This is a genomic window from Pontibacter sp. H249 (assembly GCF_037892465.1).
Taxonomy (GTDB): Bacteria; Bacteroidota; Bacteroidia; order Cytophagales; family Hymenobacteraceae; genus Pontibacter.
The window spans coordinates 57,672-115,342 of sequence record NZ_JBBKTR010000013.1; the positions used below are offsets into that span (position 1 = coordinate 57,672).

The 57,671-nt window shown below is 44.2% G+C and carries 46 protein-coding genes (2 of these 46 cut by a window edge); 14 read left to right on the forward strand and 32 right to left on the reverse strand.

Going from position 1 to position 57,671, the window contains the following annotated elements; translation table 11 throughout:
* From WG943_RS15495 to WG943_RS15510, 4 genes are all read left to right on the forward strand, one after another.
* Positions 1 to 730, forward strand: partial view of an outer membrane beta-barrel protein gene (locus WG943_RS15495; protein ID WP_340410380.1) — the end only. The gene continues 1,706 nt to the left of window position 1, outside the view; the window shows 730 of its 2,436 coding nt (coding positions 1,707-2,436); the start codon falls outside the window, past its left edge; it ends in the stop codon at positions 728 to 730.
* Between the two features lie 49 nt (positions 731 to 779).
* The gene (locus tag WG943_RS15500) at positions 780 to 1,961 is read left to right on the forward strand and encodes a sensor histidine kinase (protein ID WP_340410382.1); all 1,182 of its coding nucleotides are present in this window, start codon (positions 780 to 782) and stop codon (positions 1,959 to 1,961) included.
* A complete protein-coding gene (locus WG943_RS15505) occupies positions 1,948 to 2,745 on the forward strand; it encodes a LytR/AlgR family response regulator transcription factor (protein ID WP_340410384.1) in 798 nt (265 codons plus the stop codon). The genes WG943_RS15500 and WG943_RS15505 overlap by 14 nt, the downstream gene beginning before the upstream one ends.
* Positions 2,746 to 2,993: 248 nt before the next feature.
* On the forward strand, positions 2,994 to 3,938 hold the full coding sequence (locus WG943_RS15510) for a DUF808 domain-containing protein (RefSeq protein ID WP_340410385.1): 945 nt from the start codon (positions 2,994 to 2,996) through the stop codon (positions 3,936 to 3,938).
* 107 nt (positions 3,939 to 4,045) lie between these two features.
* Here the strand turns inward: WG943_RS15510 and WG943_RS15515 are convergent, their stop codons facing one another.
* From WG943_RS15515 to WG943_RS15550, 8 genes are all read right to left on the reverse strand, one after another.
* Positions 4,046 to 5,224: a PepSY-associated TM helix domain-containing protein gene (locus WG943_RS15515; protein ID WP_340410387.1), complete on the reverse strand. Its 1,179-nt coding sequence runs from the start codon at positions 5,222 to 5,224 to the stop codon at positions 4,046 to 4,048.
* 108 nt (positions 5,225 to 5,332) lie between these two features.
* Entirely contained in the window at positions 5,333 to 6,487 is a 1,155-nt protein-coding gene (locus WG943_RS15520) for a DUF4374 domain-containing protein (RefSeq protein WP_340410389.1), read from the reverse strand.
* Positions 6,488 to 6,577: 90 nt separating this feature from the next.
* Positions 6,578 to 8,911, reverse strand: coding sequence for a TonB-dependent receptor (locus WG943_RS15525; protein WP_340410391.1), 2,334 nt, complete (start codon positions 8,909 to 8,911; stop codon positions 6,578 to 6,580).
* A gap of 317 nt (positions 8,912 to 9,228) precedes the next feature.
* A complete protein-coding gene (locus WG943_RS15530; RefSeq protein WP_340410393.1) occupies positions 9,229 to 10,407 on the reverse strand; it encodes a hypothetical protein in 1,179 nt (392 codons plus the stop codon).
* A 12-nt stretch (positions 10,408 to 10,419) separates the two neighbouring features.
* Positions 10,420 to 11,415, reverse strand: coding sequence for a PorP/SprF family type IX secretion system membrane protein (locus tag WG943_RS15535; RefSeq protein ID WP_340410394.1), 996 nt, complete (start codon positions 11,413 to 11,415; stop codon positions 10,420 to 10,422).
* 5 nt (positions 11,416 to 11,420) lie between these two features.
* The gene (locus WG943_RS15540; protein WP_340410396.1) at positions 11,421 to 18,395 is read right to left on the reverse strand and encodes a glycine-rich protein; all 6,975 of its coding nucleotides are present in this window, start codon (positions 18,393 to 18,395) and stop codon (positions 11,421 to 11,423) included.
* 656 nt (positions 18,396 to 19,051) lie between these two features.
* On the reverse strand, positions 19,052 to 20,032 hold the full coding sequence (locus tag WG943_RS15545) for a helix-turn-helix domain-containing protein (RefSeq protein ID WP_340410397.1): 981 nt from the start codon (positions 20,030 to 20,032) through the stop codon (positions 19,052 to 19,054).
* Between the two features lie 133 nt (positions 20,033 to 20,165).
* Positions 20,166 to 20,471 (reverse strand): hypothetical protein, encoded by a 306-nt coding sequence (locus WG943_RS15550; RefSeq protein WP_340410398.1) that lies wholly within the window; start codon positions 20,469 to 20,471, stop codon positions 20,166 to 20,168.
* A 525-nt stretch (positions 20,472 to 20,996) separates the two neighbouring features.
* Here WG943_RS15550 and WG943_RS15555 point away from each other — a divergent pair.
* Complete coding sequence (locus WG943_RS15555; protein ID WP_340410399.1) at positions 20,997 to 22,433, forward strand: T9SS type A sorting domain-containing protein; 1,437 nt, start codon at positions 20,997 to 20,999, stop codon at positions 22,431 to 22,433.
* A gap of 27 nt (positions 22,434 to 22,460) precedes the next feature.
* Here the strand turns inward: WG943_RS15555 and WG943_RS15560 are convergent, their stop codons facing one another.
* From WG943_RS15560 to WG943_RS15575, 4 genes are all read right to left on the reverse strand, one after another.
* Positions 22,461 to 23,210: a class I SAM-dependent methyltransferase gene (locus tag WG943_RS15560; RefSeq protein ID WP_340410401.1), complete on the reverse strand. Its 750-nt coding sequence runs from the start codon at positions 23,208 to 23,210 to the stop codon at positions 22,461 to 22,463.
* A gap of 7 nt (positions 23,211 to 23,217) precedes the next feature.
* On the reverse strand, positions 23,218 to 23,673 hold the full coding sequence (locus tag WG943_RS15565) for a hypothetical protein (RefSeq protein WP_340410403.1): 456 nt from the start codon (positions 23,671 to 23,673) through the stop codon (positions 23,218 to 23,220).
* Positions 23,674 to 23,841: 168 nt separating this feature from the next.
* Entirely contained in the window at positions 23,842 to 24,093 is a 252-nt protein-coding gene (locus WG943_RS15570) for a hypothetical protein (RefSeq protein WP_340410405.1), read from the reverse strand.
* A 66-nt stretch (positions 24,094 to 24,159) separates the two neighbouring features.
* On the reverse strand, positions 24,160 to 24,399 hold the full coding sequence (locus WG943_RS15575) for a hypothetical protein (RefSeq protein WP_340410407.1): 240 nt from the start codon (positions 24,397 to 24,399) through the stop codon (positions 24,160 to 24,162).
* A gap of 265 nt (positions 24,400 to 24,664) precedes the next feature.
* Between WG943_RS15575 and WG943_RS15580 the strand changes: the two genes are divergently transcribed.
* A complete protein-coding gene (locus WG943_RS15580; RefSeq protein ID WP_340410409.1) occupies positions 24,665 to 26,845 on the forward strand; it encodes a M3 family metallopeptidase in 2,181 nt (726 codons plus the stop codon).
* A 67-nt stretch (positions 26,846 to 26,912) separates the two neighbouring features.
* Here WG943_RS15580 and WG943_RS15585 read toward each other — a convergent pair whose 3' ends face one another.
* Together WG943_RS15585 and WG943_RS15590 are read right to left on the reverse strand one after the other, a co-directional pair.
* Complete coding sequence (locus WG943_RS15585) at positions 26,913 to 29,471, reverse strand: T9SS type A sorting domain-containing protein (protein WP_340410410.1); 2,559 nt, start codon at positions 29,469 to 29,471, stop codon at positions 26,913 to 26,915.
* Positions 29,472 to 29,796: 325 nt separating this feature from the next.
* Positions 29,797 to 30,249, reverse strand: a complete 453-nt coding sequence (locus tag WG943_RS15590) for a hypothetical protein (RefSeq protein ID WP_340410411.1) — start codon at positions 30,247 to 30,249, stop codon at positions 29,797 to 29,799.
* A 291-nt stretch (positions 30,250 to 30,540) separates the two neighbouring features.
* Here WG943_RS15590 and WG943_RS15595 point away from each other — a divergent pair, with 291 nt between their 5' ends.
* The 3 genes from WG943_RS15595 to WG943_RS15605 are packed head-to-tail and all read left to right on the forward strand — an operon-like array spanning position 30,541 to position 34,202.
* Complete coding sequence (locus WG943_RS15595; RefSeq protein ID WP_340410412.1) at positions 30,541 to 31,656, forward strand: hypothetical protein; 1,116 nt, start codon at positions 30,541 to 30,543, stop codon at positions 31,654 to 31,656.
* Positions 31,657 to 31,674: 18 nt separating this feature from the next.
* Positions 31,675 to 33,330 (forward strand): BCCT family transporter, encoded by a 1,656-nt coding sequence (locus tag WG943_RS15600; protein ID WP_340410413.1) that lies wholly within the window; start codon positions 31,675 to 31,677, stop codon positions 33,328 to 33,330.
* The gene (locus tag WG943_RS15605; protein ID WP_340410415.1) at positions 33,327 to 34,202 is read left to right on the forward strand and encodes a universal stress protein; all 876 of its coding nucleotides are present in this window, start codon (positions 33,327 to 33,329) and stop codon (positions 34,200 to 34,202) included. Before WG943_RS15600 ends, WG943_RS15605 begins: the two co-directional genes overlap by 4 nt.
* Positions 34,203 to 34,228: 26 nt before the next feature.
* Here the strand turns inward: WG943_RS15605 and WG943_RS15610 are convergent, their stop codons facing one another.
* Positions 34,229 to 34,840 (reverse strand): MarC family protein, encoded by a 612-nt coding sequence (locus tag WG943_RS15610; RefSeq protein ID WP_340410417.1) that lies wholly within the window; start codon positions 34,838 to 34,840, stop codon positions 34,229 to 34,231.
* 121 nt (positions 34,841 to 34,961) lie between these two features.
* Positions 34,962 to 35,642 (reverse strand): site-2 protease family protein, encoded by a 681-nt coding sequence (locus WG943_RS15615; protein WP_340410419.1) that lies wholly within the window; start codon positions 35,640 to 35,642, stop codon positions 34,962 to 34,964.
* A 164-nt stretch (positions 35,643 to 35,806) separates the two neighbouring features.
* On the opposite strand from WG943_RS15615, the gene WG943_RS15620 reads away from it, so the two are divergent.
* A complete protein-coding gene (locus tag WG943_RS15620; RefSeq protein WP_340410421.1) occupies positions 35,807 to 36,712 on the forward strand; it encodes a YihY/virulence factor BrkB family protein in 906 nt (301 codons plus the stop codon).
* Between the two features lie 6 nt (positions 36,713 to 36,718).
* Here WG943_RS15620 and WG943_RS15625 read toward each other — a convergent pair whose 3' ends face one another.
* The 14 genes from WG943_RS15625 to murI all read right to left on the reverse strand — a co-directional run bounded on the left by WG943_RS15625 (position 36,719) and on the right by murI (position 51,825).
* On the reverse strand, positions 36,719 to 36,913 hold the full coding sequence (locus WG943_RS15625; RefSeq protein WP_340410422.1) for a hypothetical protein: 195 nt from the start codon (positions 36,911 to 36,913) through the stop codon (positions 36,719 to 36,721).
* Between the two features lie 86 nt (positions 36,914 to 36,999).
* A complete protein-coding gene (locus WG943_RS15630) occupies positions 37,000 to 38,895 on the reverse strand; it encodes an amidophosphoribosyltransferase (RefSeq protein WP_340410423.1) in 1,896 nt (631 codons plus the stop codon).
* An 8-nt stretch (positions 38,896 to 38,903) separates the two neighbouring features.
* Positions 38,904 to 40,403: an NADH-quinone oxidoreductase subunit N gene (locus WG943_RS15635; RefSeq protein WP_340410424.1), complete on the reverse strand. Its 1,500-nt coding sequence runs from the start codon at positions 40,401 to 40,403 to the stop codon at positions 38,904 to 38,906.
* A complete protein-coding gene (locus WG943_RS15640) occupies positions 40,404 to 42,146 on the reverse strand; it encodes a complex I subunit 4 family protein (RefSeq protein ID WP_340410426.1) in 1,743 nt (580 codons plus the stop codon). It lies immediately after the preceding gene.
* 131 nt (positions 42,147 to 42,277) lie between these two features.
* The gene (gene nuoL, locus WG943_RS15645) at positions 42,278 to 44,452 is read right to left on the reverse strand and encodes an NADH-quinone oxidoreductase subunit L (RefSeq protein ID WP_340410428.1); all 2,175 of its coding nucleotides are present in this window, start codon (positions 44,450 to 44,452) and stop codon (positions 42,278 to 42,280) included.
* Positions 44,453 to 44,635: 183 nt separating this feature from the next.
* Positions 44,636 to 44,947, reverse strand: a complete 312-nt coding sequence (nuoK, locus tag WG943_RS15650; protein ID WP_340410429.1) for an NADH-quinone oxidoreductase subunit NuoK — start codon at positions 44,945 to 44,947, stop codon at positions 44,636 to 44,638.
* A gap of 2 nt (positions 44,948 to 44,949) precedes the next feature.
* A complete protein-coding gene (locus tag WG943_RS15655) occupies positions 44,950 to 45,462 on the reverse strand; it encodes an NADH-quinone oxidoreductase subunit J family protein (RefSeq protein WP_340410430.1) in 513 nt (170 codons plus the stop codon).
* 143 nt (positions 45,463 to 45,605) lie between these two features.
* Positions 45,606 to 46,208 (reverse strand): NuoI/complex I 23 kDa subunit family protein, encoded by a 603-nt coding sequence (locus tag WG943_RS15660; protein WP_340410431.1) that lies wholly within the window; start codon positions 46,206 to 46,208, stop codon positions 45,606 to 45,608.
* 158 nt (positions 46,209 to 46,366) lie between these two features.
* Complete coding sequence (locus WG943_RS15665) at positions 46,367 to 47,470, reverse strand: complex I subunit 1/NuoH family protein (RefSeq protein ID WP_340410432.1); 1,104 nt, start codon at positions 47,468 to 47,470, stop codon at positions 46,367 to 46,369.
* 156 nt (positions 47,471 to 47,626) lie between these two features.
* Positions 47,627 to 48,241 (reverse strand): hypothetical protein, encoded by a 615-nt coding sequence (locus tag WG943_RS15670; RefSeq protein ID WP_340410433.1) that lies wholly within the window; start codon positions 48,239 to 48,241, stop codon positions 47,627 to 47,629.
* Between the two features lie 12 nt (positions 48,242 to 48,253).
* Complete coding sequence (map, locus tag WG943_RS15675; protein WP_340410434.1) at positions 48,254 to 49,012, reverse strand: type I methionyl aminopeptidase; 759 nt, start codon at positions 49,010 to 49,012, stop codon at positions 48,254 to 48,256.
* Between the two features lie 21 nt (positions 49,013 to 49,033).
* A complete protein-coding gene (locus WG943_RS15680; RefSeq protein WP_340410435.1) occupies positions 49,034 to 50,221 on the reverse strand; it encodes a glutathionylspermidine synthase family protein in 1,188 nt (395 codons plus the stop codon).
* An 11-nt stretch (positions 50,222 to 50,232) separates the two neighbouring features.
* Positions 50,233 to 50,781 carry a hypothetical protein gene (locus tag WG943_RS15685; RefSeq protein ID WP_340410436.1) on the reverse strand — a complete coding sequence of 183 codons (549 nt, stop codon included), beginning with the start codon at positions 50,779 to 50,781 and terminating at the stop codon, positions 50,233 to 50,235.
* Between the two features lie 228 nt (positions 50,782 to 51,009).
* Positions 51,010 to 51,825: a glutamate racemase gene (gene murI, locus WG943_RS15690; protein WP_340410437.1), complete on the reverse strand. Its 816-nt coding sequence runs from the start codon at positions 51,823 to 51,825 to the stop codon at positions 51,010 to 51,012.
* Between the two features lie 301 nt (positions 51,826 to 52,126).
* Between murI and WG943_RS15695 the strand changes: the two genes are divergently transcribed.
* The 3 genes from WG943_RS15695 (at position 52,127) to WG943_RS15705 (ending at position 55,082) form a co-directional block, all read left to right on the forward strand.
* Positions 52,127 to 52,630 (forward strand): RDD family protein, encoded by a 504-nt coding sequence (locus WG943_RS15695; protein WP_340410439.1) that lies wholly within the window; start codon positions 52,127 to 52,129, stop codon positions 52,628 to 52,630.
* A gap of 91 nt (positions 52,631 to 52,721) precedes the next feature.
* Positions 52,722 to 53,111 carry an SPW repeat protein gene (locus WG943_RS15700; protein ID WP_340410440.1) on the forward strand — a complete coding sequence of 130 codons (390 nt, stop codon included), beginning with the start codon at positions 52,722 to 52,724 and terminating at the stop codon, positions 53,109 to 53,111.
* 99 nt (positions 53,112 to 53,210) lie between these two features.
* Complete coding sequence (locus WG943_RS15705) at positions 53,211 to 55,082, forward strand: ABC-F family ATP-binding cassette domain-containing protein (protein ID WP_340410442.1); 1,872 nt, start codon at positions 53,211 to 53,213, stop codon at positions 55,080 to 55,082.
* 120 nt (positions 55,083 to 55,202) lie between these two features.
* Here the strand turns inward: WG943_RS15705 and WG943_RS15710 are convergent, their stop codons facing one another.
* A complete protein-coding gene (locus WG943_RS15710; RefSeq protein ID WP_340410444.1) occupies positions 55,203 to 56,339 on the reverse strand; it encodes a hypothetical protein in 1,137 nt (378 codons plus the stop codon).
* A 76-nt stretch (positions 56,340 to 56,415) separates the two neighbouring features.
* On the reverse strand, positions 56,416 to 57,405 hold the full coding sequence (locus WG943_RS15715) for a sulfatase-like hydrolase/transferase (RefSeq protein ID WP_340410445.1): 990 nt from the start codon (positions 57,403 to 57,405) through the stop codon (positions 56,416 to 56,418).
* A gap of 251 nt (positions 57,406 to 57,656) precedes the next feature.
* Between WG943_RS15715 and WG943_RS15720 the strand changes: the two genes are divergently transcribed.
* Positions 57,657 to 57,671 carry the beginning of a hypothetical protein gene (locus WG943_RS15720; RefSeq protein ID WP_340410446.1) on the forward strand. 168 nt of this gene lie beyond the right edge of the window, so only the first 15 of its 183 coding nucleotides appear in the window; it begins with the start codon at positions 57,657 to 57,659; its stop codon lies beyond the right edge, outside the window.

Consider the following 57,671-nt stretch of genomic DNA (forward strand, 5'->3'; position numbering starts at 1 on the left):
GTTCCCGTTCATCTTCTTTATGGACCCTTATACGTATGTGCAGGGCAACCCATACTTGCAACCGCAGTTTACCAATACCATACAGTTGTCGGGCAACTATAACAACCGCTATACTTTAACCCTGGGCTACAGCCATACAAAAGACTTCTTCACAAATATTACCCACCAGGATGATGAAACAGGAATAGGATATGCCTCTAAAGAAAATTTCAAGGACTTTAAAAACTATAATCTGAGCCTGATAGCCCCGATTATAGTAACAAACTGGTGGTTGAGCAGCAACAACGTAAGCGTGTTCTATAACAAGTTCAATACTGTTTTCTTGGGTGAGAAACTTGATATCGGGCAGTTGAGCGGCACTGTAAACTCCAGCAACTCCTTTAAACTACCGAATGATTTATCGATGGAACTGAGCGCCCTCTACCAGTCTCCTACCGTGCTGGGAGCCTACTATATAAGATCTAATTACAACGTGAACCTGGGCATACAAAAACAGATTTTACAGCAGCGTGGCAGCGTCCGGTTAAGTATAACGGATATCTTTAAAACCAGCAGGATGAGCAATACTATAAACTTCGCGAACATGAACATGGAAATGGATAGCCGCTGGGATAGTCGCCAGGTGCGCCTGAACTTTACCTACAACTTCGGCAACAAAGACCTGAAACCGCTACGCCGAAGAAGCTCCGTTTCGGAAGAGGAAAGACGCAGAGCTGGCCAGTCTAATTAGTAGTTACAGTTAACAATAAGCATTTATCAGTTATCAGTATACTACTTGTATGACCAAGCCAAGCGCTTTAACAAAATTTGCCCAACCAATAGCCATTCAAAAACTTTCTGATAAATTTATATTAAATAATAACCCATGGAAAATGCCACTTAATAGCGATATCTTACATAAGTATAAATGGCCTTCCAGCCTGCTATTCTGGCTTTTTGTAGGAATTCTTTATGTTTTGTACACTACTCTTCTGGACATGCATGTGTCAACTCCCGTTCTATGGTATCAGCATAGCAGCTATAAAATTGCTGTTCACATTGTCTGGGGTATTGTAACGGTACCTTACCTGCAATTGCTAAGCAGAACCGTAGTACCCAATAAGTGGGTTAAATACATTTTATTAACTATAGCTGCCGCCGCCATTCATGCTTTTGTAAGTGTGATAAGCTACGGTTTGCTGGCATCCATCATATCTTTTGACACCACATTTGAGGCAAACCGCTACTGGGATGGTGGATTTATCCATTTCTCCAAGCTGTTCTTTATCAGCTGGCTTACGACAATCATCATCTTTATAGCCTGGCTTGGCTGGGAAAATCTTCAGGCAAACCAAAGGCAAGCCAAACTTAATGCCGAACTGCAGTCGCAACTGGTACAAACCCAATTGCAGATGCTGCGCATGCAGCTAAACCCCCACTTTATCTTCAACACATTTAATACCATTTCGATGCTGGTGCGGGCTAACAAAAACGAAGAAGCAACCGACATGTTGGCAAAACTGGCCGAGCTGCTGCGCATCAGTCTTTATAAAAACGAAAAGCAACTAATTCCACTGCGCACAGAACTGGAGTATTGCCGCCACTACCTCGACATTGAACTGGTGCGTTTTAAAGACAGATTAAAAGTTGAATTTGACGTGCAGCCGGAAACCGAAAAGATACTGGTACCAAGTATGATTTTACAACCCCTGCTGGAGAACGCTTTTAAACATGGCCTGATGAACTCCATAGACTCCTCTCCTATTCTTAAAATTGAAAGCCATCAGCTGGAAAATGATTTAATCATCAGTATTAAAAATACAGGTAAATTAGAAACCACGGGGTATAACGGAAATGGCATTGGATTAAAGAATGTGCAGGAACGCTTAAAACTGCATTACGGCGATAAAGCACATTTTGCCTTAGAGCAGCAAAACGGTTTGGTGTTGGCAAGTATAAATATAGCCTATGAGCAAGTATAAAACCATAGTTGTTGACGATGAGCCGGCCGCTCGCGAAGGTTTGGCTGCACTACTACAAGCAGATGCTGAGGTAGAGGTGATCGGCATCTGCGCAAACGCTTTAGAAGCGATAGACCTGATGCAGCACACGACTCCCGATATACTTTTCCTGGATATCCAGATGCCGGAGGTAAACGGGTTTGAACTGCTCCGGTCACTCTCTGTTGCTCCACCCGCCGTAGCTTTTGTAACCGCTTACGATCAATATGCCATTGCCGCTTTTGAGCACCACGCGATAGACTACCTGCTAAAGCCATTCACGAACGATCGCTTCCGCAACTGCCTTGCCAAGTGCAAAAGTGTAGTAGAGCAAAAGAACCAGGGAGACTTAAGCGAAAAGATCAGGCAATTGCTGCAGGAACAGACAACCCAGAAAGAAGAGAAACTAATTAGTCCGGTTACCTCCATTAATGCGCTGAACAAGCTAAGTATAAAAGCCAACGGTAAGATCCTTCTCCTGGACCTAAACGACATCTGGTACTTCGAGGCGGAAGACTATTATGTAAACATCCACTATAAATCACAGCGCATTCTTATCCGGGACAGCATTAAAAACCTGGAGCAGCTGCTGGCAGAAAAGCAGTTTTGCAGAATTCATAAATCGTCGCTGGTGAATCTGCAAAAGGTAACTGAACTGGAGAACCACTTCAACGGCGGTTTGATTATGAAGCTGCAGAACAACACAGAGCTTAAAGTAAGCAAGAACCACAAGCAAGCGCTTCTTGAGCGGTTTGGATTAGGATGACCATGTATGTAATTGCACACACCTTCTATAGTGCCTACTCATTTATCCACTTAAAAAAGTATAGCCTTGTAAAACAGCTGTACCCCACTTAACATATAAAACACCTATATTTTCATAGGCTATTATATACATTGATTGCCATCTCACTTCTTTCCTTTAAATTACAAACTGAACAGACTGCCCTTATCATTAATCCGTATAGGGTGGGCAGCACAAATTCAGTTATACTTTAAACTAAAAAACGAATAATGGCGACAGGTCTTCTCGCACTTTTGGATGATGTGGCGGCGCTGGTGAAAGTTAGTGCAGCAAGTTTGGACGACGTTCCGACGCAGGTAGCGAAAACAACGGGTAAAGTTTCGGGTATTGTGATCGATGATACTGCTGTAACCCCCAAGTATGTAGTAGGGCTTGATCCGAAGCGCGAGCTTTCTATCATCTTGCAGATAGCTAAAAAGTCACTTATAAATAAGGCTATATTTTTAGGGCCTGCTGCCTTGCTGCTCGGATATTTCGCACCAGTAATTATACCATACCTGCTGATGGTAGGCGGGGCCTTTTTATGCTTTGAGGGCTATGAAAAAGTCCATTCCATGTTTAGCAAAAGCGCTCACGAACCTACGGATGAGCCAACCGAGGAAATGAAAGTAATTACCCCGCAGGAGCTTGAGAAAGAGCGGGTTGGTAGTGCTGTGCGTACAGATTTTATACTTTCCGCAGAGATCATGGCCATTGCCTATGCCACCGTGGCTGAAAGTCCGCTGGTCACTCAGATTGTGGTGCTCTTAACTGTAGCAGTCTTTATTACTATAGCTGTGTATGGTTTTGTTGGGCTAATCGTGAAAGCCGACGACATTGGGTTACACATGGCACAAGATAAATTTCACCCGACAACTCAAAAGATTGGGCGCGGAATCGTAAAATCTATGCCAAAATTCCTGGTTATACTTGGGTATGTAGGCACTGCAGCCATGTTGTGGGTAGGGGCTGAGATCATAGCGCACGGTTTGCCATTTTTACACCACCCACTGGAGAATTTAGAGCATGCCCTATCTGATGTTCCTGTTCTTGCCTGGTTGGCTAAGGTAGTTATACTGGCATTGGGCGGTGTGTTGTTGGGTGCTGTAATTGCGAAGCTAGTAACACTTGTTCGTAGTTTGTTCAAGGGTTCTCCTAAGAAGGTAGCGCATTAACAAATATTTACTTTTATACCAAAAAGGGTCACCTGCACATGCAGGTGACCCTTTTTATTTTACTGATTAAATATTTTTTTGCTTCATTGGCAAAAGTGCTATACCAATTATGCTTTTGTAGCCTTTACTTTGTTTCTATTCACTTTAAGAGTACCAGTTTGCTTTTTCTGCTTTTTCTTTTTGTTCCACCACACTAAAAAACCTGTAACGGGCAAACTGGCGCAGATAAGGCTAATAAAGAAAGCAAGGATTTTACCGGGCATCCCTAAGATGATACCAACATGAATATCATAATTAAGCATCGTTAACTGATCAGCAAAGCTAGCCTCCGAAAACCTGTCGCCCTGTACACGGTAAAGCTCCAGGGTGTGCTGGTCGTAATAATACTCGTTACGGTTATACCAGGAGCCAAAGTTTTGGTAAGCTGTAAGCTCAATTGCATCTTCCTCGTCTTCCAATATCGGCGTCATGTACCATCCTTGCGCATCTGGCTCCACGGCTATCGTTTTGTACCAGGCTTTGTCTAACATCGAAACGGTATCACTAGCAAGTATACCTGCTTTCGAAACATCAGAATGCGGATGGTGGTGCCCGGGTTTAGACTCGCCGCCTGAAGTAATGTAGTACAAGCCATTCCCGAACCACTCAAAACTCCAAACCAAACCAGTAACTGCCAGCACAAAGGCCAGTACCAAACTGTAAAAACCTACCACATTATGCAAGTCGTAATTTACTCGCTTAAAGCTGCCGTTCCACTTAATCTTAAAGCTTTTATCAAGACTTGATTTGTTCCACTTCTTAGGCCACCACATAACCAGCCCGGTTACTAGTAGCACCAAAAAGATAAGCGTGGCTATCCCCACTATAGGACGACCGATCTCGTAAGGGAGCCAAAGGGCACGGTGTCCGTCTATGATAAAATGAAAGAAATCGAAATGTTCTGCTCCATCTGTTTGCTTCTTTAAGAACTCCCCTGTGTAAGGATTTAGGAAGATGGCTGTAAAATCTGCTTCACCATTTCCTGTACCCATATATCCTACTGCGGCGGCGCCTTCTTTATTACTGTAGGTAAGGCCGGTTGGCTTCTTGCCAGGCATATATGCCTGCGCCGTATCCAGCAATTGGCTAGGCGGCACAAAAGGTTTATTCTGGGCTTCTACAAACCGCCACGGCTCCAGGGCATCTTTTATGTCTTGCTGAAAAACATAGATACACCCTGTAATGCTGACGATAAACACTACTACACCCGATGTTAGGCCCAGCCAGAGATGTAGCCAATCATTCAATCGCCTTAACGTACTTTTGCTACTGTTCTTTTTGCCTTTCATCTTACTCTGAAGGGAATTTAAAAGAGAAAATACCAGCCCCGGCTATACTTTAGCGGAGCTTGTATGCTATAGTTTAGAAATACCTGCCACAAAGTTTGCCTGTACTTCTGCTCCTTTTGTAGCTGTGTAATTTTCAGTATCTATTTTGTAAACATAAATGCTGCTGCCCTCTGCTATACTCATGTATACATACTTCCCGTCTTGCAGTGCGGCTAGTCTTCGGCCATTGCCACTGTGCTCAGGTAAACCATTTATGTATGTTATTTTCTTGTTGTTTAGATCAACTATAGCTGATTTCAGCGGCCCGTCAGACCATGCGGCCTGCTGGCTTCTTCCAACAGTATTGATTTCTGCAAAGGCTTTTCCGTTGCCTAGATACTTCAGATGTGAAATAGTTTTACCGCTCGTAGCTTCAGCCACATCAAAGAAATAAGTTTGGTCGAATTCTGTCTGGCCGTTTTTGATGCGCGTTATGCCAGCTGGTTTTGTTGTCTGGCTGTAACCGTTAGCTGGATTTGAGTGCGACAGGGCATATACATTGCCTTGCTCATCTTTTATTAAACCAGACTTTGTATTAAATCCACCAATTGGACCTGTGCGCGTATCTTCAATCACCTTCTGGAACTGTAAACTAGGATATGAATATACAGCAATCTGTGCCTTATCGGTATGAGATGTAACATACGTGTTCGGGTCGCTGATATAATAGCTCAGAAACAGTTGATTTCCGCTGATGCTCATGCCAGCGTAAGACGGCACTTTAAGGTTGGTTAAATCGGAAACTGGGTGCTGCACTGTGCTGGCTACCGTAACAGTATTGGCGTTGATCTTATGGAACTTCACCATATCAGAATTCGAAGACAGCTCAACGGCTACCAGGGTGTTGTCATCTGCCTTAATAATGTCGGAAAGGCTATTCGTAAACGATGTGTTACCGACTTGCTTTAACTCACCGGCTTCGTTTTTCGAAATGCCGACCACATTTACAGCACCCAAGCCACCGAGGCTATAAATAGTATTATCTATTTGCGTAAAGTCGTAGTAACCGGGCTGCTCTATACCCTGACCTTTGGCAGAAAGGGTTCCGCTCATTATATCGCTAAAAGGTACAGTATAGTAGGTAAAGGTATTGTCACTCCCCTGAATGGCAAGCGACACAATAAAAGAATCATCTCCAACAGGATTTGGGCTATCATCGTTGCTATCGCAGGAAGAAAACATAAAAGCTGAACAAAGGCTTAGTACTGGCAAAGCCAGCTTTTTTGCGTTTTTAATTGAGAACATATGCTATTCTAAAATTTAAAAGTATAATTAAAGGACGTATCTAAGTTTTAAATAAAAAGCGCGGCCAGGCTTCTGCAGATAGTATTTATCGTAAAGCAGCGCATCCGTCAGGTTTCGGCATTCCAACGCAATGTTATATTTACCCTGGTTAAAACTGCCGGAAAGCTCGATGCTGTGTGAAGACTGCTGTGGAATTACTTTTTTAGTATCTCTGGAGCCAAGCTCGGCCCAACTCAGGAAATACTGTTCTACAAAATTATAGTAGTAGTTAATGTTCCAGACAGACTCGGGGACCAATGCATTTTTAAAGGTGAGGCCGGCATTGGCATTGGCAAACATGTAAGGAGTATTGGGCAGCCGATAACCCTTCTGGTAATTTCTCTGATAGCCTGTGTTGGTGTAGGATTCGTTATAGACTAAATCAGCTTGGTCCGTGATATCCTGAAATGTGAAGCTACCGCCTAAACGCAAGGTCTCTTTCCAAAGGTATTTTATACTTCCCTCAACACCCAGCGTACGGGTTTGGCTAAGGTTATCATAGTAGGTTTCGGGGCTGGCCACTTTTACTACCTGGTAAATAAGGTCTTTTGATTCGCGGTAAATAAAGCTGCTCTCCAGATTAAACTTATGGTTATTTCCTAGTTCAAAACCATAGGCTGCTCCGGCATTAAAATTATCGCTTTGCTCTGGGCCCAGGTCCGGGTTTGGCTGTATGAACAACCCGTCGCCAAAAATCTCAGTAGCCCAAGGCATTCGATACGTGTGCTCATAGGAGGCTTTAAGCTGAAGCTGTGGGAGCAGAAAGTATGAGGTAGCCAGGCCGTACCCAACATTATTCTTATTGGCTTCTAACGCCTCTACTCGTTGAGTCTCCAGGGCAAAGTCAAACATCTTACTTGTTCTGGCATTCAGAAAGTATGCTTTACCGAAAAATGTGGCGTTCCATTTCTCAGTTGGGTCAAACTTATAAGCCAGTCCCAGCACCTGTTTGCTCAATGATCTTGGAAACTGGTTCTCAATCCTGTCAGGGTTCTCCGTATCGAAAGCTTCGCGGCGGAAGTATGAGAAGGCATAGTTAAAGGCCAATGAATGCTTTTGGCTTAACGTATAACCTGCATTAAACTGGCTATTGAAGTCGTTGTCGTCAATAGTTGTGTAAGTCCGTCTCAGTTCCCCGTTGTTAGAGCCAGGAGTGTAATTCGCTTTTCCTAACCAGTTATAAGTAACACCGCGCAACGTGTCAATTACTTCGCTTTTAGTAAAGTTATAGGCTGTATAAAGACTTACATTTAAGCCGTCTACAAACAGGTTGTCTTTGCTATACTTTAGCGTAGGTATAACAGACTGGCTGTTTCTGGTGATACCACCATAGACGCTGCTCATGGTTGCTCCCGTCTGCACTTGCTTGTCGTTGCCCGATGCTATAACTCCAAACAAAAGGTTATCAGCATACCTCTTATTTACCCATCCTGTCTCTAACTTAACTGTACCGGAGCGGTAGCGGTCGTGGAAGCGTTCTACTTCAGTAGTATCAATAACATTATTCCCTTCTGTAATCGGAACCAGTACTTTATAATTGTTATCAGAGTAGTTGTAGTTAACGTTTCCTCTAAAAGTATAGCCGTTGTTAGGATTAGTATAAGCGCCGTTCAGCGACAGGCGGTGTGTATTGAAGGAGCCGATAGAATAAGATGCATCCAGGAAGTTGCTTTTTCTGTTTGTAATGATGTTAACAGCCCCGCCCAGCGCATCTGTACCCAACCATACCGGCACAACACCTTTGTAAACCTCAATTCTTTCGATCGTGTTAACAGGTATATCACTCATCTGAAGTGAGGAACCGAAGTTGTCCATCGGGATTCCATCCAAAAAAAACTTAACCTGATCTCCTGAAAAACCATTGAGGGTAAAGCTTAAATTTGAGCCCAAGCCGCCCTCTTCTAATACCCTAACACCAGAAACCCGATTAAGCACTTCTTTGGCATCCGAGGTACTGTTTTGTAACTCTCTTGTAGAAATGGCGGTTACCGCATAAGGCTGTTCGTTTACTTGTGTAGTAGCAGACTTGCCAATAATTTCTACTCCCCTTACTTCAAATGATTTTTCATGGAGATTAACATTTACCTCAAGGTTTTGAGAAGGCTTAAGGCTTATAGCTTTTTCCTGAGTTTCGAAGCCTAAAAAGCTTATTACTAAAGTATAATTATTAGGTATAACTCCTGAGATTAAAAACTTGCCGTCGGCATCTGTTATCGCGCCAACATTTGCACCTTTAAGAGCCACACCTACCCCTACTAACGCTTCACCAGAAGTTGAACTTACTTTACCAGAAACGCTTGCTTTGCCCAGGTCCTGTGCCAAAGCGTTATTAGCAAAACATATTTTTATCAGAGCAACTACAACTACCCCTATAATTTTAATATACTGTTGCAAAGCCTGTTATTATTTAGAATAATTATAAACAGCCGCAAAGCTACTACAGAATCTGCAACAGACAAATTTAATTTAGAACAAATCTAAATTAATTTAGTAAACGTTGATCCCACCTCAAAATGATGTTATAGCAAATGACTTATTCTATAAAGGTATAACCAAGTGTTGAGATAAGTATGCTATATAAAAACAAAACGGACAGCTCTTTAAGGGCTGCCCGTTTTGTTTTTAATAAACTTTAAAAGCTATTGCATTAGGTATATTTCCGTTTTGCGGTGCGCTTTACCTTTTTCAGTTTTTACTTCGTTATCAAGCGTTATTGTAAATTTTTTATCAGCGAAGTATTTGTCTATGTGTTGCTGCACGCTTACAGCGCGGTTCCGGCTAACGTAATCTTTCGCCTCCGGAGTACCAAAACCGTCTGAGTAACCTTTCACCACCAAAGCGGTTCCTTCAGGTTGATTTTTCAGGAACCTTGCAAGGGCAGAGATTTCTTCCAGACCAAGGCGTATAGAGTTGAAACTGTTGAAGAGCACAAGCGCAGGTGCTTCTGCCCTTACCTTCGCAACAGGTGGTGCAGGCGCCATCACTTCTTCTACAACAGGCTCCTCCTCCACTGCCTGCACTACTTCCGGCTCGGGTTTCTCCAGCATGTATGCATGGTAAAATGCCTTGTCCGCCGAAGTTGATATCCAGGTTTGCAAGTCCTCCTGTTTCCTGTAATAAGCATTGTAGGTATTAGCCATGTTAATAGCTGCCTCAAGCTTTACAGGGTTTGCCTCCGGCTGCCCCTGATTAAAAGGCACACCGTAAATGTAGGCAGCTTCCGAATCTTTACGGGTAAAGTATAACGAGTCGTTGGCGACAAACGGAGCAAACTCCGGCTGACGTGAATTTACATTTTTACCAAAACGCTTGGGCTTGGTCCAGCGGCCGTTCTCCCATTTGCTCAGGTAAAGGTCATCGTATCCGCGGCTTCTGCCCAGCTCCGCCGACAGTACCAGTGTCTGTTTGTCTTCAGACAAGAACATGCCCAGGTTATGGGAGTGGTTTCGCAGCTTGGGCATCGGTCGTTCACCTGTTTTCTCGAAACTTCCGTCCTTTAAAGTATAGAAGGATATCACCTCTTCGCTTCGGCCGTTTTTCTGGTAAACAAATAGCTCATTTGCTGCCTTATTGCGTCCAACTACTGTGTTGATGATTCCGGTATTGAGAGCAGTTTCTTTCTTAGAGCTAGTATTGTCGCCACGCTGCTCAGAGTAGATGTACTGCCCCTGCTCCTCCTTAACTGTGAATACAAGCAGGTTATTTTCCAGAAGTATAAAATCTGCCAGCTCCTCTTTAGACTGTCTTACCTGTGTCTGGGCCTGAACAAACGTTCCGGTTGCCAGTAAAAATGCGATTGTGTAAACTATTTTCTTCATCTTTTTCTCAGGTTACCACATCGTTACTTTCTTACTATACTTCGGATACTTCACCGGGATCAGGTTGTAAGTAAGCATGATCTCGTTGGTACCTCTGTTGATATGGCTCGCATTGCTCACTGGCATTTCGTACACGTAACCTATCTTGAACTGGCCTGTGCGCACACCGGCATTTATCCCATAAGCAAGATCTTTGCGGTAGCCGGCGCCAAGCCAGAACATATTCTGGTAAACAGCTTTTATCTGTCCCTCCAGCGTCTCCTCCAGTTTACTGTCGTAGCGGTACATAGAGTTGATCACTACGCCCACTTGCTCGGTAACCGGGGCGCGGAAACCTGCCTGCACCACATGGTGCTGCGGCACGTTGTTTTGCAGGTAGTCATCTCCTGAGGTCATCAGCTTGCCTTTTGTGATATCCTGCATAGCATAACCCAGGTAGAAGTTCTCTCCGGTCAGCATCAGGCCCATATTCAGGTCTATGCGGTTCACCTTGCCCGTGCTGCCGACCATGCCGGCAAACTCAGGGTCATTCTCTTGGTCCAGTGTCAGCTTGTTGCCGTCCAGTTGCTGGGCGCTGTAAGCCAAGGCTCCGCCCCAGCGCAGGCTAAGTTTTTCTGAAAGGCGAACACGGGAGCCGTAGCTCAGGTGCACCTGGGTTTCAGAGAAAGGCCCGAAACGGTCGCTGAGCACGGCCAGTCCGAAAGCGTGCTTGGCACCTGCCTGCCTGTCGTAGCTGTCCGCCTCATGGGTTTTCAACAAGTCGTCTTTTTTCCATGAACCTAAGTCAGCCAGATCCAACTCAGCAGAGGCAAAAATAGTTTTAGGGGCATCCTCAAAGCCGGTCCACTGGTTACGGTAAAATGATTTGACCATGGAGCCTTCGTACCCTGTCAGCGCGGGGTTAAAATACTGCTGAAACAGCGAGAAGTTGGCCACATGTTTTCTGTTCTGGGCCTGCAGGCCCAGAACAGATGCAACAAGTGCTATGGTTAATAGTATCTTCTTCATGATAATTACTTACTAATAATTGTAACAACACCTTTTTTCACCAGGTTGATATCCTTCACCTGCACGATGTAGAAGAAGGCACCTTTCAGAACTTGGCCGTTCAGGCTGCGTCCGTCCCATCCTTTCTCAGGATCCGTGGTATGGAATATGCGAACACCAGAGCGGTCAAACACTTCAACCTCCACACTATTGTAGAATCTCAGCTCAGGAATGAACCAGGTGTCGTTGATGCCGTCGTTGTTAGGCGAGAAGGCGTTTACGATCTTCAGCTTATCCTCTGCCACCTCATACTTGCCTTTGCTCAGCGTGAAGGTTTTCTCAATCGTGTTCTGGTAAGGATCTGTGCTTCTAACTCTGAAAGTAAACTGCAATTGGCCAGACAAGCCTTTGTTTGACTTCAGGTATACTTTGTCGCCTCTTATCTCAAACAAGTTGTTGTCTGTGTCTCCGTTGCCGCTTACCAAAGTGTAGACAAACTGGTTGTCGTCTGGGTCAGTGGTTGTTAATGTACCAATCACATCATCGCCCTTAGCCTCCGGCTTAAAGGTAGTAGCGCTGAAGGCAAGTGCAGTAGGCACTTTGTTCGGTTCTACAACCACAGTAACAGCTGCAGCCTTAGCAGTGGTGTTGGTAGTGTTCGCCTCAAGCACTAGCTGCCCAGAAAGCGTGTAGTTTCCGGCTACTAAACCATTGTATGTGCCTTGTGCCCATGTAATGCCCACTGTTGCGGTTTCGCCGTTAGAGTAGGTTACAACTACATTTGCAGGAAGCGGTACGTTGGCATAAGTTGTTCTGATTGGAACATTGATTTTTGCCAGTTGTGCCACTCCTACCACATCGCGTCTAACAATTACTGTTTGCGTAGCAGTGCTTGTGTTGCCAGAAGCATCCGTAACAGTCCAGGTAACAGTTGTTGTACCTGTTGGATAAACAGCCGGAGCATCGTTGGTAACCGAGGCTACCGAGCAATTATCAGCAGTTGCAGGCGTACCAAGCACAACGTTTGAGGCGGTGTTTTTGCCAGCATCCACGTCTACCACCACATTGGCAGGGGCTGTAATTGTCGGAGCTGCGTTGTCTTCTACCGTTACAGTTGCTGTTGCAGTTGATTTATTACCTGCTTTGTCGGTTACTGTTAATGTAACTGTGTTATCGCCAACGTTGCTGCAACCAAATGTATAGTTGTCAAGTGTCAGGGTTTTAATACCACAGTTGTCTGCAGAGTTATCATTTACCTGATCTGCTGTAATGGTTGCAGTTCCGTTTGCATCAAGCGAAACTGTAATTCTTTTGGCAAATGCATTAGGCGCTATCTCATCAACTATAGTTACAGTTGCCGGAAGCTTGGCTTCATTACCATTTACATCCGTTACAGTTAATGTAACTGTGTTATCGCCAACATTCTCACAGGTAAATTCAGTAACATCCAGTGTTCTGCTGGCTATCCCGCAATTATCAGTAGAGCCATTGTCGATCTGGGCAGCAGTGATAGTTGCCTTACCTGTTGCATCTAAATTAACTATGATGTTCTGAGTAGCCACAATCGGCGCCATTTCATCAACTACAGTTACAACAGCTTCTTGGGTAGCAAAATTTCCGCTCCGATCTGTAACAGTAAGCTTCACTGTGTTATCGCCTACGTTAGAGCAACCGAAAGTTGTTTTATCTATAGTTAGTACCACAGATCCACAAACATCTGAAGAACCGCCATCAACATCAGCAGCAACTATAATTGCCTTGCCGGCTGCATCAAGCTTAACTGTAATATTCTTTGTAACGACAGTTGGTACAGTGACATCTTTAACTGTTACTATAGCTGTTTTGCTATCGCTGTTACCGTTCGCGTCTGTTACAGTCAATGTTACAGTGTTGGTACCCGCGTCAGCGCAGCTGAAAGTATACTTGTCCAGGCTGTAGCCATTTGCTGGTATCGAGCAGTTGTCCGTAGAGCCGTTGTTTACCATAGCCGCTGTGATAGTGGCTGTACCATTCTCGTCTAACTCAACTGTGATGTTCTGCGTGATAACAATTGGATCTACTTTATCCTCTACTGTAACAGTAGCCTCAACGGTAGAAGTAAGTCCATTAACATCTTTTACTGTAAGCATCACTTTATTAGCACCAATATCAGAACATGTGAAGTTCGTTTTATCCAGCACAATTGTATCGATTCCGCAATTATCTGAAGAACCATTGTCAATTTGAGCTGCTGTTATGGTAGCTGCACCGGTTGCATCTAGTTGTACCGTTATGTCTTTGGCGATAGCAGTTGGCACAATTTTATCTTCAACAGTTACTGTAGCTTTAGTAGAGGCTTCGTTTCCTTTGGCGTCTTTTACCGTTAATGTAACTGTGTTGGCGCCTGTATCAGAACAACCGAAAGTATACTTATTTAACGTATAAGAAACTATGCTACAGTTATCAGAAGAACCATCGTTTACATCTGCTGCTACAATCGTTGCAGTGCCGTTCTCATCCAGCTGAACTGTGATATTCTTGGCTTTGGCAACCGGAGCAAGATTGTCAACTACTGTTACTATAGCTGTTTTGCTATCGCTGTTACCGTTCGCGTCTGTTACAGTCAATGTTACAGTGTTGGTACCCGCGTCAGCGCAGCTGAAAGTATACTTGTCCAGGCTGTAGCCATTTGCTGGTATCGAGCAGTTGTCCGTAGAGCCGTTGTTAATCTGGGCCGCTGTGATAGTGCCTGTGCCATTCTCGTCTAACTCAACTGTGATGTTCTGTGTGATAACTGTAGGTTTCTGCGTGTCTGTTACAGTTACATCAAAGCTGATCTGAGACTTATTTCCTGCAGCATCTGTCGCTTCAAATGTGTTGGTCGTTGTTCCTACAGGGAACAAAGATCCTGATGCCAGACCTGCTGTTTGGGTTACAGAAACTGTGTTCTCTTTGTAAGATATTACAGCTATTCCGTTTCCTAAACGACCAATCATATCACCTCCTGCGGGATTTGGCATATTTGCATTACCAGCAATAAGTTGTATGTTGGAGAAGTAGTAATCAGAAGTTGGTGTGTAGCCAACTGGCTTATAAGAATCTGCGGTTAGTACATATCCTGAGCCACCAGATGAAGTTGGCCAGCTAGTAACTCCACCATACCAGCCTCCGCCGGCACCTCCATTCGCAGAATTATCATTACCTCTGCCACCGCCATTCCAACCTCCTTGTGAAACACTATTACTCCAAGCAGTTATTGGAACAGCAAAACCAAACGCTCCAATGCCTTTAACAGGATAACTAGTATTTCCTCCATTATCTTGAGAAGAGCCATTAATGGTATAACCAGAAGTAGTAAAAGATGGAGCATTTGCTCCTCCTCCGTCATTACCAAGATATGCAAGCTTTGGGGTTTCATAGTTTTTACCATGTCTTCCGCCACCACCACCGGCAACAATAATTCTAGAGTATAAGCTAGCATTATCATTCCATGTTCCGCCCACTAATCTCACATCAGTAGCACCGCCACCTCCGGTAGACCACCAGCTCGAAGCAGTACTTCCTGTACCTTGGCCACCAACATATATATATAATGTGGTACCAGCTGTTAAAGTAACTTCACCTTTTGCATAGCCTCCTCTGCCTCCAAAAATAGTGGTTGGGCTTTGAGGGTCGTTACCGCCTTGAGCGCCCCATGTTTCTAAAATATACTTCCCTGTTACAGGAGCCGTGAAACTTTGAACACTTCCTGTGTAGTTAAACGTCTGTTGGGTCGCAGCGCCTAAACTTGAACAATTGTCTGTTGCAGTTGGTGTTGTGTATGTAATTACAGCACCACATTTGTCGGCATCATTACTTTGGGTGATAGGTGATACAGCTGCAAAAACTGGTGCTGTTTCATCTTTAATAATCACCTGTTGCGTCTGAGTTGTAGTGTTACCGCTTCCGTCGTTGTATGTCCACTTGATAGTAAACTCACCCTGCGTTGTATATGTAAGAGGATCAGTTGTTGTGCCTGTTACTGTTCCAGCTACGTTATCTGTAGCAGTTGGAGCGGTTACAGTTGCGGAACATTCTTCGGTGATAGTTGCTAAGTTAGCCACATTCGGAACCGGAGCAGTTTGATCTGTAGCCGTAACAGTAAACGTCTGTGCAACTTTGTTACCTGCAATATCTGTAGCAGTTAATATTACTGTAGTAACCACATCTTTTACCAGAGCGGTACCAGCTGCCGGTGACTGTGTGATAGTTACTGTACCAGAATTATCTGTTGCAGTTGCAAGTGCTGCGTAGTCTACTAAAGAGGCAGTACCTGTTACTGCGTCTAGAGCAACAATAACGTTATTTTGAGTAGATGTAAATACAGGGTTTGTATTATCCACTACAGTTACTGTAGCAGTTGCAGTAGCCTCGTTGCCATTCACATCCTTAGCAGTAATTGTTACCGTGTTTGCACCAATATTAGCAGCTGTAAACTTATCAGGGCTAACGCTTAATGTGGCAATACCACAGTTATCGGTAACAACTCCAACTACATCTGCTGATGATATAGTAGCTTTTCCATTTGTATCCAAGTAAACAGTTACATCTTTAGCAATCATTGTCTCTTCTACTTGAACAAACACATGCAATTTCTTAGTAGTATAAGTATTTGCATTAGACGCAAATGTCCAATCTGGATGATTAACATCTCTATTTCCAATACCCAAGTCGGATATTTGATTGTTTGACCAGGCGTTATAGGCTAAAAATGTTTGTCTGGTGCCATAGTTATGAATCTGGAATGAGCCATAGCAGTTTTCCTCTTGTCTGGTGTCGTCAAAATCATACGTCCCCGAATTAGCACCAGGAAGATTAGTAGCGTTTCCTGTAACATAGCAGTTAGACCACAATTCAACGTTACCAGTAGTAATGCCATTCTGATTTGTGATTCCCGTATTAGCGCTTGCCACCACGTTCATGTTATCAACTTTCTGCTGAAAAGCAATAGAACCTGTCGGTATACCAAGTTTAGCAATATCCTGCGTGAAGGCGTCCATGGATACCCATACCCACTTGTTATCTAGTTCTAACGCATAGGCAATACGCTTTATACTCTTCCCTTGTAATGCTACAGCGTTGTTTACTGCATAAGGTACCTGACTTTGTGTATCCCAGTTCGCATTGTTCGGAATATCAAGCGAGTAAGCCAAGTTATATTTTGCGGCTTCAGGCACATTGGTTAATATAGATGTAGGAGCAGCAAATAATGTACTACTTGGCTTGATATTATCTACTACGGTTACTGTAGCCTCAGCATTTGCTGAATTTCCATTCGCATCTGTAGCATATACAGTAATTTTATTATCCCCTAAATTATTGCAGTTGAAATCAATAGTAGAAGTCTCAACTTCATAGATTGCTTCTACATATAACCTCTTTGGAGTAAAAGAGCAAGGGTCGCCGAATATACTATTATCAGCTGCTATGGTAACGGAGTTCTTGCCAAGGGCCAAGCTCTCAACGATAGACTTACTATTTACAGCATGGCACGAGCCGATACTAAAGTTGCCGCATGTGCCAGTAGGCGTGCCATAACTTGCAAACGTTATACTTGTAATAACAGCACCTTGTGGTGCGGTTAGTTGAAGGCTACCTGTTTCATTAGCAGTCGCGCAAATTTTACCTTGAGTTTTAAAACTTAGCGTTACGTTGCTTACATTATCAGTTGTGCCATCGTTTAGATCATCTGCTTTAAGAGATGCTGATCCATTAGCATTTAGTGCCAAGCTAATATTCTTAAGTTTTATACTTGGTACCTCTGTGTCTTTTACTGTAACAACCTGCGATGCAGTTGCTATATTTCCTGCGATGTCTGCAACTGTCCAAACAACAGTTGTATTACCAAGAGGAAATGTTATTGGAGCATCATTAACTGTAAATGCTACTTGGTGGTTATCGGCTGTTACAGGAGAACCAAGTGTTATACCAGAAGCAATATTTTTACCGGCATCCGTACTAACAGTTACAGCATTTGGTGCCGTAATCGAAGGGGCAGTTTTGTCTATTCTTACTATAAAATCATCGCTGGTATCCAGACTATTTCCAAATTTGTCAACGGCAGATGCCTTAAAAGTATGAATACCCTCCGGTAAATCAGTAGCTGTATAATCAAAGGTCCAATTCTCAGAGTCTGATACTAAAGTTGTACCAATAACCGAACCATCGCGGTAAACTGTAACCGTAGCACCTGGTTTTGAGAAACCATGTAATTTAATGGTTCCATCATTGGTTACAGCGTCATTTGCAGAGTCTCCTCTATCATCTGAAATCGCGTTAATAGACGTATGCGGGATCAGCTTAAGAGAAATCGTACCTGTCTGATTTGAAAATGAAGAGTAACTACTTGGATAATTTCGTTGAATGACCAACTGTAGCACATAATTTTTATCATGGGTAAACACGTCATCGAAAGCATCTAGTGTGAAATTGTTACTTTCTGATTTGCTGTAACGTTTGAGCTCCTGCAGCGTACCGTTTACTAATTTCTCTGATACAACTACTTGTAGTATGTTAGTCGCTCCGCCTCCAGGATGATTTGCTGATAATAACTGCATGTGAAATTTGACATTTGCTTTAAACTCAACTTGAGCAACAACATTACCAAATCCACCATAATAAGTGTTTTGAGCAACTTGATTACCTGAAAGGCTAAGAACGTAATCGTCGTTGGTTTTGACAGAAGAAAAAGTGCCTGAAGAGCTGCTTGAGAAATAGCCACCTGACGCTGACTGCCCTGTACTAACTGTAGTAGCCGGCACCTCAAGAGAGTTTATTGATAAATTGTGCGAGTTTGTGTGCCCCCAAAAGTAGTAAATGGCAGCATTTGCCTGCACATAGGATTTCGAGGCGTCAACCTGAAAAGCCTGTGCTTGCGCTTTTGTATTGAGTCCACTCAGCAATAAAAGAAAGACTATTAAAAGGCTTCCGAATTTGGTTACACCACAATTATAGGGATAGCCCCACAATGCGGATAACTTCATGTAAAATTGTTTCATATAAAAGGGTTGGTTGTTGATTACTAAATAGTAAATGAAGACTGCTTATTAGCTATCCTTGAATTAATTGGCGCTAAAGCAACAAGTGAATGCAGCATTACTACAAAGAGATGCAATAATGACAACAGCGGCTCGATGAGAGTGAACCGCTTTAAAGCCCTCTTAGAAGAGAGCAAAGCAAATAAGGTCATAAATAGGGTGTAAAGGTTTGGCTATAAGTTGTTTTTTTAAATAAACAAGTATGCTTTTAAATGAAGTTTGGTAGGTACATGGGTGCAGAGAGAACGTACAATACTACTTGATATAAATAATCGAAGTGGTTAAAGTACATTCAAATAATTGAATATTAATTTAAATAATGGTGCAAGTTACACCTATGGTTTGTACCCTTCTTGCAAAAGGTTGCACTAATTTGTCTCGTTTTAAAAACGGATACAAATAAAATAGCACAGTTAGTTTGATAAGCCCCCTCACACTTAATCTATGTTCATTGATTAGCGGAGCTACTGATAGAGAGAAAGATATGAGATAAATTAACCTGCTTACTACAGGATAGTAGCTAAATGACAATTTTTATATATCTATGTTTAACAACAGAAACACAAAATAAAATAGACCTAAAATTATACTACACCCAGTGCTTAGATATCATTTCTATGGATGGCTATGTATGTTCTAGGACTGATACCTTCAATTTTCTTGAATGCTTTGTAAAAAGCACTCCGTGAAGCAAAGCCTGCTTGTAGGGCAAGTGCTTCCATGGTATAGCTCTGCAAAAAATCTGCGTCGTTCAACTTTGCCTTAATGTATGCGATGCGGTAGTCATTTATATAATCACTGAAGTTTTTGTTGTAGTAGGTGTTTAGAACCCGAGAGAGTTTATAGGGCGGAATACCTAAATGGGCTGCAAGGCTTTGCACCTTAAGTGTTTTTTCTTTAAAGCATTCGCTGGCCTCCACAAAACGATCTATCTCTCCTGCCACATCTTGTGCCTCAGGTTCTTGCTGTTGGTCTTGCTCCTGCTTCCTGATGCGCAGCAGCGTTTCGAGTTTCATGTCCAGAAAAGAGGCAATATAATTTAACGGAAGGCGATCGATGTAGCCGGGCTTGGTGCTCACAAAATAAAGGTAACGTTCCTTAGCATTGCCGATGCGCACAATGTGCGAACGCTCCTGGGCATCACGGTAGTAGTGCTCGTATACTTGCCTGATGATAAAATTAAGATCGAAAAAGCGTTGGTACCACCCTTGCAAAATGTCTGTATGCACACCCAAAACCAATGTAGGCTCTATGGCCACAATGGCTTCGCGGGAGGGTTGCTGTCCGTAAAGCCCAGAAAGCGAGCTTACAAATTCATTCTCTACAGAGATGTAAGTTGTTATTTCTTTACCACTATGCGTTGTATACCCCATCAACGCACCCTTCCGGATAAAATACATGTAGTTGCACAAACCTCCCTGATAAAGCAAATGCTGTCCGTTGTCTAATGCTACTGCGATGGCGTGTTTATGAAACTCTTCCTGCAGCGCTATACATACCGGATACTGTGTTTCAAGCATGCCAATAATGTGAGCTATATCGTGTGGTTCAGCTTGTACAAATTCCAGGGGTACTTCTTGCATAAGTTAATCCGTATTGTAACAATGTATCGCAGCGAACAAAAAGCACTTAAACAACAGTGCTGTACATGCTATGTTTTGCAAATGTAAACTAAATCATCTTAAATATAGATAAATTATATATTATAATGGATTTTTAGTACACCCGCTCTACTACTACATACCTTGCTGAGTAGCCATTGCTTTTATAGAGTAGCTGCAGCGCAGAAATAAACGATTGTGAAGCGGTGGTACGCTTATTTGGGTTGTGCAAAGGCTGCAGGTAATTTATAAAGCCCCTGTTTGGCATACGATCCAGGTACTTTCTAATGTCTGTTTCTTCTACATCTACCAAACTTCTAGCTAAAACCACTTTTCGCATGTAGGGCAGCGCTACTTTCATACTGCTGTAATCAGAAAAAGCATAAAGGCGATAGTAGCTATTTAAGTCGATGGAGTTCATGATCCAAAGTTATACAAGAAATATTATTCGAAATAGCACCACTTTGCTGATTTAGTACAATTATTCTAAATAAGGCACTATTACATCTACTAAATAATTAAACATTTTCACAAAATCAGACAAACTAATAACAACCAAAGTCGTTATAAGTTTAATTATATATTAACTATTTATTATATAAAACACACCCTATTTATACTTTATTAATCCAAATAGGACTTTGCAATAGAGATGAATAAAAATTTACTAATTTTAATTTTCATCATATTAAGTGCTGGTAAACTCTTTGCGCAGTTTAACAGCATAACTAAGTTAAGTATTATTCCTATCAATGAAGATTTAGATACAGGAGAAAAGCCGCAATCTAAAGTTTGGTTTTATGGAGCTAAACATTGGGCAGCAATACCAGATGCTAACGGCACCCAACTTTGGAGACTTGATAACACTTCCTGGACCCATATAACTCAGATTTCCACTAGAAACACTTCCAGAGCAGATTGCAAAATTGTTGGTAATAAAGTTTACATGATTTTGTTCCAGGGTCAATCCTCAGAATTCCTTACACTAACATTTAACAACAATACTGAAACGTATGAATTGACCTCAGTCGGAACTGTAGGTTTACACAATGGCGCAGAGGCAGCCACAATAGATATGGACGGAAACAATCGTTTGTGGATAGCATATGATGGAAGTTCTGAGCACTATGTTAAATGGAGTGATCCTCCTTACAACAGTTGGAGTAACCCAATTACCTTAGCTGCTAATGTAAAAAACGATGACATATGTGTCGTCACGGCTATGCCAGGAAAGATGGGCGTAGTTTGGTCAAATCAAAACTCTAAGTTATTTGGCTTTCGTACGTTAGAGGATGGTGCACATCCAATTAGTGGTTGGTCCTCAGACGAATCGCCTGCTTCTCAAACTGCACAAAACTTTGGAAATGGCATGGCAGATGATCACATAAATATTGCTGTTGGAAGTGACGGAACATTGTATGCAGCTGTTAAAACTAGCTATAATAACGGTGCCAGCCATCCTGTAATTGGACTATTGGTACGCAGGCCATTAACTGGTAAATGGGACGATCTGTATGAAGTATCAAATTATGGCACCAGACCGATTGTTGTTTTGGATGAGCCAAATGCCACGCTTAGAGTGCTATTTACGGAAGAGGAAGGAGATGGAAACATATTGTACAGGGAGACCCTTGTAACAGATATCAATTTTGGCAACGTAAGGAGCAATAATAATCCACCTCATATACTGATGGAAGGAGAATTTAATAACGTTACTAGCTCAAAGGCCAACTTTAACGGAGAAATTGTATTTCTGGCTAGTGATGATGATAACGAAGAAGAGGTAAGTTCGGTATTAGCCAGAACTCCAGTAGTGCCACTCCCGATAGAATTGATGAGCTTTACAGCTAGTATTGTTAAAAATAACGCACTGGTACAATGGGTAACAGCATCGGAAACAGATAACGACTATTTTATTGTAGAGGCCAGTACAACCGGTAAGGAGTACATAGCAATCGGTACAGTTGCCGGAAGCGGAACAACCCATTTACAGAACAAATATACTTTTGTAGATAAAGCTATTTCGCGCTACAATGCAGAGGTTGTGTACTACAGAATTACGCAGGTAGACTACTCCGGAGACGCCACACGAAGTGCTACAAAGGCAGTGTATCCTAGTAAAATGCCAGAAACAATGCAGGCAAAGGCTTTTCCGAACCCATTTAAAAACCGGCTTCAGGTACAAATTAGTTTAGTGCATAACTTGAAAGCCTCTTTAGCTTTAAGTAATGTGCAGGGAGAGGTGGTTTACAAAAAAGAACTGGAACTGAGCGTGGGAGAAAATGATCTTATACTTCCAGATGTAAATGTGCCATCAGGTTTATACTTTCTTACAATCAGTACTGAACTAGAGACACAAACATTGAAGATAATCCGGGAGTAAAGTATGGCTTTGCAAACTTACCCGCTCTTACTCGGCCTTTTCAAAAACTAGAAAGTGCTGTATGGGCAACACATCTACCTGTTTGTATAATTTAAAACCATTAGACTCAAGCTCTTTTCTAACTTGAGCAACGGTCATTTTATGCAGTTCCCTGATATTTACATCGGGATCTTCGGCACGATACTCCATCAAGAGCAGCTTACCGCCAGGCTTTAAAGCTTTATAAATATCCTGCAGCATTTCCTGTGGGCACTCCAGTTCATGGTATACATCTACCATAAAAGCTAAATCCAGGGAGGCAGCTGGTAAGTTTATACTTTGGGTGCTGCTTTTTACCACCTCTACATTTTCAAAGCCAAGTTCCTTTTTCCGCTTTTTTAAAGTAGCAACAAAGGCATCCTGTAATTCTACAGCGTATACTTTGCCTTTTGGCACGCGCTCTGCCACTTTAAAAGTATAGAATCCGGTACCTGCCCCAATGTCTGCCACCACGCTTCCGGGGTTTAGCTCCATACTATCAATTGCCACAAGAGAGTTTTCTTCTTCCTGTCGGGTATTTCTGCTCAGCCATGCGCCACCACCTGTACCAATAACCCGGGCAATTTCGCGGCCCATGTATACTTTGCCGGTACCACCTGCACTTGGTGTTTTGGTGGTGTACCCGGTCTGTTGCTTCTGCTCTACCTGCGCCTGGCAAGCATTACCACCACTCAAGAGCAGCACAAGCAGTATTAAAAGAGTATACTTTATAGGTTGGTAGTAGAACAAGCTTCTCATAGGCAGATTATTGCGCTAAATTATCTATACGTTCAGTTACGGCATCAATTAATTCTTCAGCCCATTTTGTTGCCACCAATTCATACTCAGAAGTTTCCCAGCGCTGTAGGTATTCTTTCTCCAGCCAGGCGGCATCTTTCTTTGAGCCAACGGTATAGCTGTTACGTTCCAGTTTAAAAATAAGGTCTTTTGTAAGATCAAAGGCTTCCGCGCCTGCCCGTTTAAAACCCTGCAACCGTAACTTAAGCCCCAGTTGCTGCACATTACCATTCTCTATGCTAATATCGGCTTCCTCATCAGTTGGATCTTTGGTCCAGGTATCCATGAGGCGTTCCAGATTAAAATCATCGAAAAGGGCTGTTATGGGTGTTATATTTTGGTTGATGTATTGGGCAAGTGCAGGTAAAACAGTTTCGTACAGGTGAAGTATAGCTTGCTTGTTTCGGGTGCTCTGATTATTCATATTTTCAAATTAAAATTGGGTACTGTTTTAGTAGCAAGATAGGTAGTAACAGCAACATAACTCGATCAGCCCAAAACATTTATTGCTTCAGGTACATTTACAGGAGGGTGTTATACAGAAGCGGATAAGAGAATTTGCTTGTTAGTGGGCATAAAGTATTTTAAATCGCTACCACTCCAGCATACTTTCTAAGCTGATTTTAGCCAGGTAAGGCTCAAGCGCTTTTTTGCTCTTATAGCCTCTTACCATACTGATATAATCTGTATCTGGGTTCGTCCAGACCTCGGCAAAGAAATTTCCTAAGTCGTAAAGTGCAATGCGGTACCCTCTCCTGCCCCTTTGGGCCAAAAAAGTACCATGCGCCCAGATTATCTCTAATCTTCCTGCATGTGAATGGGTGTTAAAGAATTCAAGGTTCATGCAATAGTATACGAAGGCAAAACAAAAAGTACAGGCTTTGTTATGAACTACAGCAATAGTTCTATTTTAGTTGCTGCAATATTCTTCAGGGCTCCGAAAATCCCAGTAAACTTCAAGTACAGTAGGCTTATCTAAGTAAGACGGAAGCGGTGTGTAGATAATCAGTCCATCTTTAAATATCTGCCTACCTGTTTTTGCCACCCGCATAGCCTGCCACATCAGCCTATCTTTAATCTCTTGCTTTACCGGGCGCCTGCTATTAATAAACAGACTACCCTCTCCGAAATTGAACACAGTAGTATGCATGGCTAAATTTTTAAGGTACAATATATTCTACGTAATTTCCAAGTTTCAGATTTCTAAATTTATACAATTGCTTTCTCTGAGGCCAAGCCTGAACCTGTTCACAACCGCCTGAATACCAAATAAATCTTATTTTAAATAAACATATAAACTATGGTTTGGTTTACAGGCCAGCCAGGCTGAAACGAGAAAAATGGCTTCTTTTTTGTATATTGTGATTAAATTTTCCTGAAGGCTCTCCCAAGAGCACAGTTTAACTATACATTTTATGCAAAAGAAAATTATAACAGCTAGCAGCTTGGTGGCTATACTTGCCTTAGGCAGTTGTACATCAACGCAGCCGCCACAGCAAACTCAGGCTGCCACTGAGCAAAAGCAAGAAGAAACAAACCCACTACTTAAAGAGTGGACCGGCCCTTACGGAGGTGTGCCTGCTTTCGATAAAATGAACTTGGCCGAGCTAAAGCCAGCTATGGAAAAGGCAATGGCCCTTAACCTGACCGAGATCGACGCGATAGCCAATAACCCGCAGCCTGCCACTTTCGAAAACACCATTGAGGAGATGGAAAGAGCCGGTGATGAATTAGGTAGAGTGTTTACTTACTACGGCATCTGGAGCAGCAATGTGTCTACACCAGAGTTTAGAAAAGTACAGGCTGAACTTGCTCCTAAAATCTCTGAGTTCAACTCTAAGATTTCTCAAAACGAGAAGCTGTTTCAGCGTGTAAAAACAGTGTATGAAAACTCTAAGAAGAACCCGCTTCCAGAAGACCAGCAGCGTGTGGTGCAACTGGTGTACGAAGGCTTTGCTATGGAAGGTGCTGACCTAAGCCCGGAGAAAAAGCAACGTTATGCTGAGATCAATAAGGAGCTTTCTTCGCTTTACACTGATTTCTCTAACAACATTCTGGCTGACGAAGAGGGTTATGTAGTATACTTTACAAAAGACCAGCTAGGCGGATTGCCGGAGTCGTTTGTAAAGGCTGCTGCCAAAGCTGCTGCTGACCGTGGCAAAGAAGGCCAATATGCTGTGACCAACACGCGCTCCAGCATAGATCAGTTCCTGACTTATTCTGATGAGCGCGCGCTGCGTGAGAAAGTATGGAAAAACTACTATTCCCGTGCTGATAACGCTGACGAGAACGACAACAACGAGAACATTAAAAAAATACTGAAGCTGCGCAACGAGCGTGTAAAGCTGATGGGTTACGACAACTATGCCCAGTGGCGCTTGCAAAACCGCATGGCTAAAACACCGGAGGCGGCCATGGATCTGATGCAGGCTGTATGGCCAGCTGCCGTTGCCAGAGCCAAGGAAGAGATAGCCGACATGCAGCAAATTGCTAACAAAACCAGCAAAACCAAGATCACTATCGAGCCATGGGATTACCGCTACTATGCCGAAAAAGTGCGCCAGGAAAAGTATGACCTGAACTCTGACGAGGTAAAGCAGTACTTGGAGCTTGGTAACCTGACAGATGCGATCTTCTTTACGGCCGGTGAACTGTTCAACTTTAAGTTTACGCCGGTACCAGAAGGCTCTGTACCTGTTTTCCATGAGGATGTGAAAGTATGGGAAGTAACCGACAAGACAACTGGCCAGCACATCGGCCTTTGGTACCTGGATCCGTTTGCACGCCAAGGCAAGCGTTCTGGTGCGTGGGCTACAACGTACCGTGCCCACACCACTTTTGATGGTAAGAAAACTGTACTTTCATCTAATAACTCAAACTTTGTGAAGCCTGCGCCAGGCGAGCCTGTGCTGGTATCCTGGGATGATGCGGAAACATTTTTCCACGAGTTCGGACACGCGCTCCACTTCTTGGCTTCTAACGTAAAATACCCGACCTTAAACAGCGGTGTGCGCGACTATACAGAATTCCAGTCACAGTTACTGGAGCGCTGGTTGTCTACTGACAAGGTGATTAACCAATTCCTGAAGCACTACAAAACTGGTGAGCCAATGCCGAAGGAGTTAGTAGCTAAAATCGAGAAGGCCTCTACTTTTAACCAAGGCTTTGCCACTACCGAGTTCCTGGCTTCTGCTTTAATGGATATGTACTTCCACATGGCTGACCCAGAGAATCTAGACCCTGATAAATTTGAGCGCGAGACATTGAATAAACTGGGCATGCCGAAGGAAATTGTGATGCGTCACCGTTCGCCGCACTTCGGGCACGTATTCAGCGGCGAGGGCTATGCAACCGGCTACTACGGATACCTGTGGGCAGATGTATTAACCTCTGACGCAGCCGAAGCGTTTGCAGAAGCTCCAGGCGAATTTTACGATGCAGAGGTAGCAGCCAGATTGGTAAAATACTTGTTTGCCCCACGCAACTCTATGGACCCAGCTGATGCTTACCGTAAGTTCCGTGGCCGCGATGCCAAGATTGATGCACTGATGCGTGATCGTGGCTTCCCGGTTCCGAAGCCGCAGTCCAAAAAGTAACGTTATAAAACACCAAGTAAAAAGCCTTGCAGAAATTCATCTGCAAGGCTTTTTTATTTAATGCCTGCTATCTGACTAGCTGTACTTTCCTTGTAAGGCTTTCTCTCCCAGAGTACATTCTAACTACATACATACCAGGCGGCAGATTGCCCAGCGAGAATTGTACTTCTTTTGCGTTTACAGAACGATCCAGCAGCAACACACCTAAAATATTATAAACCTCTACCCTATCAATTACAGCCTTCGAGCTTATGTTTACCTCTTGGGAGGTCGGATTTGGGTAAAGTATTGCGAAGCCATCTCCTGCGGGAGTTCCCTCAATCATCAGCTGTACGCTTACAGGTTCTGATTTATGAGGGCCAGCAATTACTCTGTAAGAAAATGAAACTGCACCGGTTTTACCTTCTTCCGGAAGGTATAGAAAGCTACCATCTCTGTTTAAGATAAGCTGCCCGTGCTCAGGGCCAGTGTGCAGTACAGCCTCCATGTTATTGCCATCCAACGATAAATCGTTCTTTAGCACTCCATCTCTTATCTTGATCTCGTTTAACTGGCCATGTTGCACCGTGTAGTTATCTTGTATTGCCACAGGGTTTCCCGGTAGTGTGCTCATGTATTGCTTTGCCAACTCATAAGAGGCTTTGTTATATTCTACAGCTTCCCGTGTGTTTGTCCAGTTTTCCCACTTAAAGCGAGATGCAGTAGTAAAGCTTTTCCCTTCATGGAATATCGCTAATGCTATACCGTCAGACACTCTTTCTCCTCTTTCTGGTTTACCGCTTTCATTATGCATCACAGAAGCAGAGCTTGGATCCACGAAGTTCAGAAGCGTCCAAGGCAACTTGATTTCAATAGATCTATCGCGAAGTGTTACTGCATCCATAGAAGTAGGTGGTAACCCCAATCTATTAACGCGAAGGCTGCCAATGTACTGTACCTCCTGGTCGTTGTTGTTATTGCGCCAGCGCACCAGCTTCCAAGGGGCACCATTTGTGGCTACAGACTTAAATAACTGTTTAGGAGTGGTGACGCCGTGCCAGTTGCCATATATATCATACGCCTCTGTTACATACAGCTCAGCCTTGTAATTGGTAATCATAAGGGCAAACTCAGCTCTACTGTCAACGCGTTTACCGTTTGGCAGCAATGTCTCTCCCAGACCTGCATCGTATGTATCCAGTGCTAACCAGAGGGTATCGTTTACGCCCAGCGGTTTCTGGATATGCAATTTAAAGTTTAAATAAGTGAAATCAGCTCCTGCTTCAACAGCACTTACAGGACAATCAGCACAAAACTGCTCCCATGGTTGAGTGGCTGCTCCTTTCTTCTTAAAGCCGATCAAACCAAAATTCTGTTCAGCTGCTGTTACGTTATGCCATAATACACGCTTGTCTGGGTTATAGTCCATTGGGTCAGTAATCCAGGTGCGTTTAAACCACTCATCCATCAGGGCAAACTGTATACCTCCGCCGCCTCCGGCAGCGTCGATGTTCTGCAGCATACGCAGGTTGTTTTTACCTTGTGTTTCTTCGTCCATGCCTCCGTGGTGGATGCCGCTATGTGCATAATGAGCCACTCCCCAACTAGAAGGCGCGCCAAACTCACCAATAATGAGCGGCATCTTGCTGTAATGCTTCTTTAACGCCGTTAGATAACCCAAATAGCTATTCTGTCCTAAGTAGTCCGAATACCCCAGATACGCTGGGTCACGGCTTATAAAGTCTGGGTAATACGGATAGGCATGGTAGCTTGCAAAGTATCCGGCCTGCGCCTTTGCCATATTTATTGTGGCAAGATCAATGGTAACCATATCCTCATAAAGATTACCATCGGCGGCATGTTCTAAAGGGTCTAGGGTGGGCCAACTTGAGAAGCTGATTGGACGCTGTGTCTTGTACAGATCCATTTCTCTGGTAGCTAAGTAATCAATATGCTTTACTGCCCAGCTTTCGGCGGCATTTACATTTTCGATGGAAAAATAGCGCCCTTTGTATGAGGTATCACCTGAGTGTATTTCGTTGGTATGCACTACTTCAGGCGGATGGATTTCACGCCCGATAATATACCCGATCAACCATCTTGAGGCATCCCTATTGTACACGCCATGGGCTTTGCCAAGTCTGCTTGCAATTGTTCGGTTACCATGCACAGCGTCTACGTTCTCTGCTATTTCCTTCTCAAAGTATGAAGAGAGGGTGTAAAGGTCTTCGTTATAGCCGGGCACCTCTTCCTCCAGCCATACTCCTTGGAAGAAAAGCAGCGGGTGCTGTGGATTAGCTACGTTAAACGAGTCGAGCACCTCATAAAAATGTGGGTAGTGCAACGTATATAGCCTGATCGTGTTAAATCCGGCATCACGGATTAATTTAAACCACCTGCCATAATCGGCTCTGCTTGCAGCAAGCTCTCCCGGAAATGTACCTGGTTTTGCAATGCCCATATTAACTCCCTTTATAAAGAGAGGAACATACTTTTCCCCGTTCCAAACGGTAATATTGGTATTGTTGATAGAGAATGGCAGAGGCTCTGCAACAGCTTCCTGCTTTTGTTGCTGCGCACTAGCTGCTAAACAGAAAACCGACAGGAAAACACAAAGTATAAATCGAAAATTGTAATAGTGTTTCAATGATAAACAGCTAAAAAGTTAAAGTCAGATCTATAAATTTCGGAATAGCTATTTACCAGACATTGCTGCATAGAAAAGAAGAATTGTTCCGCTACTTATCAACCTGACATAATCGCTACAAAGGTAAGTTGGCAACAGGTTAAATTGGTAATCTTAGCAAACAATTTTAATGATAATACACCTCACAGAAGGAAGCTGAGATGCTACTTTGATGGTGGCTCTTTTAAAGTATATAAAGCCAAAAGCTTCACATTAGACACCTTAAAATAAATAGTTTTGATTATTTGATATTGAAGTAAATAGAAACGCGCTGCCGTGCTTTTGCTTATACTTCCTGTGCAGATCTTAGCCAGGTTAGTGCCATATTATAATCCGTGAACACTTCGTGCTCTGTAACGCCCAGTTGTTTGTAAACATCTTGAGCTTCTTGAGTAAAATCTGTTAAGGTTAGGAGCGTATTATAAAAATACTCTGGTACATACACTGCTACTTTACGAACACCGGCTTCAGCAACCAATTTTATCCAGGTATTACTTATCCATTTTCTTTCTTCAGGGGTAATAATATATATTTCCTCGTCATTGATAAACCAATTCTTAATATGATTATCGGTCGAGAATTGATTTCCCCACAAGAAAACCTTTTTACGCTCCTCTATTTCTACCTGCCTTTGCCAGTCGACTATTAATAGTGAATCTGCTTCGCAATAACGCACCACTACATAATCATTCTTCAGGACTTCACTTGTCGCTGCTCCGAAACTTTCGACTATACTCATATATAGAAGCTAATATAATACACTTCTGACTTTTTATACCTAAAAAGTAAAATACTAAAGTATAAATCAGAAACCTAAGATGTCTTCCTAAACTAAAGTTTTCCTGCTGCAAATAAGTTCGCCAAACACTCACTTTGTAGTCATTAGTGCTATTTAAGCAGCTTTTGCCCCGGTACAGTAACCTTCCGTTATGCTCTCCGTCAATTATGTAAGTACACTGTTAATCTATTTTGTTTTACACTATTGAGAGTAGCTTTATACTATCGCCTAATTTTGTTTGGTCTCTTGTTTTTGAGCAGTACCGTAAGTTGGGCGCAGTACCCAGAAGACAAGCCCGAAGATAAACCCATTTTAAAGTTAGGTGGCGCAGTTCGTTTCAACTATAACTTATCAACCTGGAAAGAGGACCAACTGGAGCGAGGCGGTGATTTTGGTTTTGACCTGTTTCGCATTAACGCAGAGGCAGCGTACAAAGGCATTAAACTAAACGCTGAATACCGCTTTTATTCTGAGGCTTTTGGCGGAAACTTTCTGAAGCAGGGTTGGTTCCAATATGACTTTTCAGACCAATCGCAGATACAGGTAGGACTTAACCAGGTACCCTTCGGTATTCAGCAGTACAACTCCAACAACTGGTTTTTTAACATGACCTATTATGTAGGCTTTGAGGATGACCACGACATGGGTATAAAGTATATCCACAACTCAGGCAGGTGGCAATGGCAGGCAGCTTATTATAAAAGTGCAGAGGATTTTGTATTCAGTTCAACAGAACCAAGCCCCAACCGTTACTCTTACGACGTAACCGGCCGCAACAAAGAAAACAACCAATTGGACTTTAAACTGGTACGGCGTTTAGGGGATAGCCTGGCTCATGAGTTGGGTTTCTCGCTACAAGGCGGCCTGCTCTACAACCTCGACACAGAACAAAACGGCACACGCCACGCCGGCGCAATACACTACGAGTATAAAACCAACCACAGCCCCTGGAATGTAAAACTACAGGCACTGCTTTACCGCTTTAACCCGAAGTATGCTGCTGCCAATGATCTGGATTTTATAGAGATGGGAGCCTACGGAGCCAACTACAACGTAGCAAATAAAGGCGAGATTTATACTTTAGGTGTATCCTACCATATACCAGTAAACACCCGTCTACTGCAGGGGGTTGATATTTACAATAACTATGGCTATTACAATAAACGAGTAAACGGCTACGAAAACTCGCATATGAATGTGCTTGGCGCACTCTTTACGGCTGGCCCCATGTACATCTACTCCGATGCTGCATTTGGCTATAACCACCCCTGGCTGGGCCCCGAATGGACAAATGCTTTTACCACCGGCACACCCGGAGATACTAAATGGCACATGCGCTTTAATGTAAACATGGGATACTATTTCTAAGCCAACAAATTATACTAAATGAGCAAAGTAAGAAGTATATCAAAAAGATCTTTCGGATTAGATGTAAACGGACCTGTGTTTTGGTCCTCCATTGTGTTCCTGGTGATCAGTATCGCACTGGTACTTATTTTCAGGAAAGATGCAGAGGAGTTCTTTAGCGCTACGCAAACAGCGGTTACATCAAACATGGGCTGGCTATTTATACTTAGCGTAAACATCTTTGTAGTCTACTGCCTGTTTATGGCCTTCAGCCGTTTTGGCAAAATAAGGTTAGGCGGGAAAGATGCAAAGCCAGAGTTTAGCACCTCAGCCTGGTTTGCCATGCTTTTCAGCGCTGGTATGGGTATCGGATTGCTTTTCTGGAGCATCGCCGAGCCTGTTAACCACTTCCAGACGCCTCCGTTGGGCGAGCCAGGCACACCTGCAGCTGCTAGGCAGGCCATGAATTATACTTTTCTGCACTGGGGGCTGCATGCCTGGGCAATTTATGCGCTGGTAGCTTTAGCCTTGGCATACTTTACTTATAACCGGCAGTTACCCCTTACTGTTCGCTCTGCTTTTTACCCATTCCTAGGTGAGCGTATTCATGGTATTGCAGGCCATGTGATTGATATACTAGCGGTAATTGCTACACTTTTTGGTTTAGCTACTTCATTAGGTTTGGGTGTGCAGCAGGTAGCAGCCGGATTAAACCATGTGTTTCCTGCCATTGTAAACAATGTAACCACCCAAATCATACTTATAGGCGTTATCACAGGCATTGCCACTATTTCTGTAGTAACCGGAGTAGATAAAGGCGTGCGTATTCTAAGTGAGTGGAACATCCGTATTGCTTTGTTTATACTTGTGGCAGTACTCGTGCTAGGTCCCACTGTTTTTATACTTGGCTCTTATGTGCAGAACACCGGCTCTTACATTGGTAACTTTATGCAGCTCTCTTTCTGGAACGAGGCTTACTCAAACAGGAACTGGCAGGGCGGTTGGACGGTGTTTTACTGGGCCTGGTGGATATCGTGGGCACCGTTTGTAGGAATCTTTATTGCGCGGGTATCCAAAGGAAGAACCATAAAGGAGTTTATACTTGGCGTGCTCATTGCCCCTTCTCTACTCTCTTTTCTGTGGATGACGGCTTTTGGCAGCACGGCCCTCCGCGAAACTTTGGGCGGTGACCTAACTATTGCTGATGCAGTAGCAGCTGATATGTCCACGGCTTTGTTTGTGTTCTTTGAGCAACTGCCCTTCTCAACAGCGCTTTCAGTGGTAGGAATTATACTTGTGGCGGGTTTCTTCGTCACCTCCTCCGACTCCGGCTCCTTGGTTGTGGTTAGCCTTACCTCTGGGGGCAAACCAGACCCTTCGGTGGCGATACGGGTTTTCTGGGCACTGGCTGGTGGGGCAATTGCGGCAGTACTATTACTTGGTGGCGGCCTGCAGGCACTACAGACTGCTGTTATTATAACAGGTTTGCCTTTTGCTATTATACTTTTACTGATGTGCTACAGTCTCTACCGTGGCTTAAGCGAAGAGGCAGAAGAAGAAACCAAACTCGGCAAGGCACAAGAACGCAAAGCGTACCAACAGCTGGTAGCAGAAATGCTGACCAAACGAGCCCAGAAGCAGGAAACTACTCAAAAATCCAATCCCATAACTCCTTCAAACCCTGATAGGCCATGATTAAAATAGATGCCATGATGGTCTGCTTAGACCTAAGCGACATAGACGAGAAACTGGTTGCATTCTCCAGGTCCATTTGCGAGCGTATGCAGGTGGGGAAAGTATACTTTGTACATAATATTAAGCTGTATGAGCTAGGCGATGATTTCCGGGAGATGTTTGGCGACGTAGACCTGGCCCAGGAAGTAGAAGGCAACATTAACGATATTGTAGGCGAACATTTTGCCAATACCTGCGATTATGAGGTGCTGGTAAGCGAAGAGCCCAACACAGAAGTTATACTTGCCGACCTCGTTAAACGCTACAACATTAAGTTAACGCTGCTAGGTAAGAAAATGAGCACTAAAAGTACAGGCTCATTAGGTACTAAACTGCTGCGTATACTTCCGTGCAGTGTGTTGGTGTTGCCCGAAACCGCCAGTTTCAACATCCAGAAAGTACTGGTGCCGATAGATTTCTCCGATACCTCGGTGCACGCGCTCCGGCTAAGCAAAAACCTCTCAGACCAGTTGGGGCTGCAGCTCGAAATTATGCATGTGTACCGTTTGCCATCTCAGTTTTTCCCGCTGATATCAGAAGAGAAAGCTGTTAGAAAAGCCGAGGAAGTTGTAAAAAGTAAATTTGCTGACCTACAAAAACGGCACCAGGAAATTGCCGGTGTGCCTTATACGTTGGTAAGGGCCGCCAATAAAAGTATAGCCGAACGCATTACCCTGCACCTCGAAAAAGGCCTCCATAACCTGCTGGTACTTGGGCTGAAGGGAAACAATCCATTACCATCTTTAAGCTTGGGCAGTGTGCCTACCGAAATGTACAATACAGATATTAACGTGCCGCTGTGGCTGGTTTACTCTGAAGAAGTGATCAAATAAAGTATAGCGGTTACAGGAGGCAAAAACTATACTAAGCCTGCCCTAACTAGGTTTCGGACGCCTGTTACCACCATATCTATGCCTATAGCACCCAGAAAGAAGCCATTGATGCGCAGTAGTATCTCCATGTTTTTATCAAAAGCAACCTGTACTTTTCTGGAGCGCATGCCACGGCGCACATTCTTTAGTCCCATGATAATAGCAAAGTTGATCGCCATGATAATAACCAATGAAAGTATACCTTGCCACAACACCAACTGCTCCGACATCAGCACAGTTAGCGAGATGGTACCGGCTCCCACCATAAAAGGCAATGCAATCTCAGAAGCAAGATCATGCAGATCTCCTTTTATCTGAATAAAGGCCTTTTTGCCCTGCACAATAAAAATGTACGCAAAAGAAAACAGCACAATCCCCCCAAATATCCTGAATGACTCAAAATTTATGCGAAACACTTTCTGAAACAAAAGATCGCCCAGGAGCAAAAAAGCAAGGTAAATACCGAAAGAAATACTGCTCGCTTTGATGAATACAGATCTGAAATCCTCATCAGAAAGGTCGCTCATAACAGGTTTTAAGTACAGGAAGAGCGCGAAGGGGTTTAGCATTACCAAAAAACTAACTATTGCTGTAATCATAGAATCATTAGAGATGTAAGATGGTTCTTACTACGTAGCCTACTGCTGGTAGATGTATAAAGGATGATATTAAACTGATCAGAGAGCATCAGCAAGCGGATGTTGACAGCGGTATGACTCTTTATAGCGGCACTCTCGGGTAATTGCACACTTCTACCTCCTCCCCGCTTTTCGTGTTAACTAAACGACTTGGGCGGTTACTTTGCGCCAGTTCATGTGCTCTTGCTATTGCTTCCTCTTCGCTTCTAAATGTCTCTATTACGGTTTTGTAATGGTCTAGTAACTGCCACTGCTGCTTCTCCTTATCCCACGTTATGCGGTAAATATTGTCCCTGATGTGTTGCTTGTTTTGGATCAGGTCAAGTATAACTTTGCCGTCGCTGTAGCTACCATCCGGGTAAGGCATCGGCAACAAGGCAAAGAAAATGTAGTACATGGAAAAGTATGTAAACTGATAAGTAAGCAACCCTGCCTCCACCATATCTTCTTCTACCATATACATCACGGCAACAGCAGCAGCTGCATTAAACAAAACCCCTCCAGAAAATATCAGCAGGTTAGCCAAACGCTTATTTCGCTTCAGGTTATCAAAGGAGCACTGGCCATACCAGAAGTAGTATTTCCTTATCTCAAGAATACCTGCTTTAAAAAGCACGCTTCCGCTACCAATGGTTACTTTGATGTTTTTCGCGCCCATTAGCCAGGCAAAGAACACATGGCCGGCCTCATGCAGGAAAGATATAGCCGGTAGTACCAGAAAGAAGGCCAGGAAAAACTTCGGAAGATCATTAATGCCAAACATAACTCTATTTGTTACGATTTCTGGCAGCTTTGTTCCATAAAAAAAGTATGCCTCATAAAGCCCTTACCTAACGGGAGAATGAATCTGATCTGTTTATACTTTATAGAATAAACATCTAGGGCACCCGCTCGTTATTAGGTAAACTTTAATAGCTAATCATATCATTGAAAAGATTTCTGAAAGCAAGCTGGCAAATACTGAAAGACTCCAAGAAGAACTTTCAGAGAGACGAGCCTATCGTTTACAGTGCGGCTATTGCATTCTTTACAATCTTTTCTCTACCTGCCATTCTTATCTTTCTCACTTTTTTGGGCAACATCTTCTTTCCGGAAAGTGAGGTGCGGCAAGCGGTAGTGCAACATATAGAGTCTCTGATTACAAAAGAAGCGGCAGAACAGGTAGATGAAGTGCAGAGCAATGTCAGCGAAGTTCCTTTAAGTTTCTGGGGTATTGTAGTGGGCCTGGCTGTGGTTATAAAAAGCGCTACAATCATTTTCTTTATCACCCAAAAAGCCCTGAACTCGGTGTGGCAGGTACGGGTAAAAACAGAAGTAAACTATCTTAAGCTGCTCAAGCACCGGGTTATTACTTTGGTACTGGTTGCCAGCCTGGGCTTTTTCTTTTTATCCAGCATTTTATTAGATGTGCTGTTAAATGATTTTACCGATGAACTAAGGGCGCTGTTCGAGGAGCATCTTAGCCCTGCCCTACGCACCATAAACACCGTATTTAACGTTGCCATGATGCTGGCTTTTTTTTCAGCAGTACACAAGTTTTTGCCCGACGCCAAGGTAGGTTGGAAGAATGCACTGGCCGGTGGCATAATTACTTCGGCACTTTTTCTGATAGGTAAGGAAATTATCAATCTTATACTTGATAACATCAAAATAACGGGCATTTACGCCACAGCTGGCTCATTGGTGGTGCTACTGCTCTGGGTGTTTTACTCTGCCGTTATCTTAATGTTGGGGGCCGAGGTGACAAAAGCGTACTCTGATTACCACGACGAGGATGTAGAGCCCACTGAAATTGCTACGAAGTACAAACAAGCAAAAGAAACGCAGCCTTAACCCCTGCTACAGCAGCTCCTTTATAGCCATTACAATAAAAGCAATCGTGCCACCGTATACAGCAATTTTTGTAGTGGTAGAGGCATTCTGCAGAAAGGCTGTTTGACTGTTATACTTTATCACGCCCAGCATGGTAAGCGACAAGTATAAGAACAGGATAATTGGAATAACAGTGAAAAGTATCTCCCAGAAGTGCTGCATGGCTTCTTATATCTAAAAGTATAAAAACAGAACCTCCAGATCATGTGTTCCGGAGGTTCTGGAGTATGAATTGCAGGAAAGGTAGCTTAGTAAGCTCTTCCTACCTTGTTTTCTACAAAGTTCATAAAGGCACGGTTTACTACACCTGTACCACCCGGTGTAGGGTAATTGCCGGTAAAATACCAGTCGCCTTTGTGGTTCGGGCAAGCCAGGTGCAGGTCTTCTATAGTTTGATAGATAACCTGTACCTCAGCATTAATACCCGGTGCCTTTACAATTTGCGATACCTTCTCAGATATCTCGTCGGCTGTAAACTGATCGAATAACTCCTGCACAAAGTTTTTCTCTTTAAAAACAGGAGTACCCTGTGCTTCCACACATTTCTGATATACTTCCTGCACCATGCAGCTCTTGCCTCTGTCGTCCAGTAAGCCAAGCATCGCTCTGAAAGCTACAAACTCTTTTACCCTCGACATATCAATGCCGTAGCAATCCGGGTAGCGGATTTGAGGGGCGCAGGATACAATAATGATTTTCTTCGGCTCCAGCTTATCCAGCATTTTAATAATGCTTTTCTCCAGTGTAGTACCGCGTACAATAGAGTCATCTAATACCACCAGCGTATCAATTTTCTTTTTGATAACCTCGTAAGTGGTGTCGTACACGTGCGTAACCAGGTCGTCGCGGCTGCTGTTGTCGGTAATGAAGGTGCGCAGCTTGGCATCTTTTATAACCAACTTGTGCGCACGTGGCTTGTACTGCAGAATTTCATCCAGCTCTTCTTCTGTCAGCTGGTTATTAAGGATAGCTTTTTTGCGGTAAGTACGCAGGTAATCTTCAATCCCTTTCATCATACCTAACCAAGAGGTTTCGGCAGTATTCGGGATGTAAGAAAATACTGTATCCTTCAGGTTATAATCCACTGCCTCCAATATCTGCTTGCACAGTAAGCGGCCCATGTTAAGGCGTTCGTTATAGATCTCCGGGTCATTGCCCCTGGAGAAGTAAATGCGCTCAAAGCTACACGACATTTTCTCGCCCTGCGGCATGATCTCCTTCAGTTCCGGATTACCTGCTTTGTCAACAATTAGTGCGTGCCCTGGCGTTATTTCTTTTATCTGGTTGTAATCAATATCGAAAGCAGTTTTGATAGCTGGCTTTTCAGAAGCAATTACCACCACCTCGTCGTCTGCATAATAGTAAGCAGGACGAATACCATTAGGATCACGCACCACAAAAGAGGCACCGTAGCCGGTAAGGCCAGCCATGGCGTAACCACCGTCAAAATCTTTACAGGCACGCTTTAGTACACGCTGCAGGTTCAGGTGCTGCTCTATCAGGTTGGTTATTTCCTTGTTGGTGTAGTCGCCTTTCTTAAACTCATCGAACAGCATCTGGTTCTCTTCGTCCAGGAAGTGGCCTATTTTCTCCAGTACTGTAATGGTATCGGATTTATGCTTTGGGTGCTGGCCAAGCTCCAGTAGTTTCTGGAACTGCTCATCCACGTTGGTCATGTTAAAGTTACCGGCTACAGCCAGGCTGCGGCTACGCCAGTTGTTTTCGCGTACCATCGGGTGGCAATTGTCTACGCTGTTGATGCCGTGGGTGCCGTAACGCAGGTGGCCCAGGTATACATCTCCCAAAAAAGGCATATTTTCCCAAATCCATTCTGTATTGTCTGCCTGTTCCGGATGGTCTTCTTTCAGGTTTCTGAATTCCTTACCAATCTTACCAAAAATACTATCAATGGCGCGGGTCTTAACAGAACGGAAACGGTTGATGTAATCGATACCAGGAAGTGCGTTTATTTTGATACTGGCAACACCCGCACCGTCTTGCCCGCGGTTATGCTGTTTTTGCATCAGCAGGTACAGCTTGTTAACGCCGTACATCGGGGTGCCATACTTCTCTACATAATAATCGATCGGTTTTCTGAGCCTGATCAGGGCAATGCCGCATTCGTGCTTAATAGAGTCGCTCATGGATGCTTTTATTGTGCCAGCAGTTGGTCGATCCAGTGCAGGAGCAGGTCCGGTTTAAAGAACAGCACCAGCAACGGAAGCGCAAACAACGCCAGCAAGAGTTTATTCGACAGTGAAGTAACTAAATTTTCTTCTCTTTGATTCCTTTTAAAGAAAAGGTAGAACGGAATCTTAATATAATAGAACAAGGCCACACCTGTAAGCAATACGCCCACCACCAGCAAAGCCAGTAACATAGAACTATTACTTAAAGTATAAGCTTCCCAGATATTGGTAAAAATGAGCAGCTTGCCCATAAAACCAGCCAACGGAGGCAAACCTGTAAGCGAGAGCAGGTACAGCAAAGCCATCACACCTAGATATGGATACACTCTGCCTAGTCCGCTGAAATCCTCTAGTTGCTCCACCCCTAGTTCATCCTCTGAGATCTGCAGGAACAGGAAAACACCAAAATTCATGAACAGCAGCACCGCCAGGTAGAAAAGTATACTTGATGTGTAATCGGTTTCAAAAGCCAATAAAGCTGCCAGCAGAAAACCTGCATGCGACACGGAGGAAAAAGCCATCAGCCTGCGAGGCGTTTTCTGCCAGAGCGCAGTAAGATTACCGATTACCAAGGTTGCTATTGCTGCAATGCCCAAAAACAGCTGCACATCCGAGAAAGCCAACTCATCGGCAAATGGAGTTACAAAGCGAAGTATAACCAGTACACCTGCCATTTTAGGACCAGTAGAGAACAATGCCACCACTGGCATAGGCGCTCCACGATACACATCCGGCACCCAGAAGTGAAACGGTACGGCGGAAATCTTAAAGAAGAAGCCTGCAAATACAAGTATGGCTGCAATAGTAACAAGCAAACCATCAGCCTGTAAAAGTGCTAATGCGAAATTATCAGAAGTATAATTTAAGGTACCGGTAAAGCCGTAGAAAAACGACATGCCATAAACCATCACCCCCGCCGAAAGCGCACCGTAAAGCACATACTTCAGGCCGGCCTCTACAGAACGGCGGTTGTCTTTAAGTATAAGTGTAAGGATATATGAGGCGATGGAAACAGTCTCAATGGCCAGAAAAACCATCAGCAGGTTTACAGACTTGGCCATCAGGTTGAGCCCCAGCACCAAAATAAGTATAAGCCCATAATATTCGCCTCGGCCTTGCTTCAGGTTTTCGAGGGGCTTACTTTGAAGCGATAAAAGTATGGTAAAGATACCTGCCGCACTAAAAAGTATACCTCCAAAGCGAGCCAAACCATCAGACTGCAGCAAATCCAGGAAGTTGTTGCCACCGGAAGTATAGCCACCTAATAGTTGAATAACCAGTGTTGCGAACATGCCTGTAAGTGCCAGCCACGGCAGCAGCTGCTTTATAGTTTTAGATTTGAACAGGTCCAGTGTAACCAGCAGCAGGAAGAAAAACGCCAGCAGCAACTCAGGCAGCAGTGAGCCTGCCCCTGCAAGTATGGCATTGATTTTATCTGATAAAATAGCCGCCTGCTCGTTCACTTACTTTATAATCGTAGATAAAACCATATTCAATTGTTCCTGCCCGTTTTGTAGCACAAGTTCTGTAAAACCTGTTACCGAAACGCCCATTTTATCGAGCAGCAGGTGCGGAAAAATACCAAACAGCAGGGCAAGTATAGCCAGCGGTACTAACATCAGGTACTCGCGTTTAGTTAAGTCAGAGATTACGGCATTTTCGCGCAACTCCGGAAATATCCAGTACTTGCCAAAGAACATGCGCTGCAAGGCCCACAGGTAATAAGCCGCACTCAGCAACAGGCCAATAACCGCCACCACCGTCATCCAGCGCGGCAGCATACCTGTTACATCTGGTGCGCTAAAACCTCCCAACAACACCATCAACTCCGAAATAAACCCAGAAAAGCCCGGCAAACCCAGCGAAGCAAAGAAAGCGATCACTACAAACGTAGTATAAGTCGGCATGCGGTTAGCCAGACCTCTGAAGTTGAGGATCATTCTGTCATGGGCACGGTCGTAGATAACCCCAACCACCAGGAATAGCATGGCTGAGATAATACCGTGGCTGAACATCATGTAAACCGCACCGTTTACGCCCTCTACTGTAAGTGAGGCCAGCCCCAGCAGCACAAAACCCATGTGTGATACGGACGAGTAAGCAATCAACTTTTTCAGGTCGTTCATGGCGAGGGCACACAGCGCACCATAAATAATCGAGAGTACACCCAAACCACCCACCAGCACAGAGAAATATGCGCCGGCATCCGGGAAAATAGGGTAAACAATTCTGATTAAGCCATAGCCACCCACTTTTAGAAGTATAGCCGCCAGTAAAACAGATATCGGCGTTGGGGCCTCTACGTGGGCATCGGGTAACCAGGTATGTACCGGCACCGACGGCACCTTAATAGCGAAACCGGCAAACAGCAATAGGAACGCAATAAAACGCAAAGGCATATCCCACAGCACCGAACCAGACAGCACATGCAGCAAACTACCCGGTATAAAATTGGCTGGCTCCATCATAGCCGGTATGCTAAACGTACGCACTAAATCTGAGCCACTTATCACATTCTGCTGCAGCATTTGCTGTACCTGTAGTATAGCATCCGGACTGGCAACGCCATTCTGGAGCAGGTCTAGTTGCGCTGCTGTAGCCATTGGGTCAATTACAGAAGTATAAAGCCCAATCATTACAATAAGTATGAAAAGTGAGCCTACCAGTGTATAAATAAAGAACTTGATAGCAGCGTATTCCCGCTTCGGCCCTCCCCAAATACCAATGAGAAAGTACATTGGCAGGAGCATGAACTCAAAGAAGAGATAAAACAGGAAGAAGTCTAGCGCCAGGAAACAGCCCATCACACTCGCCATGAGCAGCAGGTAGAGCAGGAAATATCCCTTTATGTTTTTGGTGATGGTCCAGGAGGAGATAACGCCGATAACGCCTATAATACCTGTTAGGAGCACCAAGCCTATACTTACGCCATCTACACCTACAAAATAGTCGATCTGCAGGCGGCCTAGGCTACCCAGCGAAAAGCCGATCCAGTTCAGTTTTTCTACAAACTGATATCCGGTTTGCCCATTGGCAAAGGCAGTACCATCAAACCTGAAATATAACAGCAGAGCCAACACCAACTGCACTATGGTTCCCGACAGCGCCACAACCCGTACAGGCTGCTGCATTCGGGTAGGCATCAGCAACACAACAAGTGCCGCCAGCAGAGGTGAGAAAATTAAGCCGCTAAGTATAAAATCCATCAACTGGTTAATTGTTGATTGTTAATTGTTAATTTTTATCGGTATCGTTAGACACTCACAGGTCTTAAATAAATTGTGAAGGTAAATCCTTCTAATCACTAAAATCTCCTTAATCTGTGGTCAAAGATACTTTAAAACAAGACGATATATAGTATAATCAAAATAAATCCGAACAAAGAATAGGCATAGTACGACTGCACCTTTCCGTTTTGCAAACCTCGGCCAAAGCGGCCAAGCATTTTAGCAATAGCACCAATCAACCACACTGTACCGTCTACTACCAACCTATCAAACCAGGCTATGATCTTAGACAATACCACCAGCCATTTACTGCCGTAGTTTAAGGTATAATCAATCACGCGCTTATCCACACGGTACAGTCCCCGCGCCAAAAGCAAAGTGGGCTTTACAAAAGTATGGCTATACAATTGGTCGAGGTAAAAGTGGTGGTAAGACAGTTTTGCAAATGCGCCTGTTGGTTGCTCCTGTAAGAGCTGTTCGTCTGTTCTGCGGTTATACTTTGCAAGGGCTATGGCTATACCGCCGGTAGCCAGAAAAGCAGACAAAACACCGATAACAATGTGCGGCAGACGATTTGACTCATCTTGCAGCCTTACTGCCTGCACCAGGTTATCTGCCAGTGAAATAATGTCGAATTTTTTCAGGCTGATGCCCTCTACCACCCAACTGCCACTAAAGCTAAGCGGATTTAAAGAGAAGAAGATACCCAGCGAAAGTATAGCCAGTATAATTACCGGCACCAGCATTACCCGCTCTGTTTCCTGCTTATGAGACATCCTGATTTGGTGCACATCGAAAGGTGCTCTGAAATTACCGAAGAACATGAACCACATATGGCGTGTCATGTAGTAGGCTGTGAGCAGCACCACCACAAAGCCGGTTATCGGAACGATAAAGTATAAGCTGTTGCCGTTCGCGCTCATCGTTTCTGCCCAAGCCCAGGCTACCGAAAGTATGGCATCTTTAGACAAAAAACCTGAGAACAACGGGATACCAGCCAAAGCCGCAGCAGCCAGCAAATACGAATAAAACGTAAGCGGCATGGTTTTGCGCAAGCCTCCCATGTTACGGATGTCCTGTGCATCTAGGTGTTCTGCGTGGTGCATGTGGTGCAGCCCGCGGTGCATAGCATGTATGATGATACCAGAATTAAGAAACAGCGCCGCTTTAAAGAATGCGTGTGTGGTCAGGTGGAAAAGCGAGGCATCGTAAGCGCCTGTACCCATACCCATTACCATATACCCTAATTGGGAAATGGTAGAGAAGGCCAATACAGCTTTAATATCATATTGATTAAGAGCAGCCAGCGCACCGACTAAGGCAGTTATTGCGCCCACTATGGCTATAATGGTAAGCGCATCCGGCGTAAAAAAAGCATAGCAACGCGCTACTAAGTATACACCAGCTGCTACCATGGTTGCTGCGTGTATTAACGACGAAACGGGTGTTGGCCCCTGCATGGCATCGGGCAACCATACCTGCAACGGAAACTGCGCCGATTTACCCACACAGCCCATAAATAGACCTAACCCAGCCAGCGTTAAAAACATCGGACTTAACTCTAAGAGCCATGGCTGGTCGTTTAAAGTATAGGCAAGTATAAAGTTATTGCTGCTCCAGTTGCCGTTGCTAATCAACATTCTCAGCGCCTCCAAGTCAAAGGTGCGGAAGTAAGTATAAAAGGCAAACAACCCCAGCAACAAACCAATGTCGCCGATGCGGTTTACCAGAAATGCCTTTTTGTTAGCAGCAATGGCGGCAGGTTTTTGGTACCAGAACCCGATGAGCAGGTACGACGACAAACCAACCAACTCCCAGAACATGAACAACAGCAACAGGTTATCTACCAGCACAATGCCCAACATGCTAAAGGTAAAGAGTCCCAGGTAAGCGAAGTACCGATGATAGCCTTTGTCGCCGTGCATGTAGCCCACTGAGAACAGTTGCACTAGCATAGAGATGAAGGTAACGATCACCAGCATCAGCACCGTGAGGTTATCTAGCAGTATACCTGCCGTAAAATCAGAAACAATATTGGATGGTATACTAAACCAGGTAGTGCGGGTATGGTAGGCAGCGGTGTTCCAGGTTTGGGCAAAAAGCCATACCGAAAGTATAAACGCCAGGCCGGTTAAGCTTATGCCGAGCCAATCGCCGCGACGGGGTAACTTTCTGCCAAACAAGTATAAAACGGCAAATCCGAGCAGGGGCAGCAAGAGCACAACCATTGCTGTAGTGGTTTGTGGCGTGCCTGCCAATGGTTTCAGAAGTTCGGACAGCTCCAAGTTTATACTTTGCGTTTCAGGTTTCTGCGTTTTCAGCGGCCAAAGTTAACCAAGATTTATAAGATTGGAAGGATTTAAAGATGATTGTACGAGTATAGTTGAATACTTAGGGGTGAATTGTTTGGAATCATGTTTATACTACCGGGACAGTGCAATTACGAAATGTACTACATCTTAAAAATCTTACTTCTCAGCAGTAGCAATCTCGCTCAGGTTAGCTGTTTTAAAATGCTGGTATACGCGCAGCACAATAGCCAGCGCAACGGCAGCCTCAGCGGCAGCCACTACAATTACAAACAGCGAAAACATCTGCCCCTGCAGCAGCAACGGGTCGTGGCGGCTGAAGGCTACCAGGTTCAGGTTGGCCGCGTTAAAAATTAGTTCTATGCCCATCAGCACCACCACTGCATGGCGTTTGGTGATAACAGCCAGCACACCTATACTGAAAAGCACAGCACTTAGAAGTAGAATATGTTCTAAAGGAATCTGCTCCATATCTATACTTTCTGTTTATCAGTGGCAATATAAGCGGCTCCCATCAGGGCCATTAAAAGCAGCAGCGAAGCCAGCTCAAAAGGTAACACAAAATCTGTCATCAGTTTGATACCTATACTTTGCACGGTACTTTTCTGATTGCCCAGCACATTTAGTTCGGTTGTCTGTAACCACGGCAGACTGCTAATGTTGGCTTTAAGTATACTATAGCTTAGACCGACAAGTATAAGTCCGGCCACTAATGTACCCCAAACCGTATTTACGTTCTCTGAAAGTACCGACTTATCATGTACGCGGCTGCTAAGCATGATTCCGAAAAGTATAAGCACCAGCACGCCCCCCACATACACCATTAATTGGGTTACTGCTATAAAGTCAGCAAACAGCAACACGTAAATGCCGGCTATACTTAGCAAGGTTATCAGCAGCGAAAAACCCGCATAAAGCAGGTTGCGCGTCAGCACCATGTAGGCTCCCGAAAGTATGGCAAGTATGGCGAAGATGTAGAAAAGCACTTTTCCAGTTATTAGTTAACAGTAATTATTTATCTAAAGGCTTAGCAGTGCACGAAGGTCCTGCTGGCATTCGTTTTGCGCCCAAGGCGTTTGCTCCATAACAGACACTAGCGGGAGCTGCGCACGCCGCTAGGTCTTTAGCTTTATTGTTTTCTTGCAGCCAATGCCGCCGCTTTTGCCGCTGCCATTTCTTCCTGCTGCTTTGCCAGCAGCTGCTTCTTCTCCTCGGCCTGCTCTGGTGTAAGGTCTGTAAAGTGGTAAATCATGTTCTTGATATCTACTTCAGCAAAGTCATACACAGGTGTCATGGTCAGGCAGTCGGTTGGGCAAACAGTAGTGCAGAGACCGCAGTAGCAGCACTTGGCCATATCAATATCAAAAACCGGTGCATACAGTCGCTTCTTGGTACCATCGGAGGTTAGGCCAATCTCTTCCGTTGCTTTAACCGACTCGATGGTAATGCAGTTTACCGGGCATACTTTGGCACACAAGTCGCAGACAATGCAGTCGTCGATTTCGTTGTGCAGGCGATAGCGACCATTGTCGGGTACAGGTATGGCTTCGTACGGGTACTTCAGCGTCACCAGTCCGTCGGGCTGCTTAAAGTAATTCTCGTCTGTCACGTACTCCGGGGTGCGGCGGTTTTTAGCACGCAAAAAGTGCTGCCACGTCAGGCGCAGTCCACTTACCAGCGACTTCACCACGTCCCAGAATCCGGATTTATGTTTTATGGTTTTAGTTTCCATAATTTATATGTGGAGCGTTCCCCCCTAACCCCTCCAAGGAGGGGAATTTGCTAATTTGTATTTTGTTATCCCGAATGTAAAGAGATATCTAATTAGAATTCCAGATAGATTTCTCGCTTATCGGGGGGACCTACCCCCAGTTCGAAATGATAATAGTTTTATATCATTAACAACCGCCAAATGCCTGCTATCAGTACCACTCCCAATGCAATCGGAGTCAACACCTTCCAGCACAGGTGCATCAGTTGGTCTACACGCAGGCGTGGGTACGTCCAGCGGATCTGCAGTTGCAGAAACAGCAGCACAAATGTTTTACTCAGTAACCAGAACCCGCCCCAAAGCATACTCGACAGCTCCCCAATGGTACCAGTCGTCCAGTTGGCAAGTTCAATAGAACCGATGTTTGGAAGCGGCGTGTTCCAACTGCCCAAGAAAAGTATAACCGCTACCAGGCTCACCAGCACCATCATACTATACTCTGCCAGAAACAGCACCGCAAACCTGAACCCTGAGTATTCTACGTGGAAACCCGCCACCAGCTCCGACTCCGCTTCCGGAATATCGAAAGGTGCACGGTTGCTCTCGGCCAGCGAGGCGATGAAATAAATTATAAAAGCTACCAAAAGTATAGGTGCCCTGAAAATGTTCCAGGTAGTGATGCCGCCAATATTTGTTGTTTCGATGCCCAGTGCCTGAATGCCAAAAAGCCAGTTTGCCTCATACTCCAGCCCCGGGAAGATCTGCATTAACACACCCTGTTGGTAACTAATCTCCTGGAAATCCAACGACTGGCAAACCATCACTGCCGAAAGTATAGCCAGCCCTGCCGGAATCTCATAGGAAACAATCTGCGCTACCGAACGCATCGCACCCAGCATAGCATACTTGTTATTCGAGCCCCAGCCTGCCATTAGCAAACCAACTACGTCCAAAGAAATGATCGCCAGCAGGTAGAAAACCCCTATTCCGATACCAGCCGGCACCAGATCGGGGGTGAAAGGGATAACGGCAAAACCCGCAAAAACAGCGGCGAAGATAAGTATAGGTGCCAGCTTGAAAAGACTCTTATCGGCAGCGGCAGGAACGATATCTTCTTTCTGCAGCAGCTTTAAAACATCCAGCACCGACTGCAACGAACCATAAGGACCGGCCTCTGTAGGCCCCATGCGGTCCTGCATAAAAGCGGCCACTTTGCGCTCTGCGTACGCCAGCACGATCACTATCAAGAGCAACAGCACAAGTGTAAGCACAAAAGCAAGCATAGGTGTTCAGGTTTCGTTAGCAGGCAAAGGTAGGGTTATAATTTGGAAATTTGAAGATATGGGGATTGGAAGATAGGGTTTTGTAGGGACAGGTCGCGACCTGTCCGAATTGTGCAGAGAAATTTGTCTGAATCAGGATTTGCAGGATGGACAGGATTATTCATACCATTTAATATCCTTCTGTACTATTTCCCAATTTCCATTTCTTTTCTCCATAACAAATCCATTTCCGTAACCACAGAGCTTTCTACAAACAAACTTTAACTCAACATAAGCTCTTGATTGGTGATTGTTAAAGAGTGGTATTGAAAAGTAATAAAATGCTGTTTTCTCTCTTGCTATCAATTTAGGTTCTTGCTCAAGAAGGGTAGTAAAGTTCAAATTGTCAAACTTATTTGTATCCAGTCTGGAGTTTACCAACATATTATTTTGATACAAAAGGAAGGAAGAATCGTGAGCTGTAAAAGGCGCATTTACACCATGTATTCCAACTAATTTATAGAAGTTATTAATCCAGGGAAATTGAGGATCACGCCTAAGTTTTATCGTATCGGGGAAATATATTTGAAGCTTGTAAAGATCAGTTGCAAGTGGTATTTCACTCTTCTCACCATGAAATAAGCTATCTTGTATGATAACAGCCTGTATAACTTTATTTACATCTTCCTCTGATGGCAGCTTATATTTTTCTTCCTGCTGTACCTGGTTACACGAAAAAGCAAACAACAGCAGAAACAGAAAGAAGTTATACTTCAAAATAGGCACATCCATATTCTTAACTAATCAGATTCCGTTTGCCTTAGTAAGTATAATCGGTTCTCCGTCGGTGATAAGTATAGTATGTTCGTGCTGTGCCACAAAGCCGCCTTTTTCTGCCAACAATGTCCAGCCGTCGCCTTTTTCGTGGGTGTAGCTGCCTTTGGTGGAGATAAAGGTCTCGACGGCAACTACCGTATTTTTCTTGAAGCGTTGGGTATTATACTTGTCGTAGAAGCAAGGAATCTCGTGCGGTGGCTCATGCAGGCTTCTGCCTACGCCATGCCCTACCAGGTTTTTAATCACTTTAAAGCCGTTCTTTTTGGCTTCTGTTTCTATTACCCTGCCGATGTCTGAAATTCTTACACCTCCTTTGATTCCGCTTAATGCTTTATACAGCGCAGCAACAGAGGTCTCAACCAATTTATTTAAACCGTGAACATCCTCCCCTAGCACAAACGAGCCACCGTTGTCAGCAAAGTAACCGTTTAACTCAGCCGATACATCAATATTTACCAGATCGCCGTCTTGCAGCACCGTATCAGTAGAGGGTATGCCATGAGCTGCCTCATTATTAACGCTAATGCAAGTATAACCGGGGAAATTGTAGGTTACTTTAGGTGCCGACTTTGCGCCGAAAGCCTGTAGGATTTCATAACCAAAGTCATCTAGTTCTTTGGTCGTCATTCCTGGCTTTGCATACTCCCGCATTTGTTTCAGCGTAGTGGCAACAGCTTCGCTTACATTTTGCATCCCGATCAGATCGGCTTCTGATTCTATTGACATAGCTTCGTTTTTATATTTAAATTATCTCTCCACTAAATGCGGCACAAACTGCGACAGATTCGTGATAATGCCCTTTTCTCTTCTAAAACCTATAGCACAGCCCTCTCCTGCCCAAAAAACACCAGCCTGGTATTGGTAGCCGTTGCTGTCTTCGGGTAGGTCGCACCAGCGTTGGTATACTTGCAACTGGTTATCGTACTCGCCTGCTACTTTGGTTACGCGCACTCTGTCAACTACCTCAACGCTCTGCCCTTCGCGGCCAAAGTATGGTTTGCGAATATACTTGCCACTAAGCGGCTCCAGATCGGTTTCGAGTAGCAACGGGTGGTATGGGTATGCTTTCCAGAGCCAGGCCAGCATGCCTTTGCTTTGGAACATTAACGTATAAGCCGGATTAGCAATGACCACGTTGCGCATACTTGCCAGGTAAGTTAGGTCCTTCAGCAACTCTGGCTCCTCCCAGGCAATCTGTTCCCAGGGCAGCAGCTTAAACAAGAACGGAAACTGACGCCACTGCTCTGCCCCTACCTGCGCCCATACGCCTTTCTCTGCTCCTTCTGTAGATATGTTTACCTCCTCTATTGGGCAAAGGTGTGCCTCGAAACCGGCTTCTTTAGCGGCTTGCGCAATTACGGCACAATTCGCTTCGTCTTCGGCACTCGCCCCAATGTAAGTCAGCAGCAAAGCCGGAGCCAGGTCGTCGTTTAGCATGCGCCAGGTTTTCAGTTGCTCTACCAGTGCCTCATAAAGACCCGAGTATTGGTTAGCATCGTTTTTACCGGCTGCTGCCAGGCTGGCCCATTGCACCACTGCTGTTTCGGGTATAGAGGTAGCGGTATCAGCGTTAAACTCCAGCAACTTTGGCCCTTCCGGCGTCTGTACCAGGTCAAAGCGGCCATAGAGGTGCCAGTGCCTGTCGTCGTTCCAGGATTGGCGCAGCAGTTCCCACAGGTTTTCGGGTATGCCTAATATTTTCAGGAATTCGTCGGGCAGGCCTTCCGGCACTATCTGCACCATCATATTGTATAACGTATCGGCAGCTTTGAGCAAAGCCTCTGCCTCTTCTTCTTTGATTACCACTGCCTCGCCGGGCACATAGTTGGCACAGCCATCTTCTACGCACCACTCCCAGCCAAGCCCACGCACGGCAGTTTCCACGTCGCCGTTGTGCGCAGTCAGGCGAACGGTGTTATTTCCTTTAGCTAACATGTATAGTATGATTATGCGCCAGCGCCGCCGCTACGTCCTCTAAAATAGCCGCTTCTGCCAGAGCGTGGCGCAGTTGTTTGCTGGCGATAGGTTTGTACATTCTGGCGCCATGCTGCGGTCTTGTTCATAACGCCTGGGTTGGCATAATAAGCAGGGTTAGGAGACATCATTCGCCCGGCCATGTAGCCCATGCCACTCCACCACAGCACACTTCCCAGGCCAAAACCACCTTGTCGATATTGCTGTTCATTTGCAGCCAGGTCCTTTATCTGGTTTTCCAAAGCAAGCCCCTGAAGCGTATCAATTCGGCCATCGTTATACTTTAAGATAGCCATGCTGCCCCCTGGGTTTGTGGTACGCTCATCGGTAATTTTCCATTGGTCAGGACCTTCTTCGGTTAACTCAGTGATTATACCATCTGGCACAGCCACTTCGTCGCCGGTTTTCCACTCGTCTTGCTGGTTATTAGAACTACAACTGGTAAGGCCCATACAAGTGGCTGCCGCTACAATAAATGCATTGCGTTTAAAGTCGCCTATGGTCAGATATCGCTTTTTCATTGGAATTTATACTTTCGGTATTGCTTGAAGATATACTTTTTACGCAGAATTGCCGCATTTTGGCTAGTATTTGTATCTGGGGTATCAAGTGTTTTATAGCTAGCCAAAGACTTACAGGTCTGCAAGATGCCGTGAGGTCGCTGTAATTGGCTTTAAAGATGCAAAATATTGCGTTTCTACAAACTCACAACTCCTAAACACTTTAACTCCCAGACTTTCTAACTGTATTTACTCCCACAGTGGGTAATGTTCCAGGTTTACTTTGCGCTTAAAGAAGATGCGAGTACTTTCCTCAAACGATCTTGTAAAATCTGATACGTAGAAGTGATGCTCACCAACCAGTAGGTCTGATGCCAGACTGTTTGCCTCTAGATAATCTTTCACCTGCTGCGCTACAATAAGACTAGCATCCAGTACATCAACCTCTCCTTTATAAAAGTTCTCAATCTGCTTTTTAATGAGCGGATAATGTGTACAGCCAAGTATAAGAGCTTCTATGCCCTGCAGGTCAGGGTCTGATAGGTATGTATGAATTACACTCTCTGAGATGGAATCGTTAAAAAAGCCTTCTTCTATCATGGCAGCCAGTAACGGTGTGGCATGCGATTTTAGCTCTATGCCTTTATCCAACTCATCCACCTTTTTGCGGTACACATTAGAATTGACCGTTTGCTTGGTCCCAATCAATCCGATTGTTTTACCGGGATACGTCTGCCCAATGTAATTCACAATCGGGTCGATCACATTCAAAACTTTAGCTTTGCTGCCCACGTACTCCCTCACCAGTTCGTAAGCGGCAGCCGAAGCGGAGTTACAGGCAATAAGTATGAGCTTACAATTTTGCCTTATCAGCAAATCACAGATCTTAACGGCATAAGCCTGTATAGCAGCCGTTGATTTATCTCCATAGGGTAAATGAGCCGTGTCTCCAAAGTATATGATGCGCTCGTTAGGCAATAATTTTGTAATTGCCTGTGCAACAGTAAGTCCGCCAATACCGCTGTCAAATATCCCTATGGGCCTATGTTTAGTTGCTAATGCCATACACAGCGAAGTTAGATAAAATTACTCAATACAAATGTTCACCCAAGAAATAAGTACGTTCACCTGAAAAAGTTTTGACATTGAATGATATAGATAATATTTAAGTTCTATGCATGAACGGTATATTACCATTGATTTAATAGTTTTATAATTTTTATTAAATTTTTTGCCGTTTAAAAACAAAATCTTAATTTCACAAGCATTACACTACACCTGGCTATAACATGCCAGCCTTTCAAAAGGTGAACTTGTGCTATTCGGCTTTACCAAACATTAACCTTATTAATAAACAGGAGCCCCTATGCAATCAGCACTTACCATACCTAATCCTACCGTAAAACGGACCTCTTTGTATGGCAGCTTGTCTAACCGGTTTGTTTCTTTCTTAGTTGATACATCGCTCCTGGTATTCTGGTATACAATTATTTTATACTCTACCTCCGGCGAAACGCAGCAGTTATATACCTGGAAGGAACTGTTAAATGATGGAAGCCTTAGTATTGCTGAGCTTAAGGTAATAAGCGAAATGTTGTTTCTAAACATCTACCTGCCTGTGCTGCACTGGCTATACTACACTTTGCTGGAGTCTTCGCCGAAACAAGCCACTATTGGTAAATTTACGCTAGGCTTAAAAGTTACAGACCTGAGAGGCAAGCGCATTAGTTTTGCACAAGCTAACTTGCGTTACTTTTCTAAAATAGTATCTGCCTTACCGCTTTTGCTAGGGTTTTTACTTATACTTACCACAAGGCGCTCACAAATGCTGCACGACTATTTGGCTCGCACTGTAGTTGTTACCGACTGATAACTATTTAAAAAAATTGCACTTTTATCATACCCCTTTTTTCGATTGACGTATAAGTTGATTGTATTAACAATTAGAAAGGAGGACAGTGATGAGATTTATCCCGACCCGCTTTCATGGCATTTTAGACTATATAGTGGGATTACTTTTAATAGTTTCACCATGGCTGTTTAATTTTTCAGAGGTAACATACGCCACTTGGGTAATGGTAGCGGCTGGTATAATTGTACTACTTCAGACTGTTTTCACAGATTTTGAGGTAGGCTTGGTACGAAAAATACCAATGCAATCGCACCTGATGCTGGACTTTGGCCTTGGTGTTATCCTAGCGTTATCGCCATGGATATTTAACTTTGATGACCAAGTATATATGCCACATTTAGTTCTTGGTATATTTTCTATCCTGGCTTCGCTTACTACACACCGTGTACCAAGCAGAGCTCACAACACGCAACATGCGCGTCAGGATACGATGCACTAACAAACTTGAAGTTTACATGTAAAATAACAGGCTGACCATTTAGGTTGGCCTGTTTTATTTTTGCCTGCCGCTCTGGATTTTAATACCTAAATTTGCCTTATGAATTTCTTATCAGCAGAAAATATTGCGAAAAGCTTTGGCGAACGCTGGCTTTTCAAAAACCTGAATTTCGGCATTAGCCAGGGACAACGTGTTGCCCTTGTAGGTGTAAACGGCTCCGGTAAAACAACTTTGCTAAACATACTTGCTGGCAAACTCCCTCCCGACGAAGGCGGCGTGAGCGTGCGCAAAGAAGTAAGCATCGGCTACCTGGGGCAAAACCCAGAGTTTGAAGAAGAGCTGACCGTGCAGCAAAATATTTTCTCGATGCAGAATGAGACGCTCGAACTGATAAGCCAATACGAAGCCGCTATAGCCAACCCTAATACAGGTGCCGAAAAAATGCAGCACCTGATGGAACGGATGGATGAACTACAGGCTTGGGATTTTGAAGTAAAGGTAAAGCAGATTCTATCTAAATTAGGCATCCATAACCTGGATACAAAGGTAAAGCACTTGTCTGGTGGGCAGCGAAAACGAGTGGCCATGGCGCGTGTGCTGATAGAGGAACCGGATATGCTGATACTCGACGAGCCAACCAACCACCTGGACCTGGACACCATTGAGTGGCTGGAAGGACTGCTGAGCACACAAAACTCTACCCTGTTAATGGTTACCCACGACCGCTACTTCCTAGACAAAGTAGCCAACGAAATAGCGGAACTCGACAACGGACAGGTTTATACTTATAAGGGCAACTACAGTTACTTTATAGAAAAGAAAGCCGAGCGCGAAGAAGCAGAATCTGCCGAAACCGAGAAGGCCCGTAACCTGATGCGCAAAGAGCTGGACTGGATACGTCGCCAGCCTAAAGCACGTGGTACCAAAGCAAAGTATAGAGTAGATGCCTTTGAGGAGCTAAAGGAAAAAGCTGCCAAGAAAACCGCTGCGCCACAACTGGAGCTATCAGTGAAAACAACACGCCAGGGCGGCAAGATCATCGAGGTTGAGCACATCTCCAAGTCATTTGGAGAGAAGAAGATTGTGGATGATTTTAGCTATGTATTCAAGAGAAAAGACCGCATTGGTGTTGTAGGGCCGAACGGTGCCGGCAAATCTACTTTCCTGAACATGCTGGTAGGTAACTTAACCCCGGACTCAGGCATGATAGATGCCGGCCAGACAACTGTTTTCGGTTACTATACCCAGGACGAACTGGAGTACAAGGATGACCAGCGCGTGATCGATATTGTAAAGGAGATCGCGGAGGTAGTGGAGATGGCAAACGGAGAGGTGATCACGGCAAGTCAGTTTCTGCAGCACTTCCAGTTTGCGCCGCCGCAGCAGTATACTTTTGTGAGCAAACTAAGCGGTGGCGAAAAGCGTCGACTGCAGTTGCTGCGTGTGCTTATCAAAAACCCGAACTTCCTTATTCTCGATGAGCCTACCAACGACCTGGATATCATTACCCTGAACATACTGGAGGACTTCCTGCTGAACTTCGGGGGTTGCATTCTTATCGTGAGCCACGACCGCTATTTTATGGACAGGCTGGTAGAGCACCTTTTCGTGTTTGAGGGAGAAGGCAAGATCCGTAACTTTCCGGGCAACTACACCGATTACCGCGAGTGGCAGAAAGAGCAGGAAAAAACACAGCAGGAAACTAAGCCTGCAGCACCAGCTGCCGAGAAAAAGCAAGAACAGCCAAACAACAAACGCAAGGCTACTTATAACGAGAAAAAGGAGTACGAGCTCCTGGAGCAAGAAATTGAGCAGCTGGAAAGTCGCAAAGGTGAGATTATTCAAACCATGAACAGTGGCACCGTTACCGACCACGAAGCGCTGCATACCTTGGCATCTGAGCTGGAAAGTATAAATGAGCAACTGGAAGAGAAAGAGTTCAGATGGTTGGAATTGGCTGAAATAATGTAACAGCTAAAAGTATACCCCAGGCACTAGACAAAAGCCGGCAAGTATAATTGCCGGCTTTTGTCTTATACAGCATGTTTACATTTCGTTTTGTAACGCAAAGCATTATTTTTCAATAGGCTCTTATTGCTCCAGCCCCTTTACTACCACGTTTACACGTTCGTTGCGCTGCCCTACCTTCACAATCTGCCTTTCAAAATCTTTTCGTTTATTAATGGTTTCAAAGAAACCGTCAAGGTACTTTAACGTCTGTTTTCTATACTTTTCATCTATCAGGAGGTTGGTTAAATACACTTGGTAAAAGGCCTCTTTACGATTGTTGTAGAAGGGCACCAATTCAGCATACACCTCCTCCGGAAAACTATACCCTCTGAAAACACGCTGCCTGACAGTGGTAATACCGACTTCTGGTGGAGGTTTGGCATACGGCGGTATCACGATCCCATTATAATCAAAATCATAAGGCACAGGTATTGGCTTACCGTAAGCCTCCAGGTAAAGCAGCACAATGTTGTGGCGGTAAGGCACCGACCAATCCGTGTTTCCGATCATATACTGAAAAAGAGCCAGCTTTGCCATAGTGCGGTTTTCTGTGGCATCCATCCTGATCAGTAGTTCATCAGGCATAACAGTGCCTCCAACTCGTTTAGCCAACGTTTTTTCCTCTTCAATCAAGAAACCGTAATTGCTTGTTACTGCTTTTCCTCCATCCACATCAGCATATTCTATGTAGCAAAGCCTTACCTTAAAACTAATATGAGACACGATATTGTAGAGTTTGTAAACTAAATACTCCCGCATCACATACTTATCGTTGTTGCAATGGGTAACAAGCTTTAATTTATCGGCACCGGCAAAGGCTGTATTGGCCACTTCTTTTTTAGGAAAGTTTAGCAGCAGCGGCGGAAATCTGCACACGCTTGGGTCTCGGCGGTACTTGCCTCTAACCCGCACTTTTAGATTTAAAGAAACCGTTTCGCCAGTTGGCGACTGATACTGAACAGCAGCTTTGTGGTAGCTTCTTTCATCGCCACGATCTTTTAGAAGTTCTTTGTAGTTAAGCACCAGTTTAAACCGTAGCACCTCCTCGCTGGAGAACAGGTCCTGCTGCTGGTATACTTTACCAGCTGGTGCTGCTTCTTTTTTTAGAAAAGTATAAACCGGAGTTGGCTGTGCGATGGCAGGCAGGGTAAGTATAGTTATCCAGCTTACTACAAGATATAGCGCCCTGTATAGTTTCGCTTTACTTTTTGCCTGCACGTTTATCCACCCTCACCATAAATAAACCTCCCCTAACGGTAAGCCATACAATACTCCCGGGAAAGCAAAAAAATCCTTACTGCACCACCGGCATCAATTCATTCAATTTTTTCTGAGCTCTTCTGTTATAAAGATCCCTGATCAACTGCCCCTGCCCACTTTCCATCTTCACGCCTAGCAACGGCGAAATAGTGGCAGGTATATCTATCAAAGTATGTTTTTCTTTAATAGTGTACCCTTTCTTAAAATCCGGCCCCACGGCCAGCAAACTGATACGCCTGCAGCCTTCGCACAAATCTCCGTGTTCCATCCAGCCTCCATCAATTTCATTCAGGTGCCTGCCGTGGTCGTTTGTGATAAGCAAAGCTGTCGTTTTTTTATAAAATTTATCTTTCCGGATAAAATCCCATAGCTGCTTCACATACCTGTCTGACCTGGCAATGCCTCTGAGGTAATTCTCCCAATTTCCGGCATGGGCAAACCCATCTGGCTCCATTAGGTTAATAAAAACCAGGTTGGGCCTGTGCTGCGAAAGTATGCGCTGAGCTTCGACGATGGTTAGGGAGTCCATGCGATAACCTGAACCGGGTCCACTTTTACCTACATTTATAGACGGCTGATATTTGCCGTGCCAGGCAGAGTCCTGGGTATTTGCTAGTATGTGCAGTTTATCTTTGCTCATGATAAACCAGGCAGCTGTAGCAGGCTTTCCTGTTGCTTTAAGCCAGTACTGCACAATAGATGGGTTCGCAGGAAGCTCGTCGCCGTAATTATCTATCTCCTGGTTTACGCCTGTGGTAATAGCCACGTGCCCTGAATTAGTATATGTATAAGCATCGTTCTGGAAGTCAGAAAAGAAAGTACTTCTTCCCTTTAGTGTTCCCGACATATACGGTATCAGCCCCGGGGTATTGCCCCAGTTTTCGGAGTGTCTTGGCCCATCTATTACCAATACAATTACATTCTGTGTTCTGAAAGGCTTTGCCTTTGATGCAGTACTTGTCGTTGTACCTGCACATCCCCAAAAGAGCAGCAGTATTATGATCAGCAGCAGGCTGTATAGCAATCGTTTAAGCTTAAGCTTATTTTTTGATCTATTGGATAAAACAAATGCTGCCATGGCCACACACATTAACACAAACACCTCACTTATAATTAGTTATACATTACATCACAGCACAACGTTGTAAATAATCAAGATAAAATAATAGCATAAGAAGCAGTATAACGCTATAAAGATTTGATGCAGCAAAAAACTTACACGTAATTCTTGCGTTTAAGCGATAAGTTTACATTATTGCAGCACACAAAGTATAAATGCATAAACCAGAA

Excerpts from the sequence above, each read along its gene's own strand:
- WG943_RS15500 (WP_340410382.1), top strand. The coding sequence starts at position 780 with ATGACCAAGCCAAGCGCTTTAACAAAATTTGCCCAACCAATAGCCATT.
- WG943_RS15505 (WP_340410384.1), top strand. The coding sequence starts at position 1,948 with ATGAGCAAGTATAAAACCATAGTTGTTGACGATGAGCCGGCCGCTCGC.
- WG943_RS15510 (WP_340410385.1), top strand. The coding sequence starts at position 2,994 with ATGGCGACAGGTCTTCTCGCACTTTTGGATGATGTGGCGGCGCTGGTG.
- WG943_RS15520 (WP_340410389.1), bottom strand. The coding sequence starts at position 6,487 with ATGTTTTCTTCCTGCGATAGCAACGATGATAGCCCAAATCCTGTTGGA.
- WG943_RS15530 (WP_340410393.1), bottom strand. The coding sequence starts at position 10,407 with ATGAAGAAAATAGTTTACACAATCGCATTTTTACTGGCAACCGGAACG.
- WG943_RS15535 (WP_340410394.1), bottom strand. The coding sequence starts at position 11,415 with ATGAAGAAGATACTATTAACCATAGCACTTGTTGCATCTGTTCTGGGC.
- WG943_RS15540 (WP_340410396.1), bottom strand. The coding sequence starts at position 18,395 with ATGAAGTTATCCGCATTGTGGGGCTATCCCTATAATTGTGGTGTAACC.
- WG943_RS15545 (WP_340410397.1), bottom strand. The coding sequence starts at position 20,032 with ATGCAAGAAGTACCCCTGGAATTTGTACAAGCTGAACCACACGATATA.
- WG943_RS15550 (WP_340410398.1), bottom strand. The coding sequence starts at position 20,471 with ATGAACTCCATCGACTTAAATAGCTACTATCGCCTTTATGCTTTTTCT.
- WG943_RS15555 (WP_340410399.1), top strand. The coding sequence starts at position 20,997 with ATGATTTTGTTCCAGGGTCAATCCTCAGAATTCCTTACACTAACATTT.
- WG943_RS15560 (WP_340410401.1), bottom strand. The coding sequence starts at position 23,210 with ATGAGAAGCTTGTTCTACTACCAACCTATAAAGTATACTCTTTTAATA.
- WG943_RS15565 (WP_340410403.1), bottom strand. The coding sequence starts at position 23,673 with ATGAATAATCAGAGCACCCGAAACAAGCAAGCTATACTTCACCTGTAC.
- WG943_RS15570 (WP_340410405.1), bottom strand. The coding sequence starts at position 24,093 with ATGAACCTTGAATTCTTTAACACCCATTCACATGCAGGAAGATTAGAG.
- WG943_RS15575 (WP_340410407.1), bottom strand. The coding sequence starts at position 24,399 with ATGCATACTACTGTGTTCAATTTCGGAGAGGGTAGTCTGTTTATTAAT.
- WG943_RS15580 (WP_340410409.1), top strand. The coding sequence starts at position 24,665 with ATGCAAAAGAAAATTATAACAGCTAGCAGCTTGGTGGCTATACTTGCC.
- WG943_RS15590 (WP_340410411.1), bottom strand. The coding sequence starts at position 30,249 with ATGAGTATAGTCGAAAGTTTCGGAGCAGCGACAAGTGAAGTCCTGAAG.
- WG943_RS15600 (WP_340410413.1), top strand. The coding sequence starts at position 31,675 with ATGAGCAAAGTAAGAAGTATATCAAAAAGATCTTTCGGATTAGATGTA.
- WG943_RS15605 (WP_340410415.1), top strand. The coding sequence starts at position 33,327 with ATGATTAAAATAGATGCCATGATGGTCTGCTTAGACCTAAGCGACATA.
- WG943_RS15610 (WP_340410417.1), bottom strand. The coding sequence starts at position 34,840 with ATGATTACAGCAATAGTTAGTTTTTTGGTAATGCTAAACCCCTTCGCG.
- WG943_RS15615 (WP_340410419.1), bottom strand. The coding sequence starts at position 35,642 with ATGTTTGGCATTAATGATCTTCCGAAGTTTTTCCTGGCCTTCTTTCTG.
- WG943_RS15625 (WP_340410422.1), bottom strand. The coding sequence starts at position 36,913 with ATGCAGCACTTCTGGGAGATACTTTTCACTGTTATTCCAATTATCCTG.
- WG943_RS15630 (WP_340410423.1), bottom strand. The coding sequence starts at position 38,895 with ATGAGCGACTCTATTAAGCACGAATGCGGCATTGCCCTGATCAGGCTC.
- WG943_RS15640 (WP_340410426.1), bottom strand. The coding sequence starts at position 42,146 with ATGGATTTTATACTTAGCGGCTTAATTTTCTCACCTCTGCTGGCGGCA.
- nuoK (WP_340410429.1), bottom strand. The coding sequence starts at position 44,947 with ATGGAGCAGATTCCTTTAGAACATATTCTACTTCTAAGTGCTGTGCTT.
- WG943_RS15660 (WP_340410431.1), bottom strand. The coding sequence starts at position 46,208 with ATGGAAACTAAAACCATAAAACATAAATCCGGATTCTGGGACGTGGTG.
- WG943_RS15665 (WP_340410432.1), bottom strand. The coding sequence starts at position 47,470 with ATGCTTGCTTTTGTGCTTACACTTGTGCTGTTGCTCTTGATAGTGATC.
- WG943_RS15670 (WP_340410433.1), bottom strand. The coding sequence starts at position 48,241 with ATGGATGTGCCTATTTTGAAGTATAACTTCTTTCTGTTTCTGCTGTTG.
- map (WP_340410434.1), bottom strand. The coding sequence starts at position 49,012 with ATGTCAATAGAATCAGAAGCCGATCTGATCGGGATGCAAAATGTAAGC.
- WG943_RS15680 (WP_340410435.1), bottom strand. The coding sequence starts at position 50,221 with ATGTTAGCTAAAGGAAATAACACCGTTCGCCTGACTGCGCACAACGGC.
- WG943_RS15685 (WP_340410436.1), bottom strand. The coding sequence starts at position 50,781 with ATGAAAAAGCGATATCTGACCATAGGCGACTTTAAACGCAATGCATTT.
- murI (WP_340410437.1), bottom strand. The coding sequence starts at position 51,825 with ATGGCATTAGCAACTAAACATAGGCCCATAGGGATATTTGACAGCGGT.
- WG943_RS15695 (WP_340410439.1), top strand. The coding sequence starts at position 52,127 with ATGCAATCAGCACTTACCATACCTAATCCTACCGTAAAACGGACCTCT.
- WG943_RS15700 (WP_340410440.1), top strand. The coding sequence starts at position 52,722 with ATGAGATTTATCCCGACCCGCTTTCATGGCATTTTAGACTATATAGTG.
- WG943_RS15705 (WP_340410442.1), top strand. The coding sequence starts at position 53,211 with ATGAATTTCTTATCAGCAGAAAATATTGCGAAAAGCTTTGGCGAACGC.